This is a genomic window from Alicyclobacillus contaminans DSM 17975 (assembly GCF_000429525.1).
Classification (GTDB): Bacteria; Bacillota; Bacilli; order Alicyclobacillales; family Alicyclobacillaceae; genus Alicyclobacillus_A; species Alicyclobacillus_A contaminans.
The window spans coordinates 1-46,762 of sequence record NZ_AUCA01000030.1 but is presented as its reverse complement, the minus strand read 5'-3'; the positions used below and the strand labels follow the sequence as shown (position 1 = coordinate 46,762).

The following is a 46,762-nucleotide window of genomic DNA, read 5'->3' as shown; positions in this document are numbered from 1 at the left end:
ATTCAAGCGATGAAGGCCTGCCAAATCAACCACGAGCGGACGGGTTACAACAACCCCGATGCTGACGGATACATCGAGCGATTCTTCCGGTCGCTGAAGGAGGAGGAGGTCTGGCTGCAAGAATACAGCAGCTTTACCGAGGCGAAAGCGGCGATCGAGTCATACATTCACTTTTACAACACGGACCGACCTCATTCCGCACTAGGTTATCGGTCACCGTCGGAATTCAGAAACTGGAAAATGCAACAGAACGCAGCGTGAGACGGTTTTTATCTGAATTGTAAATCTATCATCTCTTTCTTAAAAGCCATCCCATCTGTCTTGACAATGTGGGGTTCAATACGGAAGTGCAATCGCACCGCGTCGGTTGCTGTTTCGAGTATCGCGGGCAGATGTATGGCGCATACTACCGCGCTCTGCCGGGCCCGGTTGAGGATGCGGAGGTGGTCTTTCTCGCCCTCGGACATCCGGATGGACCGCGGTTGTTGGACGAGGACCTGGAACAGCGGGTGCAGCAAGAATTCCGCGCTCGGTATGAAGGGCTGGTGACGGTTCTTTAGACCGTGAGGGCCTGGGCGGAGACAGCGGGAAAACGGCCCAAACGTCAAAGGTTTGCCACCAGGAAGGCGGATAATTCCTCCGCTTCGGCGGTGTTTGTGAGACCGAACACCCGTTGTACATAATCAATGTCCGAAGCCTCTTCGGCGTCGAGGATGGCGGTCTTTCCGGATTGAATCAGGTACACCAGTCTCTTGCCGTAGAAGTGATCGGTCTGGGTGATGGCCAAATCGAAACGGGCCCCCTCACCGGCGTATCCCACGAAGCGGGTGGTGGTGGACTCCGTAGCATCGTACAGAATGAATGTCGTGTCCATAGGTTCCTCCCAAAGGAAACAAAGTACCGAACGCCTTGGCGACCGGTACTTTGCGTGAAAATGTTAGGAGAAAATCCGGCGAAGCGAACGATTGTCCCCGTCGACGTCGGATGTGAGTTGCTTCAGCTCGTTGGAAGCGGCCATGAACAGCGCCTTATCCCGTTGCTCCAAGGCTCTGTCAATGGTTTGACGGAGTTCCTGCTTGCGCGCGTGGCGCTGCTGCACTTCCTCGAGCAGCTGTGTCACTTCGGTTGGCACCGGTAGTTCCGGCAGATTGGTGAACAGGTACAGGGTTTCCTGCTTCTGAAAGAAGTTTCGCAGGTGCTCCAGAATTTCCTCCGGTTGACTCACCTTCTGTACACCGCCATTGGTTGGGATACGAGCAATCATGCCGTGCCGCCCGATGATTAACAAAGGCACATTTTCGAGAACGATATTCGTCATCTCAACCTGGTGGTGTCGGGATGCCAGAAAGTCGAGCACAGCCTCCGCACCGGCTGGGAGAATTTTGGTCTTCAAGAATAGCAGTTCTTGTTTTGCAATCATCGCGCACGTCCCTCCTTACGACCGTGTGAACGGTTTGGCTGTCAACATGCCCTGCAACAGTGTATGCCCTTGCACCGCCGCCAGCAGCGGCGCATGCCTCCATGGCATCGCCTGCAGTGTAAGTATTGTAGCAGAATTGCGAGCGACTTAGAAGTCGGAATCGACGGCTCGGGGGAGCCTCCCTCCGCTTTTAGCATATCTGTGTTAAAATTCAGATATATACTTTAGGCGGATTGCCGCGATGGCTATCCGTTGAGAGAGGTGAGCGTCGATTGAACACAGCGTTGCTGGTTCTCGATGTGCAGTCAGACTTCCTGGGCAACACTATCGATTACGTGGCGCCGCTTTGTCAACGGTTTGTGGACGAACGTGGCGCGGATTACAGCGTTGTGATTCTGACGCAGTGGACGTATCCGGAACAGCAGGGTCGCAGCACGCTGGCTGTCCACTTCCCGGGTGCGGAGATTGTTGAAAAGACCGGCTATTCCGGCTACACCGCCGCGACGCGGGAGATTCTCGAGCAGCGGGGCATTGAGGAAGTGCATCTGGCCGGGGTGGATGCCGAGGGAGCGGTGCTGGCCACGCTGTTCGGGTTGGTCGACGCGGGCTATCGCGTGAAGGTATTGGAGCGGCTAGTGGCTTCCTATCATGGGCGCAATTGGGAGTCCATGATGATTGCGCGGCATGTGCTTGGCAAAGATAACGTCGTGAATATCGGTGGCGGCAGCGTGTACGTGTGAACGGGGGGACCGGCAAAGATTCCCCGGAGCGGGAGGTTCGCACCCGTGCATACTAGGCATGGGGAGGCGGTTGCCATGGACCAGCACTGGGTGTATTTCGCCGGACTGTACGATTCCAAGTTCGAGGCGTACTGTGCCGTCATGTGGGTGGAGGCGGATGAACGCATTCGCGGCAGCTCCACGCCGACGGAGGTTCAGGTGTACCAGACGCGACGCGGCAAATACGGCGTCCGGTTTTTGCCAGGGCAGCGCCGGATGCAGCAGGCTCTCCAGTAGACGCGCGCAAGGGTTCGCCGACGGCCGGCGAACCCTTGGCGTTTATTGATACGACCTATTGATGGATGCGGTCTCTATTTCCGGCGTATCTTCCGCGGCCGACACCTCATCGCGGTTTGCCGCATGGCTCTGGAACGGGGCGTGTTTTCGTCCGGCTTCCCTGGCCCGCTGCGGCATCGGATCGGACGGTGCATGCTTCACGCCCATCGCGTACATGATCGGGCACCAACCGGTCACACCTTCCGTGACCTTCATGGCGCCATACAGTGTGAGCAGTGTCTGTGCCCAGCGGTTGCGCCGGCACTGCGCAGCGCCCATCAGCGCTACCGTACCCGCGGCGAGTCGCAAGTATTGGTCCACCATGCCGAGGTTTTTCTGCATCGCGCATTCCCTCCTCGCATCGTAGTATGTCCAGTCGAAAACCACGCATGTTTGACTTTGACTATTATTGACTAATAGTGCGGACTACGGCATACTGAGAGTGGAAATCCTGATTTGCTATGGGCCGTTTCGCACGGAGACGGCAAAGGAGGTACATACGATGAATCTGGTGCCGATTGTCATTGAACAGACATCGCGCGGGGAACGCAGCTACGACATTTATTCGCGGTTGCTCAAGGACAGAATCATCTTTCTCGGCAGCGCGATAGACGCTGAGGTGGCCAACGCGGTCGTGGCACAACTGTTGTTCCTGGCCGCGGACGATCCGGACAAGGACATTCAGATGTACATCAACAGCCCCGGCGGTTCCGTGTCGGCCGGGCTGGCCATCTACGATACGATGCAACACATCAAACCGGATGTATCCACCATCTGCGTGGGCATGGCGGCCAGCATGGGCGCGGTGTTGCTGACAGCCGGTGCAAAAGGCAAGCGGTTTGCGCTCCCGAATTCGGAAGTGATGATTCACCAGCCGCTCGGCGGAGCGCGGGGCCAGGCCTCCGACATTCAAATTCACGCGGAACACATCATCAAGACCCGGCAGCGCCTGAATCGAATTCTCAGCGAATGCAGCGGGCAGCCGTTGGAGCGCGTCGAACAGGATACGGACAGGGATTTCTTCATGAGCGCGGAGGACGCGAAGGCATACGGCTTGATTGACGATGTGATTGTGCGCAAATGACCGAGGATCTCGCATGGATGTTGCGGACGCGCCTGAAGCGCGAAGGGGACATTCCATTCTCCGAGTTCATGCGTGACGCGCTGTACCATCTGCAAGGTGGGTACTACACCGCGCACGTGGCATTCGGGCCGCGGGGGGACTTCTACACGGCAGCGGGGAGTCCGCTGTTCGCGGCCGTCGTCGCGCGAGGCATTGTCTCGTGGTGGGACACCATAGGACAGCCGACGACGCTTCACGTGGTGGAGGTGGGAGCCGGAGACGGGCGGTTGGCGGCTGGAATCTGCGCGCATCTGGCGGAACAGCTGCCAGCGTCGGTGAGGTGGCGCTACCACATTGTTGAAGTGTCTCCTCTGCTTTCGGAGCAGCAGCGCGTTCGATTGGCGCGGTGGGTGTCCGTTGGGGCGGTGGATTGGACACCGCCCCATTCGGTCGCGCAGCCGGTGTTTCTGGTTGCCAACGAGGTGTTGGACGCTTTTCCTGTGGAGCGATTGCGGCGCACGGCAAAGGGATGGGAACGCGCCTTTGTTGGACTGTCTTCGAACGACACCCTGGAATGGCGCTGGCGCGAGGCTGAATCGGAATGGATAGCCCTCGCCGAGCACTGGCTGCCGGTACCAGAAGGCCATGTGGGGGAACTGGCACCGGAGTTGGCGGCGTTCATGGCGCGCTGTGCCGAATACGGGCGTCCGCTTCGCGCCGTATTCTTCGACTACGGCATCACGTGCCGAGAATTGGCGGCCGGTGTTCGTCCCGGTGGTACGATTCGGGGCTACGCGCGTCACCGCGTGGCGAGTCCCCTCGAACATCCCGGACTCATCGACATCACGGCCGATGTTCATTGGGATTTTGCGCTGCACTGCGCAGAACAGGCCGGCGCTGTGCGGGCTGTACTCAACCCGCAGTCGACGTTTCTGATGGAACTCGGCATCACCGAGGTGGTGCAGGCGCTGAGCGAGTCAGGGACCGAGGGGTACACGAAGTGCATTGGGGAATTCAAGCGTCTCGTACTGCCCGGTGGTATGGGAGAACGGTTTCAGGTGTTACAGTGCGATTGGTGAAGCGGGGCGATGCGGGTGCTGCGGCGATTGGCCATGGTCTGTATGTTGGCTGGACTCGTCTTTCTGTTGATGGGGATACATTTCCTGTACACAACATCAAAAGGTTGAACAATTCTTAAATATGACATACTGATTCAAGAGTGTATCAATTTCAGTATGGCGTATTTACGCTCCTTTGTGTATTATGTATGTATCGGATAGGGTGCAGACAAGGTGAAGGAGCGTCTGGGAATGACAGTTCGAGTTGCAATCAACGGCTTTGGTCGAATTGGCCGAATGGTGTATCGACGCGCGTTGGAATTCAGCGATGTGGAGCTGGTGGCCGTCAACGGCACGGCCGACGTGGCCACGCTGGCACACCTGCTCAAATATGACACGGTTCACGGCACATGGTCGCGGGACGTGGCGCTGACTGATACCGGTTGGCGCGTGGGTGACCGTCACACGCGCGTATTCTCCACGCGAAACCCGGAGGAACTCCCGTGGGGAGACCTCGAAGTGGATGTGGTCATTGAGTCAACCGGGCAGTTTCGAACGCGGGATACCGCCGGTGTGCATCTGCGCCAGGGCGCGAAGCGCGTGATCATCTCGGCGCCCGCCAAGACCGAGGCGGACGCGGACGTGACCCTCGTGATGGGGGTGAACCATCATGTGTTTCGGCCCGATCAGCATCGTATCGTGTCCGGTGCTTCCTGTACGACCAACTGTCTCGCTCCGTTGGTGAAAGCCCTTCATGAAGCGTTTGGGGTGGACAGCGGATTGGTGACGACGGTGCATGCGTACACCAATGATCAACGCAGTTTGGACAACCCACATAAGGATCTGCGTCGTGCGCGCGCTTGCGGGCAGTCCATCATCCCCACCAGCACCGGTGCTGCCAAGGCCATCGGACTGGTGCTGCCGGAACTGAAGGGGAAACTGAACGGCATTTCGCTGCGCGTCCCCACACCCAACGTTTCCATTGTGGACCTGGTGGCAGATGTGCGGCGGGACGTGACCGTCGATGGGGTCAATGACGCGCTGCGCCGGGCCGCCCAAGGATCGCTCAACGGCATTCTCGGTTTCTCCGACGAGCCGTTGGTGTCGTCCGATTTCAATGGCGATGCAAGGTCCGCGATTGTTGATGGATTGACCACGATGGTGCAGGGCGACCGGCGGGTCAAGGTGCTCGCGTGGTACGACAATGAATGGGGATACGCCTGCCGCATGGTGGACTTGGCGCGCTGGGTGGGCGGCCGTGAGGCGGAATGGACCGCCGTTGAACCCGTCGCGGCCTCGACGCTGTCGGTCTGATATACGTTACTGAATCTCATACTGGCGAAAGCGAACACAAACACAGGCCTCGAGCGAGGCCTGTGTTTCCATTTGGCGATCCGGTCGGGTTTCGGTAATCTAGATGCAGGGGCGGATGTTATTTTTGATAACAGTATGCATCCGTTTGTTATGTCTGTTTCGGTAATTTAGAGGCAGGGGCGGATGGCCCACGGTGTGAGGTTGTTGTGAAGGGGAATGCTTATGACCGAAGTGTATTTTGACACTGCGGCGACTGCGCCACTGTTGCCGGTGGTTCAGGATGCGCTGACAGCGTCGTTCCATGTGTACGGAAATCCGTCGTCGCTGCATCGGAAAGGTGTGGAGGCCGAAGCGCTGCTAAAGGCCGCCAGGCAGGCGGTCCTGAAGGTGCTGGGCACCAGCAGGGGCCAGATCATTTTCACGGGGGGCGGCACCGAAGCCAATAACCTGGCCATCTTTGGAACCGTTCGCCAGCATCGCAATCGAGGTCGCCATCTGGTGACCACTCAAATTGAACATCCGTCGGTGGCAAAGGCGTTTGAAGCCCTGGCGGCCGACGGATGGTCGGTGACGACCGTGGCGCCGAACGCGGACGGCACCATCTCGGCGGAGCGCGTGCTCGACGCTGTCACGGACGACACCGTGCTGGTCAGCGTGATGCATGTCAACAATGAGACCGGCGCCCTGTTGCCGGTGGTGGAGATTGGTCAAGCGTTGGCCAAGCGGCCGAAAGTTCTTTTTCACGTGGACGGAATCCAAGCGTTTGGCAAAGTGCCGAAGCCACTCCAAACCCTGCCTGTGGACCTCTACACGCTGTCGGCGCATAAAGTCGGCGCGTTGAAGGGCGTCGGCGCGCTGTACGTGCGGGAAGGTGTCCGCATCGCGCCGCTGCTCCACGGCGGCGGTCAGGAACAGGGTTTGCGGTCTGGAACGGAAAACGTGCTCGGGATTCACGCGTTGGCGGTCGCTGCCGAAGCCTTGGCAGGGCGAGTGGACGAGCACTGGCAGCACGTCACGCGACTCCATGACCATTTTGTCGAGCGGTTGGCACAGGTGCCCCGCTGCCGACTTCATCTGCCGGCCAGCAAATCGCCGTATATCGTCCATGCATCGTTCCCTGGTTTGAAGGGTGAGGTGCTGGTGCACGCGCTGGAGGCGGATGGTGTGTACGTGTCGACCGGATCGGCCTGTTCCACGCGCGGTGGACACGCCAAGGCCAGTCCGGTGCTGACCGCCATGGGTTTGCCGGCCGAGGAAGTGACCGGCAGTCTGCGCTTCTCGTTCGGACCTTGGCATACGATGGATGACCTGGACCGGGTCGTGTCCGTTCTGACAGACAAAGTGCGCTGGCTGATTGACTTGGAGAGGTAGGAAAACGATGACGCAGCAAATTGTGGTGAGATACGGGGAAATTAGTTTGAAAGGGAAAAACCGCTCCGAGTTCGAGCGGATTCTGGTGCGCAACCTGCGAAATGCCCTGGTGGGGGTGGATGGCGCCCGGGTGCACCACCACGGAGGACGAATGATGGTGGAATGCGACGAGGCGGATGCCGACGAAGTGGTGCATCGGCTGCAACGCGTATTCGGCGTGGTATCCCTGAGCCCGGCCAAAGTGTCGGCGCTCTCCGTGGATGCCATGGCGCAGGCCGCTGTCGCCGTGTATCGGGACGCGCAGACGGGCGGTGCGAAAACCTTTAAGGTGGAGGTGCGCCGGGCCAACAAACGGTTTCCAATCCCATCTCCGGAGCTCGCCAGTGAGCTGGGTGGGCGGATTCTGAAGGCGGGCGCCGGTGCCGTGGTGGACGTGCACGAACCGGACGTGACCGTGTTCGTCGAGGTTCGCGACGCGGAGGCAATCGTGTACGGGGCAAAAATTCCGGCGGTGGGCGGCATGCCCGCTGGGTCCGCCGGTCGCGTGGGATTACTGTTGTCGGGCGGTATTGACAGTCCCGTTGCCGGGTGGCTGGCCATGAAGCGCGGCGCGGAACTGGAAGCTATCCATTTTCACAGTTATCCATTCACCAGCGAACGGGCGCTGCAAAAGGTAGAGGACCTGGCTCAAATTCTGGCAGACTGGGGCGGGCGCGTGCGCATGCACATCGTTCACTTCACGGATGTGCAGACCGAGATCCGCAAGTATTGCCCGGAGGCGCTCGGCATCACCATCATGCGGCGGATGATGCTGCGCATTGCCGAGGAAATTTGTCGTCGCCGGAAGTTGTTGGCGCTGGTCACCGGGGAAAGTCTCGGCCAGGTGGCGAGCCAGACGCTGGAGAGCATGCAGACCATCAACGCGGTGACGCGCTGGCCGATTTTACGCCCATTGGTCGCGGAGGACAAAGTGGATATCATGCGCCGCGCCCGGGAGATTGGCACCTATGAAACGTCCATTCTCCCGTACGAAGACTGCTGCACCATCTTTGTGCCAAAGAATCCGCGCACGCGTCCCCGCATTGACGAAGCGGAGGCGGCAGAGCAGGCCCTCGACATCCCACGGCTGGTGGAGGAAGCGTTAGCTCGCACCGAAATGAAGACATTTACAGCACGTCGGAACGGTTGAGGAGCGGGCCGTAGAGGCACCCTAATCCCGGGAGTGATGAGAACATGATCCGAACCGTCTACCGGGCGTTGAAGTTGACCCTGTTTCTGTATGGACTGACCACGGCCCTTCTCCGCAGCCGTTGGTTGACTGTGGTGGTTGCGCTCTGGCAAATGCTACGGCGCAGGCGGGTGAGACCGGTCAAGCCCACCGCCACGGTCGTGTTTGTGAACGCGTCAGAACCTGCCATCTATCGTCGACGGGGGGTTCGGAAGCTGCGGTCATTGCGCAAGAGGTCCAACGTCTGAAGAGATTCCCCTGTGTCGGCCACCGGTTTGGGAGAGGTGGTTTAAAACCTTGCAGAATTGGAAATTACTTATCATAGTTTGACGCGATGAGTATCTGTAAGGTTGCCTTGACAGATTCAGGGGGATCAACAAGATGAAGCAAAATGTTCGGACCATGCGACAAGATGCTTGGACAGCGGAGGATGACGCAATCCTGGCGGAAGTGGTGCTCAAGCACATCCGAGACGGCAGCACGCAATTGGCTGGATTCAATGAAGCCAGCCGCCGTCTCGGCCGAACCGCAGCAGCCTGTGGATTCCGTTGGAATGCGTGCGTTCGCAAACAGTTCCGGCCGCAGATTGAAGAGGCAAAGGAAGATAGAAAGCAGCGGAAATCCGAGCGAATTCAGGCTCAACTCGAGGGCGGCGACTACGATCATCCTACCGCCACGCTGATGAGTTGGGCACAGGTGCTGCGGTTCTTGCGCCAGGAGAAAAACACGGCGCAACAGTGGGCGACGCGTTGGCGGCAGGCGCAGCGGGAAGCGGCAGAATGGAAGTCGAAGTACGAAACACAGAATGGGGAGTTTCGTCGGCTACGAGAAGAACATGAGTCGCTTCGGCGAGATTACGAGACCATGGCCAGCGACTATCGGGCATTGGTGCAGATTATGGAACGGGCGCGGAAAGCCGCGTTCCTGGACGGAGAAGACACCAGTGGTTTCATGTATCGGATTGATGAGTTTGGCAATCTGGAGCGCGTCAGTCCGGACGAAAACATGGAGCAGGCAGAGTGACGCATCCATAGGATCGGTCTTGAGTGAGGCTCGAACCCTGCACGCGGGCGTGCAGGGTTTGAGCCTTTGTCATTTTCGCACCAGCTTTCCGGTATGTTCCGCAGTTTGCAGGACATGCTAACCACGGCGGGTGAGATGAAATGACCAAATTACGGATCTGGCCACGAGCGGTGATGATGACGATGGCGGCCTGTTTGATGTGTTTGGCCACCACGGGATGTTATGACAGACAGGAATTGGAACAACAGGCGTTCGTCACGGCGCTCGGCATCGACAAAGCCCCGGAAGGGATGCTGGACTGCACATTGCGCTTCGCGCTGCCGCAGAATCCAGCCAGCGGCGGCGGTAGCGGGGGCAGCGTCACGCCGTTGGCCGGAAAGTCCCCAGTCACGTATCGAGCGCGCAGCGTGACCGAAGCGCTGCTGATTGCCAACTCAAGTATTGAGCGACAGGTGTCGCTGACCCACCTGAGCAGTGTCATTTTTGGCAAGACGCTCGCGGAAGAGGGGCTCAAACCTGTACTGCAGGCGATGGTCCGGTATCGGGAGTTTCGGCCGACGGTGTTTGTCGCCATCGCTCACGGGACGGCCCGGGACGTTCTGGCACAGCAGAAGCCGATGCTCGACAAGTCAGCCAACCGGTTGGCGGACGGCATCGCGTTGACCGGTCAACGGACCGGCTTGGTCCCGGTGGTCTATCTGGTGGACCTGCAGCGCTACATCAGCGGGGAACAGACCGGCGGCGTGCTTCCGTTGTTCTCCATTAATAAAAACGTCCAGTCAAGCGGCGGCTCTGGTCAAGGGGGCGGCGAATCGCAGAGCAGCGGTGATTCGCAGAATCAGGACCTGGATCAGATCAAAGACGGCGCCAATGTGTTCCGACCGGGTGCCGTACCGCGCACAGGGGGAGACCCCGTGGAATGGATGGGGGCGGCCGTCTTCCGTCAGGATCGACTGGTGGACGAAATCGACGGGCGTGAATCCATCGAACTTCAGTTTCTGAAAGGGACCATGCGCAGCACAAAAATGGACGTTCCGGATCCATTGGTCAAGAACAAATACGTCGGCCTGACAGTGCGCAAAGAACGAGCGCCCATCTACCACGTGAAGTTGACGAATCCTATGGTGATTCGCGTGGACGTGCCGTTGGAGGCGGATGTGATCAACATCGAGAGCGGAGTGGATTACAGTCGCCCGGATCTGCAGAGCAAGCTGGAACGCCAGGTGGAACACCAGGCGGAACAGCAGTACGATGCGCTGCTGACGCGGTTGTACCACGAGGACCAAGCGGACGTGGTGCCGATTGAGGACCGGGTGCGCGGACAATTCGCCACCGATCAGCAGTTGCGCGCCTATCCATGGACCGAGCGATTTCGCACGGCGCGAATCGAAGTCCATGTCACGGTCAGCATTCGGCGGTACGGCGTTCAGTTGATTCCTCTGTAACCGTCAGAACAATGGATGCCGTCCAAACGAACTCGCCTGCGCGGGGGGTGGCCATGGAAGCGTGAAGTACGGCGGCACTTCGGGGTCGGAAGCCGCTGAAGGCGTGGGGGCCTTGACCGGTGGCGCGGATGAAGAAGATGTTGCTTTGTTGATGGGGTCACGGTCTTGGTCTCGCAGCACCTCTGTGACAGCGCCGCTCAACCAGCGGACAATCACGGGGAAAAGGGGGTGTTTGATCCACTGGGCGACGTCGCGAACGTTCACAGATTCCAACTGCGGGACCTCGGTTCGAAGGGTCGCGGACAGGGCGGCCAACAGAGACAGGTACTCCGACTCAGACAATCCCCAGGCCCGCGCCTCCTGCCGCAGTTGTCGACGAACCCTCTGGATGCGCGCCGCCTGTCCGGCGGTGTGAGGATTTCCAGGTCGCTTGGTGCGACGCCGTCTCGTGGACACCGTGCATGCCTCCCCTTCCGAGCCATCCGCACAACGGAGGAGCCGCCAGGAACCATGGTGCGGCCTGGGCGGCTCCTGTCCAGTGAACCGCGGTGCTCTCCCCATACATAGATGATAGCGGAACCCTTGGCGGCAGGGCGGATGTCGAGGGGGAGCAAAACAGGGGCTCTTCCCAACGGCCTAGATGATGAGCCCGCCGTTTGGACTGATGACCTGCCCCGTGACGTACGACGCGCTCGGAGACGCCAAAAACAGCACCGCGTGCGCCACATCCTCCGGGCGGCCCAGGCGGCCCACCGGCGTTTCCTGCTCCAAGGCCTGCCGTTCGTCCGAAGACAGATGCTGCAGCATATCCGTGTCGATGGCTCCAGGCGCCACGGCGTTGACAGTCACTCCGGACCGGGCGACTTCCTTTGCCAACGCTTTCGTGAATGAGATGAGGCCTCCTTTGGAAGCCGAATAAGCCACCTCAAACGATCCGCCGGCAATGCCCCAGATGGACGAAATGTTGATAATCCGCCCGTACTCAGCGCGGATCATGTGCTGAAGCACGGCTTTCGTACAGAGAAAGGGTGCCGTCAGGTTGCTTCTCATCAAGGACTCCCACTCTTCCAAGGTGGTGTCCATCAGCAGTTGGGCGCTCGCAATTCCGGCGTTGTTCACGAGAATTCGCGGAATGCCGAACTGCGTGGCGGCCTGCACCAGGCGCTCGACATCCTCGGGGCGTGTGACGTCCGCCTGAATGGCGTCGGCGCGGCTACCCATGGCCCGAATTTGCGCCACAACCTCCGCTGCGGCCTCGGCAGAAGCACGGTAATTCACAATGACATGAGCCCCGGCACGAGCCAGCGCGAGGGCGATGGAGCGGCCGATGCCGCGGGAGGCGCCGGTGACAATGGCCACCTGTCCGAACAGCGGTCGCGTCGTGGAGTACGTTTGATCCGTTGCCATCACGAACCTTCTCTCAGCCTGAATTTCTCGGTCAATGACAGTGTTCCATTCTATCACATCGGCGGGGGTGATGAAATGACGTCAGGTCGTCTCCTGGGGGATGCAAAATTGCTTTTTGCAAAGCGTCGGGCAACCTGATACGCTTAAGGTGGATCCCAGGGAGAGGAGGACTTCCATGTTTCGCAAACTGTTGATTGCGAATCGCGGTGAAATCGCGCGGCGCATCATCCGCACGTGTCGGCGCATGGGGATTGCCACGGTGGCTGTTTATTCTGATGCGGATGAAAGCGCTTTACATGTGCGCGAAGCGGACGAGGCCGTGCGCATCGGTCCGCCGCCGGTGGCGCAGAGTTATCTGCAAATCGATGCGCTGGTTCAGGCGGCCCTGGGCACCGCTGCGGAGGCGGTGCATCCCGGATACGGCCTGCTCAGTGAGCACCCTGGATTCGCCCGGGCCGTGCGGCAGGCGGGACTTGTGTTTGTAGGCCCGTCGACGGATGCCATCGCCGCGATGGGCAGCAAAATCTCCGCCCGGAATGTGATGCGGACGGCCGGGGTGCCCATTGTGCCCGGATCGGACGCTGGCGTGGATCTCGCGGAAGCGCTTTCCCTGGCGGCGGCTATGGGGTATCCCGTCATGCTGAAAGCCGCGCATGGGGGCGGCGGCATCGGCATGCAGGTGGTGCACGACGCGGATGAATTGCAGAAAGTGTTCGCCGCCAACCAGGCGCGGGCCAAGTCCTACTTTGGCAACGGCGAGATGTTTGTGGAGAAGGTGGTATCCCGTCCGCGCCACGTAGAATTCCAGGTTCTGTTTGACGAACACGGCCACGGCGTGTACCTGTGGGAACGGGAGTGCTCCATTCAACGCCGGCACCAGAAGGTGGTGGAGGAGGCGCCGTCGCCGTTTTTGGATGCCGAACTCCGCCTGATGATGGGCGAGGCCGCCCTTCGGGCCGCCCGTGCCATCGGATACAGCAATGCGGGAACGGTGGAGTTCTTGGTGGACGAAGAACGCCGCTTTTATTTCCTCGAAATGAACACGCGACTGCAGGTGGAGCATCCGGTGACGGAAGCGATTACGGGGCTCGACCTGGTGGAATGGCAGCTTCGCATTGCGGCCGGTGAACCGCTTGATCTGTCCCAGGCGGACGTGCCGTTTCAGGGACACGCGATAGAGTGCCGGATTTACGCGGAAGATCCGGAAAAGTTTCTGCCGTCTCCCGGCACCATCACGTCGCTGCGACTGCCCTCCGGAGATGGGGTGCGCAATGATGTCGCGGTGGAGTCCGGCAGCGTCGTGACACCGTTTTACGATCCGATGATTGGCAAGCTGATTGTGCACGGGGCGGATCGATCGCAGGCGATTGATCGCATGACGGAAGCCTTGACGGCGTACGATGTGCAGGGGATTCGAACGAATCTGGCGCTGCTGCGAAAGGTGATGGCGTCCGAGGCGTTCGCCAGGGGAGAGACGACAACCGACTTTTTGCAAATTCTGATGACGCGGCAAAACACACAAACCTGACAACTCTACGAATAGGAAGGCGTGAATCATATGGCGCAGATTGTGGCTTCGATGGCAGGAACGGTCATGAGTGTGGCGGTATCTGCGGGCGATGCGGTGACAGACGGCCAGGACGTGGTGGTGCTGGAATCGATGAAGATGGAGGTGCCGGTGTCGGCGGATGTGAGCGGAACCGTGCGGCAGGTCCACGTACAGCCGGGCGACTTCGTGAACGAAGGAGACGTGTTGGTGGAGTTGGACTGAAAGAGAAGGAGGGGCTGGCGAGTGACCGAGACATTGGCCGATTCACCGGTCGTGGTGCTCAAAGAGGTGGGACCGCGCGATGGGTTGCAGAACGAACCCGTCACAGTGCCGACGGACGTCAAGGTGGAATTGGTGAACCGCCTGTCGGCGGCGGGATTTCGGTACATTGAAGTGAGTTCGTTCGTGTCTCCCAAGTGGATTCCCCAGCTCGCCGATGCGAGTGACGTGTTTAACCGCATCGAGCGTCGCCCCGGCGTGGAATACAGCGCGTTGGTGCCGAATGAGCAAGGGCTGGAGCGTGCGCTGGCCGCCGGAGTGGACGCGGTAAACGTGTTCATGTCAGCCAGTGAGACCCACAACCGCAAGAATATCAACAAATCCATTTCGGACACGTTTCCAGTGCTGCGCCGCGTGATAGAAGGAGCGAAGGCTGCGGGCAAACCGGTTCGGGGTTATGTCTCCACTGTGTTCGGCTGTCCGTACGAAGGCGCGGTGCCGTTGGAACAAGTGGTGCGCGTTTGTGACACCCTGATCCATCTCGGCGTGGATGAGTTGTCGCTCGGAGACACCATCGGTGTGGCCGTACCGACGCAGGTGCGGACCGTCGTACGGGCGGTGCGCGAGCGCATGGGGCTGGATCGGATTGGGCTGCACTTCCACGACACGTACGGCATGGCGGTGGCCAATGTGGTTGCCGGGTACGAGGAAGGCGTCCGCATCTTCGACGGCAGTGTCGGAGGGATGGGGGGATGCCCGTACGCTCCGGGCGCCAGCGGCAATGTGGCGACCGATGATCTGTTGTATCTGCTGCACCGCATGGGGATTTCCACTGGAATTGATGAGGAAGCGGTGGCGGCCTTGACGAAATGGTTGGAACAGCAAGTGCAGCGACCGCTGTTGAGCCATGCGCGAACGGTGGCGCGCGGCAAGGAAGGAGACGTTTGCGGTGACTGAGCGACCGGTCATTTTGGTGGAGGAACAGCCGGGGATTGTGACGGTGACGTTGAACCGCCCGGAGGCGGCCAACGCGCTGTCGAGAAATCTGTTGTATGCGTTGCACGAAGCGCTGGCAGCGATGCGCTATCGCCGGGACGTGCGAGCGGTGATTCTGACCGGAGCTGGCGAGAAGGCGTTCTGTGCCGGAGCGGACTTGCGTGAACGGCGGGGGATGGATGAGACCGAGGTGCGGCGCACGGTGGACCTCATCCGCGCCGTGGTAGAGGACGTGGCGACACTGCCCATGCCGACCATCGCGGCCATCAACGGAGGTGCGTTCGGCGGCGGGACCGAATTGGCGCTGGCGGCCGATCTTCGGGTGGCGGCCAGCACAGCGCAAATGGGGTTGACGGAGACCAGTTTGGCCATCATACCCGGGGCCGGCGGAACCCAGCGCTTGCCGCGGCTCATCGGCCTGGCAAAGGCCAAGGAACTCATTTTCACGGCGCGCCGGATCTCCGCCGAAACAGCGCTGGAGATTGGATTGGTCAACCGGGTGGTGGACGCGGACCAGTTGTTGCCAACGGCGCGGGCGCTCGCCGAGGAGATCGCGGCGAACGGCCCCATTGCGGTTCGCCAGGCGAAATTCGCCATCGATCGCGGCGCAGAGGTGGACCTCCAAACCGGCCTGCAGCTGGAACGCCAGGCGTACGAGGCGGTCATCCCGACTAAGGATCGGCTGGAGGGGCTGGCGGCGTTCGCGGAGAAGCGCAAACCAAACTACATCGGCAAATAGGAAAGGGGGCGCCGACATGGCGTACGATTTTCGCGCGTTGACCGACAAGATTCAAGCTGGCGGCGCGTCAAAGTATCACGAGAAAAATCGCGAGTCGGGCAAACTGTTTGTGCGCGACCGGTTGCGGCTGTTGTTTGACGAGCCGCTCGCTGTGGAGGATGGATTGTTCGCCAACTGTCTGGCGGAGGACCTCCCGGCGGACGGGGTGGTGACGGGCATCGGTACGGTGAACGGCCGGCCCGTGGCCGTGATGGCCAACGACAGCACGGTGAAGGCCGGCAGCTGGGGCTGGCGAACGGTGGAGAAAATCATTCGCATTCAGGAGACGGCGGAGAAGCTGCAGATTCCTCTCGTCTATCTCGTCGATTCGGCGGGCGCGCGCATCACGGATCAACTGGAGATGTTCCCGGGGCGGCGCGGGGCCGGCCGGATTTTCTACAACCAGGTTCGCCTGTCCGGCATGATCCCGCAGGTATGCGTCCTGTTTGGACCTTCGGCCGCCGGGGGTGCGTACATTCCGGCGTTTTGTGATATTGTCATTATGGTGGAGAAAAACGCGAGTATGTACCTGGGGTCTCCGCGCATGGCCGAGATGGTCATTGGGGAAAAGGTCTCGCTCGAGGAAATGGGCGGGGCCCGCATGCACTGCACCGTCAGCGGCTGCGGAGACGTGCTGGCGGCCAACGAAGAGGAAGCCATCGCCTCAGCGCGGCGCTATCTTTCGTATCTGCCCGCCAATTATCAGGAGCGTCCGCCGCAGGCGGAAGCGGGCGACGCTGCGTCGTTCGCCACAACCATCTCGCAGATTCTGCCTGAGAATCCGAATGCTTCATTCAATATGTTGGATTTAATTTATCGTGTCATTGACGCGGACAGTTGGTACGAGATTAAAAAACTGTTTGCACCCGAAATCATTACGGGATTCGGACGAATACACGGGAAGGTCGTCGGCATTGTGGCCAATCAGCCGCGCGTCAAAGGCGGCGTGTTGTTCGTGGACTCAGCCGACAAGGCGGCGCGGTTCATCACGTTGTGTGACGCGTTTCACATTCCGCTGCTGTTCCTCGCCGACGTTCCTGGTTTCATGATTGGAACGAAGGTCGAGCGCGCGGGCATCATCCGCCACGGCGCGAAATTGATTGCCGCCATGTCGGAAGCGACCGTGCCGAAGATCAGCGTGATTGTGCGCAAGGCGTTCGGCGCGGGCCTGTACGCGATGGCGGGCCCTGCCTTTGAGCCGGATTGCTGTCTGGCCTTTCCCAATGCGCAAATTGCGGTGATGGGACCGGAGGCTGCGGTGAACGCGGTCTACAGCAACAAGATTGCCGAATTACCCGAATCGGAACGCGCGGCGTTTGTGGAGCAAAAGCGGGCCGAATATCGGGCGGATATCGACATCTATCGACTGGCGTCCGAGTTGGTGGTGGACGGCATTGTTCATCCGGACGAACTGCGCGACGAATTGATTCGCCGGTTCCGGATGTACGACACCAAGCAAATGGCGTTCGGCCGCCGCAAACATCCGGTTTATCCCGTGTGACCCGAAGGCCGAGGGTGCGCGCGTCAGTGGCGTCTGGAGGGAATGAACAACTTCGTATGGAATGGACGTTGCGCACGGAACCAAGCGGTCACGCACTGACCGATACACATCAGACCGCGTTCGAAACGGTGGCGGATCTGTACCATCATCAGAACCCGGCTGAATTGTCCACCTTCCAGCGCCGGGCCGAGCAGGTGGAACCATGGTTCCCTCCGGCTCGGCGCGCGGCCGTGGTCGCCAGACTGCGCGCGTATATGGAGACGCTCGGAGCACCGGCGGCGTCGCTGCAACTCTTGGAGAAACTGTTAGACCCACGGAGCGTGGCGGTGGTCACCGGACAGCAGGCCGGTCTGTTCACCGGTCCCATGTACGCCATCCACAAAGCGCTGTCGGCCATCGGCCTGGCGGAACAACTGGAAGCGTCTTTGCAGCGGCCGGTTGTGCCCGTGTTTTGGGTGGCCTCTGAGGATCACGATTGGGGCGAGGTGAACCACGCGTACATACTGGATTCGGACGAATCCGTCCGCATGCTGCGACTGTCCCAGGAAGTGCCGCTGCACCAGATGGTGTACCACACCCGTCTGATGCCAGGTAGCGTCGAAGCGGTGCTCACCGAGGCGCACCAGCGGTTGCCCGAAGCGCCGTACAAGGCGGATGTTTTGAACACGCTGCGGCAACTGTACGACGATGGCATGACCATGTCCGACTGGTTCGCGCGTCAACTTCTCTCGGTCCTGGGGGAGCGGGGAATTGTCTTGATCGATCCGTGCGTCCCCGGGCTTCGGGAACTGGCGGCGCCCGTGTGGAAACATGCGTTGGAACAGGTTGACGCGGTGCAGGATGAGTTGGAAAAGGTCTACCGGGCGGTGGAAGCGCGCGGATTTCAACCAGTGGTGGTCCGGGATGCGGATCATTCCACGGTGTTTTATGTCGAAGACGGCAAGCGATACGTTCTGGAGCGGACGCGCTCTGGTTTTCTGGGCGTACGCGGCCGCGGCATCGAGAAGACGGTCGCGGAGTGGGTGTCGTTGGCGGAGGAAGAACCCACGCGGTTCAGCGCCAATGTGCTGTTGCGTCCGGTGGTCCAAGACCACCTGCTGCCCACGTTGGCGTACGTCGGCGGCCCGGCGGAATTGGCGTATCACCCGCTGTCCGGCGCTGTGTTCCAATGCCACGGCAGGTCGCTCCCGCCGCTGCTGCTGCGCCACCGGGTGCGCCTCGTCCCGCCCACCGTGCGGCGGCACATGGCCAAGTGGGGGTTGACGCTGGAACAACTGTCGGCGCCGTTGAACGTGTCCGATTGGCTGCGCACCCGCTTGCAGGGTTCCGTGTTGGAAGACGCGGTGGCACAGTTGAAGTCGGATACGGAGGCGCGGTGGCGGCGGTGGATTGAACAATTCGACCACGTGGGTCCGCAGATTCGCGAGTTGACGGAGCGACACATCGCCCGCGAGTTGGAGGGGATTGAGCGCGTGGCTCGAAAAACGAAGCGCCAGTTCGAGCTGCAGCACGCCGCAGAGCTGCGTCAACTCAACCATGTGAATCGCTGGCTGTGGACCGACGGCCACCCTCAGGAACGACGGTTGTCTCCGCTCAACGTATGGACCCGATACGGGCTCGAGTGGCTCGTGTCCGCGCCGTTCTGGCGGACGTCGCCGCTCCATCTCGCCGCGTTGGACGTATCGTTTGAGTGACGGATCACGACCCTGCCGCGTCTCGTCCGCGGACGAAACGGGGCTCGGTTGTCCTATCATCAGGACCATTCTCACGAGCAAACGACGGTGCAATCGCCCTCAGGCTTCAAGGCCTGGGGGCTTCGTCTTTGTATGCGTGGATTTACGCATCCTCCTCAGGTCTACACCGAGAAACGAGCGGCGCCTGCCGGATGGCTCGTTTTGAAAAAATCATCCAATTTTCCGTTGGGAAGCAGGAATCCACGCGTGAACCGCGAAAAGCATACCTGAGTGGTGGAAAGTGGAGTAGAGTGGAGCAAAGTGGGGAGAAGGTGGTGAAGACACTTGTTCATGGGGGAGTATCAACACACGCTCGATGACAAAGGGCGCATGATAGTCCCCGTGAAATTCCGCGAACCACTGGGTTCATCCTTTGTGATGACGCGCGGACTGGACAAGTGTCTGTTCGTATATCCTCAGTCAGAGTGGGAGATCTTAGAGGCCAAGTTGAAGAGCCTGCCGATGACGCGGGCGGACGCGCGCAGTTTTGTCCGATTCTTCTTTTCGGGCGCGACCGAGTGCGAACTGGACAAGCAGGGACGGGTGTTGATATCCGCATCTCTCCGGGAGTACGCGGGGCTGCAGCGGGAGGCCGTTGTCATCGGGGTGTCGAATCGCATTGAAATATGGAGTCAGGAAACCTGGGCGAGCTACTCTGAGCAAGCCGCCGAATCGTTCGCCGAGATTGCGGAAAAGTTGGTCGACCTGGCGTTTTAGGAGTGACCGATGTGTCGTCGTTCGTGCACACCACCGTGCTGCTGGAAGAAACGGTAACCGCCCTTTGCCCGAGGGATGGCGGCCGCTACATAGATTGTACGTTGGGTGGCGCTGGACACAGCGAGCGGTTGCTGCAGCGGTCTGAGCCGGGGGGACAACTGCTGGCGCTGGATCAGGATGAGACGGCGCTCCGCCATGCCGAGGACAAGCTCCGGCCATACGGGGATCGCGTGCAGTTGGTGCACGCCAATTTTCGCCGGATTCGAGAGGTGGTCCGCGAGTTGGAATTCGGGCCGGTGGACGGCGTCATGTTCGATCTTGGCGTGTCCTCTCCCCAGTTCGACGAAGCCGACCGGGGATTCAGTTATCGCTTCGATGCGCCACTCGACATGCGTATGGATCAGACACAGCCCACGACCGCCCGCGATATGGTCAATGGCTTGGACGAGGCGGAATTGATTCGGATTTTCACCAGGTACGGTGAGGAAAAATTCAGCAAGTCCATCGCCCGCCGAATTGTTCACCGGCGCGCGGTGGCGCCAATAGAGACCACGGGTGAATTGGCCGAGTTGATCAAGGAGGCCATTCCGGCGCCGGCGCGCAGAACCGGCCCGCATCCGGCCCGCCGCGTATTTCAAGCGCTGCGCATTGCTGTCAATGATGAGCTGGGCGCTCTGGAAGAAGCGCTCGACGGTGCGTTTGAGGTGTTGAAACCGGGGGGGCGCCTGGCGGTCATCACCTTTCACTCTCTCGAGGACCGAATTGTGAAGCATCAGTTTCAGCAATGGGCCCGGGGCTGCACGTGTCCGCCGGACTTTCCAGTCTGTCAGTGCGGAAACGTACCGCAGGCGACCATTGTCACTCGGAAACCCATCGTTCCCTCCGCAGCGGAGGAAATCGAAAATCCACGGAGCAGGTCTGCGAAACTGCGTGTGGTGGAAAAACGATAACCGCGTGCCATGCACGGATGCAGGGATCCTGACGCGAAGAAAGAGGGATGAGCAAGAATGTTGGCAACGAAAGAGACGGTGCTGCGGGAACGGACGGAACATCACGGTGCGCTGCCTGGCGACGGTGCCCATTCCAGAGCACAGGCGCGGCAGGCGTGGAAGGGCGCGCTCGGATGGGTCTGCTGCGTGGCAACCTGTGTCGGCGCGGGATGGTTTGTCGCGGCCAAAGGCGCTGAGATTGACCAATTGAGCTATCAGGTGGATCACATGCAGGCACAAATCCAGAAGACGCAGGCGGAGAACGCCTCGCTGTCGAGCACGGTGGATGAACTGCTGCGCCCCGCCCGAATCCTCGGCATTGCGTTGGGACGACTGCACATGCAGTACGCGAATCCCGTTCAGATTTCGAACGGCAACCCGTGATGGGGTGAACTGCGTTGAACCGAAATCAAATGTCACAGCGGGCGAGTCGGCACCGGAAACGCGTGATTGGCATGCAGGCGCTGTTCATCGGCGTCTTGGGATTAGTCGCCGCGCGCATCATCTACGTTCAGCAGGTATTCGGGCCCGGCCTGCTCGCCAAGGCCGAGCAGGTGGAGCAGGTGAAGGAAGTGGTGCTCTCGCAGCGCGGGGCGCTGTTGGACCGGAATGGACATCCCCTGGCGTACGACGTTCCGGCCTATCTGTTGGACGTGAAAACCGATGCATTCCCTGATCTCTCGTTGCTGGCCAGCAAGCTGTCCCCCATTCTCGGCGCATCCACGGATGTGGTCCTGAAAAAACTGCAGAGCGGGGCGCACTGGGTGCAGTGGCCGACCCCGATTTTGGAGACCGACAAGGAAAAGATCCAAAGCCTGCTGAAGGACAAAGCCATCTTTGGCAGTTCCCACATTGACGACGCGACGTTCACACCGACGGAGGAACGGGTGTATCCGTACGGATCGTTTGCCGCAAACACGCTCGGGTTCGTGGACAACAACGGCGTCGGCAAAGCGGGCCTGGAGGCGGAATACAACAGTCTGCTGTCGGGGCAGAACGGGGAGGTCACGTATACCCAGGACAACCTGGGCTTCCCGTTGCAGACGACCATGCGCGTGACCAAACCGGCCGTCCCGGGCAAGAACATCGAGCTGACCATCGACCAGACCATCCAGGGCTTCGTGGAGGCCAAAATGGACGAGTTGATGAAGCAGTACAATCCGGACCACGCCGCCATCATTGTCACGAATCCGCAGACCGGAGAAATTCTCGGGATGGCCAGCCGACCCACGTATGATCCGAATCACTACGCGACGGCCAACCCCGAGGCGCTGTACAGCAACTGGGCTGTGAACGAGGCGTTCGAACCCGGATCGACCTTCAAGATGCTGACGCTGGCGGCCGGCCTCGCCACTCATGTGATCTCCCTCGATGACACGTTTCACTCCGGTAGCCTGACGGTGGCCGGGCGGACCATTCACGATTGGAACGGCGTGGGTTGGGGAACCATCACGTTCCGCCAGGCACTTGAGGAGTCGAGCAACGTCGGGTTCGCGACGGTGGCGCTCAAGCTCGGTTGGAGCAATCTGCTGAAGTACATGCAGGACTTCGGCTTTCTCCAACCGACCGGGGTGGATCTGCCCAATGAGGCGAACTCCATCGTGTTTGCGCCGGCCAGCCGCGGCAAAGTCCAGTTGGCCACCTCGGGGTTTGGACAGGGTATCGCGGTCACGCCGCTGCAACAGGTGGCCGCGTACGGCGCCATTGCCAACGGCGGTAAGTTGATTCAGCCGCATCTCGCGAAAGCGGTGGTGGATCCGACGACCGGGAAAGTGCTGAAATCATTCACTCCGGTGGTCAAAAATCCACAGGTGGTTCCGAAAGACGTGGTGCAGCAGGTGAACGACACACTGGTGCTGGACGTGTCCGAAGGCATTGACTCCGTCGGCAAAATTCCCGGTTACGACGTGGCCGGAAAAACCGGTACGGCCAACGTGATGAACGACAAGGGCGGGTATTACCTGGATCGGTTCATCGTGTCGTTCATCGGCTACGCGCCGGCGGAAAACCCGCAGTTCGAGGTATATGTCACGCTGGATTGGCCAAAGACACCGGAGAGCAACACCTGGGGCAGCACGGTGGCGACGCCTGCGGCACGGGACATTCTCGAAGAGTGCCTGCAGTACGCGCACATACCGCCGAAATCCGGCACACAGAGCCATTCGCAGCAGCCTCCGGCAGCCAGTGCCACGAAATACGTGCAGACGCCGAACGTGACCGGTCAGTCACCCACGGCGGCCAGCAATGAGCTGAAAAAACTGGGGCTTGCTTCGGATGTGCTGGGGAACGACGGCATGATCACCGGCCAATGGCCCGAGCCGGGCGTGGAGGTGCCGGTCGGGAGCAAGATGTACCTGTGGGCGCCTGGAACCGGAAATGGTTCGGGCATCATGCCAGATCTCCGCGGGACCTCAATGCGGGAAGCCGGAGATATCCTGGCGGCCATGGGCGTGTCCATGACCGCACAAGGGGATGGGTTTGCGGTGTCGCAGTCCATTCCGGCAGGACAGCCGGTGAAGCGTGGTCAGACGGTGACGGTGGTGTTCGCGCCGCCGCAGGATCCGGTGACGCAGGCCGTTTCTGCGGCCGCATCGGCGAGCCGCAAGAGCTCTGCGGCGAATGACTCCGGGTCTGCCGAGGGTTGACGTCTGACGCGGGACCCATTCCCTGTGGCAACCGCGTTCGCGCGACGAAGGGGCGTTGTCCAAGTCGGGGGCAACGCCCCTGTCATGTGCTTCTATGACCAGGATTGTCCGCATAGGATGAATCAGAAATCTGGCATGGGGGCGACAAGCGTGCGAATAACCCAGCGAACGATGCGGCGCCGGTTCGTGATCCTCCTGTTCTGCCTGCTGGCGGCGATTGGCGGCCTCGTGGGCAGATTGGCGTACATCCAAATTGGACAGTCCTCCTGGCTCCAGCAAATGGCCCAGGCGACCTGGGAGCGCAACATTCCTGTGGAAGGCACGCGAGGGACCATCTACGACGATAAAGGGCGGACGCTGGTTTACACGGCGAGTTCTCCCGTCATCATGGCGGTTCCTGCGCAGGTGAAGGACAAGCCGGGGACCGCGAAGGCGCTGGCGGGGATTTTGCAAATGAACGAGGCGGACGTCTTGAAGATGCTGCAAAAGGTGTCCGCCATCGTGTACATTTCCCCGAGAGGACGCCGCATCACCGAACAGCAGGCGACTGCGGTGCGGAATCTCCATCTATCAGGCATTTACATTTCCGAGGCCGGGAAACGGGCCTATCCTTACGGTGATTTGGCCGCCCAGGTACTCGGTATCACCGGTGACTACAACCAAGGTTTAACCGGTGTGGAGAAGCAGTACGACAACGTGTTGGCGGGCCAGCGCGGGTACATTTCGTTCTATGCGCAGGCCAATGGCAAACGCATGCCGGGCACCCCAGAATTTTATCAACCGCCTGCGGACGGAATGGATTTGCAGTTGACGATTGACGCCCAGATTCAGCAGTTTGTCGAACGCGAGATTGAACAGGCGGTCGCGGAGTACAATCCGGACCACGTCACCGCCATTGTGGAGGATCCGAAGACAGGGAGCATCCTGGCCATGGCCAACTACCCCAGCTTCAATCCGGCGGACTGGAAGGCTTATCCGCCGTCCACGTACAACCAGAACCTGGCCATCTGGCAAACGTTCGAGCCTGGCTCCACGTTCAAGGTGGTCACACTCTCCGCCGCATTGCAGGAGAAGAAGGTCACGCTGAACGATCGGTTTTACGATCCGGGCTACTACGAGGTGGCGGGGCGCAAGGTGAAGTGCTGGAAAGCGGGGGGACACGGATCGCAGTCGTTCCTGAACGTGGTGGAAAACTCCTGCAACCCGGGATTTATTGCACTCGGCGAACGCCTGGGAAAGGATACGCTGTTCAGCTACATTAAGAAATTTGGCTTTGGACAAAAAACCGGAATTGACCTCCCCGGTGAAGGCAACGGCATTCTCTTCAAGCTATCGCGCGTGGGTCCGCTGGAGTTGGCCACCACGGCGTTCGGACAGGGTGTGTCGGTGACGCCCATCCAACAGGTGATGGCCATGGGCGCCATCGCCAATGGTGGCATCCTGATGAAGCCGCACGTGGTGCAGGCGTTCATCGATCACGATACGGGCAAAGTGGTGCAGACGGTTCAGCCGACGGAGGTTCGGCGGGTGATTGACGCCAGCACCGCCAAGCAGGTTCGGGACGCGTTGGAAAGCGTGGTCGCCAGAGGCAGCGGGAAGAACGCGTATCAGCCGGGGTACCGTGTGGCGGGCAAAACGGGAACGGCGCAGGTGGCCGTGAACGGGCGCTATGAGCCCGGCCACTACATCGTCTCATTCATGGGCATGGCTCCAGCGGACAATCCGCGCTTGGTCGCATACCTGGCGATTGACTATCCCCGGCCGCGGAACGGGGCGGCGGTGTACGGCGGGACCATCGCGGCACCGATTGTCGGGCGAATTCTCGGAGACAGCCTGCACTATCTCGGAGTGCCCCCTTCGTCCGCTGGCTTGCCGAAAAAAGCGAGCCCTCTCGAGCCGGCCAAGGTGGAAGTGCCGAATTTCGTGGGCATGACCATCGGGGACGTCAAGCGGTCAGCGCTGCAGAGCGGGGCCCAGTTGAACATGGAAGTGGTGGGGAGTGGCAAGTACGTGATCCTGCAATCGCCGCCAGGTGGGACACAGGTCGCCGCGAACTCGACAGTTCGGATTTACCTCGGCGATACGTCGCCGAATCCGCAAGCGAATTGACAAGCCGTTGTCTGCACAAGTACTCTGGGGCAGGGGAATTTCCGCAGCATGTGAAGAATTGAGGAGGCAAGAGACATGCTCTTGCGACAACTGATTGCACCATTGATTCAATACCGGTTGGTGGCACCGCCAGGATTTGGCGATGTGGAGATTCTGTCGGTTACGGCCGATTCGAGGAGGGTGACCCCAGGGGCGCTGTTTATCGCAATCCGCGGCAACACGGTCGATGGCCATCGGTTTATTTCGGAGTGCGTCACCCGAGGTGCCGCTGCGGTGTTGGTGGAGTCCCCGGTGGAGTCGCTGCCCATACCCCAGGTGGTGGTTCCCAGTACGCGCTTTGCCTCGGCTGTGGTGGCCAGTGTGTTTCACGGCCATCCGTCGCAAAGACTGCAGATGATTGGTGTCACGGGCACGAACGGGAAGACCACCGTGACGCATCTCATTGAAGCCATCCTTCAGGCCGCAGGCCGCAAGGTGGGGCTGTATGGAACGGTCGGGATGCGCGTGGACGGGCGCACGGAGGATGTGGTGAATACCACGCCGGAAGCAGTGGATCTCCAGCATATTCTGCATCGCATGGTCCGTGCGGGTTGCCAGTACGGAGTGATGGAAGTATCGTCCCATGCGCTGGAACTGCACCGAGTGGCCGGCACGCGGTTTCACATCGGTGTCTTCACCAACCTCACCCAGGACCATCTCGATTTTCATGGCACGATGGAGCGGTATTTGGAGGCGAAGGGCAAGCTGTTCTCGCGCCTCGGCAACGAATACGGCGACGATGTGCGACGTTCGGCCTACGCGGTGCTCAACGCGGATGACGCCGCGTACGATTATCTGCGGAGACAGACGGTTGTCGAGGTGATTTCGTACGGGCTCAACGAACGCGCGGACGTTCGCGCCGAACGTGTGCAGGTGACGGCGGACGGCGTATCGTTTGATGTGCGTACATTCGCCGGCGATGCGACGGTGCGCCTGCAGATGACCGGTCGGTTCAACGTGTACAACGCCCTGGCCGCGCTCTCGGTGGCTTTGATTGAAGGCATTCCTCTGCAGGACGCAGTGGATGCCCTGGCCGCCGTTCCCGGCATTCCGGGGCGGCTGGAGAAAGTGGACGAGGGACAACCGTTCACCGTGTTGGTGGACTACTCGCATACCCCGGACAGTTTGGAGAATGCGTTGACGACCGTGCGGGAGTTTGCGACGGGAAGAGTGCTGACCGTGGTCGGATGCGGTGGGGATCGCGACCGTGGGAAACGGCCCCTGATGGCCAACATTGCGGTGCAGCACAGCGACCTGGTCGTTCTGACCAGCGACAACCCGCGAACCGAAGATCCGGAGGCCATCCTTGACGATATGGAGGCCGGCGTGGCGGGCCAGTCCCAACGGTATCGCCGCATCACCGACCGGGCCGCCGCCATCGATGAGGCGGTGCGTCTGGCCGAACCGGGCGACGTGGTGTTGATTGCCGGCAAAGGTCACGAGACGTATCAGATTGTCGGGACCGTCAAGCACCACTTTGATGACAGAGAGACCGCGCGCAAGGCAATTTTGAAATGGCGGCGTGGATGGTGAAAGGAGTTTTTTCATGGACTTGCAGGCACTGTTGCTGACGGCCGGTGCCGCGTTTGCGATTGCGGTGCTGCTCGGGCCGGTGTGCATTCCGATTTTGCACCGATTGAAGTTCGGTCAACGCGTGCGCGAGGAAGGGCCGAAGCACCACCAGGTCAAGAGCGGCACGCCCACGATGGGCGGCGTGATGATTGTCGCGGCGCTCGTGCTGACGATGTTGAAATTCAGTCTCACCAGCATGGATATCCTTCTGCTTTTGTTCGCAACCGTATCCTTTGGCGTGGTTGGATTTGCGGACGACTTCATCAAGGTGGTCAAGAAACGCAATCTCGGTTTGCGCGCCAAACAGAAGTTGTTCTGGCAAGTGGTCGCCACGCTCGTCTTGTTTGCCGGATTGTGGTTGCATTGGCGTGAACAGGGGCAAACTTTTGCTGTGAGCATTCCGTTCACCCACCTGGAGATCAGCTTGGGACTGTTTTATCTGCTGTTTCTGCTGCTTGTACTGCTTGGTACCACCAACGCGGTCAACCTGACCGACGGCCTCGATGGCCTCTTGTCGGGGACGGCGGCGGTGGTGTTTTCGGCGTACGCGTTCTACGCGTACTGGCACACAGAATATGACGTGGCGTTGTTCTGTGCCGCCATGGTTGGCGCTCTGCTCGGTTTTCTGATGTTCAATCGCCACCCGGCGAAGGTGTTCATGGGGGACACCGGCTCGCTTGCCATTGGCGGTGCGCTCGCGATGGTCGCTGTGCTGACGCACAGTGAGATTGGCCTCGTGTTATTCGGGCTGGTGTTTGTAGTTGAAACGTTGTCCGTGATCATTCAGGTGTTTTCGTTTCAGGTGTTCGGCAAGCGGGTATTTCGAATGAGCCCACTCCACCACCACTTTGAACTGTCCGGCTGGTCGGAGTGGGAAGTCGTCATTGCCTTTTGGCTGGCCGCCTTCATCACGGCGTTTGGTAGCTTGGCACTCCTGTCGCATTGACCAGCGAGCATAGAAAGAGGCGAAGGACAGATGAAGATTGAAGCTGGGCAGAATGTGCTTGTACTGGGTTTGGCGCGAAGCGGGGAGGCGGTGGCGCAGCTGTTGCTGTCGCGCGGATGTCGCGTGACCGTGAATGACCGCCGGCCGCGCCGCGAGGTGGAGTCGGCGGTCGAAGCGCTGGAAGCGCGCGGGGCGAGTGTGGTTCTGGGAGACCATCCCCTGTCGCTGTTGGACCAGCCGCTGGACTACATTGTGAAGAATCCCGGGATTCCGTACAGCTTGCCGTTGTTGGTGGAGGCCGGGCGTCGAGGCATACCGGTGTACACCGAGATTGAAGTGGCCACGTGGGAACTGGCGTCACCCATCGTCGCCATCACCGGTTCCAACGGCAAAACGACAACCACCACGCTGGTCGGCGAGATCCTCGCCGAGGCCGGCAAGGAACCGGTGGTCGCTGGCAACATCGGGCGCGTCCTGTCCGGACTGGTGGATCAGATCCGCCCGGAGCAGCCGGTGGTGCTGGAAGTTTCGAGTTTCCAGCTGCTCGGCACGGAAACGTTCCACCCTCGCATCGCAGCGCTGCTTAACCTCTATCCAGCCCACCTGGATTACCATGAAACGTATGAAGCATACGCGCAGGCCAAGTGGCGCATGTTTCGGAATATGACAGCGAACGATACCGCAGTGTTGAATTATGACCAGGAGGAACTGCGCGCACACGCGCCGACGCTGTCGGCGTCGGTGATCTATTTCAGTCGGCGCGGGCCTGTTCCGGAAGGTGTATTTGTTGCAAACGGCGAGATGGTGGTGCGCAGGGACGGGCGGGATACGCGGCTCATGCCGGTGTCCGCCCTCGGATTGAAAGGGGAGCACAACCTGGAGAACGCACTGGCGGCCACGGCCCTCGCCATCTGGTCCGGTGCGGATATCGAAGCGGTGAAGTCAGTGTTGATGCGGTTCCGCGGCATCGAGCACCGATTGGAGTTCGTCTTGGAACGGCAGGGCGTGTCGTGGTACAACGACTCCAAAGCGACCAATCCGACCGCCGCGATTCGCGCGCTCCGCTCGTTTTCCGACCACGTGATTTGGATTGCCGGCGGGCTGGATAGAGGCGACGATTTTCACGTGTTGACGGAGGTGTTGCAGGGTCGGGTCAAAGCGGCCGTCCTGCTCGGTCAATCCGCCGAACGCATCGCCATCATGTGCCGTGAGGCGGGGGTGCCTGAGGTAAGGCTGGTGTGCAGTGTCGAGGACGCGGTTCGCGCTGCCCGCAATATGGCGGCCCCTGGCGATGTGGTCCTGTTCTCCCCTTCGTGCGCGAGTTGGGACATGTTCTCCTCCTTCGAGGAGCGGGGACGAATCTTCAAGCAAGCCGTGCATACATTGTAGCGTCGGCGATGTGGGACGACCCTTCGCCGGATAGCGAAGGAGGTGCGGCTCGGCGGTGGTGCGCGCAAACCGGAATTTCGACTACACAATTGTTGCGGTGACACTGGTGCTCTTGACCATCGGCCTGGTGATGGTCCACAGCGCCAGTTCGGTGATCTCGGCCCAAAAGTTTGACGATCCGTTCTACTATTTCAAACGCCAGCTGATGTGGGCAGCCCTCGGTCTGGTATTGATGTTCACCATGGCCAACGTCGATTATCACCGGCTGCGGCCGCTGGCGCCGAAGTTCATCATTGCGAGCTTTCTGTTTCTCGTGGTGGTGCTGATTCCGGGCGTCGGGGTGAATCGGGGCGGTTCGCAGGCTTGGCTTGGCATTGGCAGTTTTGGAATTCAGCCCTCGGAGTTTGCCAAGCTCGCCATCATCTTGTTCCTGGCGCACTACCTCGCTGACGCTGCGGACAGAATGGAGTCGTTTGTGCGCGGTTTCTTGCCGCCGCTGTTCATCTCTCTGTTGGCGGTTGGGCTCATCATGTTGGAACCGGACCTCGGTCAGAGTGTCGTCATCATGGGGACCACGGTGGTTCTTCTGTTTGCGGCGGGAGCCCGCGTGCGCCACATCGGCGTGCTGGCGGGCGGCGGTCTGTTGGCCTTCGCGGCGTTGGTGGCGATGGCACCATACCGCATCAAGCGGATTGTGGCTTTTCTCGATCCCTGGCAGGATCCGCTGGGGAAGGGATACCAGGTGATTCAGTCGCTGTACGCGCTTGGGTCCGGCGGGTTGGTGGGACTGGGGCTCGGAAACAGTCGCCAGAAATACCTCTACCTGCCCGAGCCGCAAACAGACTTCATCTACTCGATTCTCGGCGAGGAACTGGGATTCCTCGGCTGCGCCACCGTGCTCGCGCTGTTCGCGGTGCTGGTCTGGCGTGGTTATCGAACGGCCATGTATGCGACGGACGAGTTTGGTTCGCTGCTCGCGGCAGGCATCACCGGTATGATTGCGGTCCAGGTGTTGATCAACGTCGGGGTGGTCACCAGTTCCATTCCGGCCACGGGAATCACGCTGCCGTTCGTCAGTTTTGGCGGTTCGTCCCTCACCTTGATGCTGACCGGTGTCGGCATCCTCTTGAATATCTCTCGCCAGGCCGTGCGCTGACAGGGCGCAATCCAGCGAGTCGTGGCGAGACAAACGTGCCCTCTGCTATCATGGATGGTCAGAGGGCTTTCTTACGGCCTTGGTTCGCGGGCTCTGGGCGCCGCGGGAGTTTGAAGGAGTGAATGACATGCGTCTGTTGTTGACCGGCGGCGGGACGGGGGGGCACATCTACCCCGGGCTGACGCTGTTGCAGTATATGAAACGGACCGTGGGGGCCGTCGACGTGTTGTACGTGGGATCGGAACGAGGGCTCGAACGGGAGATTGTCCAGCGGGCCGGGATCCCGTTTGTCGCCATTCCGGCGGCGGGCCTCAAGCGAGAATTGAGCATCTCCGGCCTGCGCACAGCCTGGACTGCTTGGCGCGGTTTTCGGGAAGCGAAACGCATACTCAAAGATTTTCGACCTGACGTGGTGGTTGGTACGGGCGGCTACGTGACGCTGCCGGTCGTCTTCGCGGCGGCGAGTCGCCGCATCCCTTCCGTGGTCTGGGAGGGGAACGCCCGGCCCGGACTGACCAATCAACTGTGCGCGCGCAAGGCGTACGGCGTGGCGGTGTGCTTTGAAGAGAGCGTCCAGTGGTTTCGTCGGGCGAACAAGGTGGTGGTCACAGGCAACCCGCGGGCGAGCGAGGTGCTGGATGCGGATCCGAAAACGCTGCGACACGCGCGCGCCCTGTACCAATTGCAGGACGGAAAAAAGCTGATTGTGTGCTTCGCGGGCAGCAGAGGGGCCGAAACCGTCAACGATGTGTTTGCGCAGCTCATCCCGAGATTCTCCGAAAAAAGCGACTGGCAACTGTTGTACGTCACGGGTGACAAGCACTTCGAACATGTTCGGCAAATGCTGCCGGCCAGGCTGCCTGAGAACGTTCGGTTGGTTCCGTTCATTCACGATATGCCCGCATTGCTTCCGCACGCCGGGCTGCTCGTGTGCAGGGCGGGCAGTTCGACGCTGGCCGAAATCTGCGCGCTTGGACTGGCTTCCATCATCATTCCGTCGCCGTACGTGACCGCCAATCACCAGGAGGAAAATGCGCGGCGCCTCGTGGAACGCGGAGCGGCGATGATGATTCGGGAAGCGGAGCTGACGCCGGACGCGCTCTGGAAGGCGATGCACGAAGTGCTGGAAACGGGTCGCGGGGATGCGCTGCGGCGCGCGGCTCGCACGTTGGCGACGCCAAACGCCGTTCAGTCGTTGTGCGACTTGGTGTTGGAAGCGAAGGCGCAGAATTCACGAAGGTAACATACAGAAGGAGCATCACCCATTCCCGGGCGGCACCATATGATGCCATACGGACCTGGGCGCAGGCGAGTTATGGGTGGTTGGCACAGTTGGAGGTTTGGCAATGAATTCGGAACGTGTTCTCGCGGCCCTGGAACGATTCGGTGTACAGGACGTGCGATTGAATGAACCCATGTCGCGGCACACCACCTGGCGGATTGGGGGCCCGGCAGACATTTTCGTATGCCCAAAATCCGTGTCCGAGGTGCGCGGCGCACTGCTCGCGGCGCGTGAGCTGGAAGTGTCTTGGACCGTGATTGGCCGCGGCTCGAACCTGTTGGTTCAGGATGGCGGGATTCGCGGCATGGTCATCAAGATGGGCGACAATTTGGCCAAGGTGGATGTGGACGGCGAGACGTTGACCGCAGAGGCGGGCCGGTCGTTTGTTTCGGCAGCCAATCTGGCGATTCGCCATGGATTGTCCGGGCTCGAATTCGCCACGGGCATTCCCGGCAGCGTCGGCGGCGCGGTGATGATGAACGCGGGTGCCCACGGCGGAGAGGTGAAGGACGTACTTCTGTACGCCGACGTCATGGACGACGAAGGGCGAATGGAGCGGCTCAGCAACGCCGATCTGCGCTTCGCGTACCGCTACAGTGTGCTCAAAGACCATCCTCGGTTGGTCCTGAAGGCAGCCTTCGGCCTGCGGCCGGGTGACGTGGAAGCCATGACGAGGACGGTCCGCGGGTGGTCGCAGCGGCGCAGTCAAACCCAGCCTCTATCCTGGCCCAACTGCGGTTCTGTCTTTCGCAATCCGCCGGGCACGCACGCCGGGTTTCTCATCGAGTCCGCGGGTCTCAAGGGGCTGCGGCGCGGCAACGCGCAAATCAGTGAAAAGCACGCGAATTTCATTGTCAACCTCGGTTCGGCGAAAGCGGAAGATGTGCTTTGGCTGATGCGCCACGTCCAGGAAACCATCCAGGAAAAATACGGGATTCACCTGGAGACGGAAGTGAGGCTGATGGGAGAGCCAGCCTCTGGGAGGTGACCGGTGTGGATGCGTTCGAAATTCATGGAGGATCACCGCTTTGCGGAGAAACCCAGGTGTACGGTGCGAAGAATGCGGCATTGCCAATTTTGGCCGCAACCGTGATGGTGGAAGAGCCTTGCGTGATTGACAATGTCCCGGACCTGGAAGATGTCCGGGTCATGATGAAGATTCTGCAAACCCTCGGTGCATCGGTCCGCCGCGATGGGACGTCGGTGGTGGTGGATGCCGGGAACCTGCGTTCCACCAACGTGCCGGCAGACTTGATGCGGCGCATGAGGTCCTCAATTTTTTTGATGGGCCCGCTCTTGGCGCGCTTCGGCGATGTCCGTGTCAGCAAGCCGGGGGGGTGCGTGATTGGACAGCGGCCCGTGGATTTTCACCTGCGAGGCATGCGGGCGCTGGGCGCATCGATTGAAGAAAAGCACGGGTTCATTCGCTGCTCGTCGAACCGCCTGTTCGGAACGGAGATTGTTCTCGATTTTCCCAGCGTTGGCGCGACGGAAAACCTGATCATGGCCGCGGCACTGGCGGATGGGCAGACCGTCATCCAGAATGCGGCCAGAGAGCCGGAGATTGTGGATTTGGCCAACTTCCTCAATGCGTGTGGCGCCAACATCGAAGGTGTCGGCGAGGACACGGTCCGGGTGCAGGGGGTGCACCATCTGCACGGAACCCGTCATCGCATCATTCCGGATCGCATCGTGGCCGGGACCATGTTGTTGACCGTCGCCGCCACGCGAGGCAAGGTGACGCTGACCAAGGCCGAGCCCGCACACCTCGGGGCATTGTTGGCCAAATTGAAGCAAGCCGGGGTGCGGGTGCATACAGACCGTGATATAATTACCATTGAATGTTTGAAGCCACTCCGGGCTGTGGACATGCGAACCGCGCCGTATCCCGGCTTTCCAACGGATCTGCAGGCACCGTTCATGGCGGCGTTCACAACGGCCGAGGGCACGAGTGTCATTCGCGAGAGCGTGTTCGAGGCACGATTCAAACACGTCAACGAGTTGACGCGGATGGGCGCGGACATCACGGTGGATTTGCAGACAGCCGTCGTGCGCGGCGTTTCCCAGTTGTCCGGCGCCACCGTGGAGGCCACCGATTTGCGGGGTGGGGCGGCCCTGGTGATTGCCGGGCTGATGGCAGACGGAGTGACGCGTGTCGAAGGGCTTCAGCACATTGACCGGGGCTATCAGCAATTGGATGTCTACTTGCGAGACTTGGGCGCGGTCATCACAAGAACTGGCGCAATGTCGTAACGTTTCAGCGGACGCATGCCGTACGGCTTTCCATGGTCCGCCGTCTGTCGGCAGCCGGCCGGCAGGCTTGTTTTATTCGGATGGAGGACAAGCGATTGAACCACGGAACTGAGCGGAGGAGCGCCGCCCTGAAACGGGCTGGGAAAACGAGGACAAGAGCCCTCGTCTTCGGCTTTTTTCTGTTTTTGGGTGTTGTCATGGTTCTCGAATCCCCGCTGACGCGCGTGCGCACCACCGTTGTCGGGGGCAACACCTCGGTCACGGCCAGCGACGTCATCAACGCCAGCGGGCTTCACCGGGGAATGAGTCTGTGGCAGGTGAGCGGATCGGCCATTTCAAATCGAGTCCTCGCCGCACTGCCGCGCATTCAATCCGTGACCGTCCACACCGATTACCTCCGCGGCACCGTCACGCTGACGGTCAAAGAAAAGCAGATTGTCGCGGTGCTGCCGGTGAATGGGAAGTACTATGAGTTGTTGAGCGACGGCAAAGTGTACGCAGACGCCGCTTCCACGAATGGGTTTCCATGGCCGCTGTTGACCGCGGACGAGCCAGTGTCGGCCCATCCGGGGGAGGTGCCGCTGCCGGCGATGGCGACAGCGTGCCAACAATTGTCCCAGCTGTCGCAGGCGCAGGCGAACGAAATTTCCGAAATTCATCTGAGCGCGGATGGGGTGGCCACCGTCTATTTGCTCAATCTGTTTGCAGCTCAGTGCCAACTCAGCAACCTGGCGGACACATTGCGCGACGTGGATCAAGCGGTGTCCTACTTCAAGAGCAAAGGGTACGCGCCGGGAATGATTGACATGACGTTGGGCCAGCCGTATCGCTATACACCATTTCCGACAACCGGACAAGGGAAGGGATGACGGGATGCTGCAGACCAGGTCCAAGCTGGCGCTGTCGTTGACGGTGGTTGCGGCGGCACTCGGGTTCATGGTGGCGCTGCAGTACAAGCAGCAACTGGCCGGCCGCGGGGCGCTGGGATACTCTCCAAGCGACACCGAACAGAAAAAGCTGCTGGTTCAACTCCAGGCGCTGAAGGCCACCAACGTCAAACAGGAACAGCAGTTGCAAAGCATTACGACCAAAATCGCCGCGTATGAAAAGCAGACGGGCAACAGTGGAGAACTCAGTGCGCTCCGGGCCAAGTTGGAGGATGAGCGGATTTTGGCGGGCACCACTGCGGTAGAGGGCCCCGGCGTGCAGGTGACGCTGATGGATGGAACGCCGCCGGCCGGTGCGGATACGGAGCAGTATCTCACGCACGACTGGGATGTGCGCAGTGTCATCAACGAATTGTTCACTGCGGGTGCCGAAGCCGTATCCATCAACGGATACCGGGTGGTGGCTACGTCAGGGGTGTTTTGTACAGGTCCCGTGGTGAAGGTGAACGACCACAGCATCGGTGCTCCGTTTACCATTCAAGCCATTGGCGATCCGCAGGCGCTGAAGTCCGGGCTCACTCTGCAGGGCGGGATTCTTGACCAACTTCGCCAGCGGGGCGTGAACGTGTCGGATGTCCAGTTGGTTCAGACCATTAAAATGCCCCCGTTCACCGGGAGTCTGCCCAGCGACACAGGCAGCAACTGAGGCGTCGGGCGCTTGATGCGGAGGTGGAAGTTGTGCAGAAACGAGCGTTCATCTGGTCGTTGACCGGGGTGAGCACGCTGCTTGGGTTCATGCTGACGGTGCAGTTCTCGTCTCATCCGAAATCGTCCGCGGACAGCCTGTCGAGTTATTTGGACCTGCGCGACCAGGTGCAGGAGCAAATGGCGGAAAACCAGGCCCTGGAGCAGGAAATTGCAAAGCAGAACGCCCTGCTGCTGCAGTACCAAAGCGCGTCCGGACAGACCAACGAAATGCTGCACACGCTGCAGCAGGACGCCAAGGCTGTGGAGGAGGCGGCGGGCACCACGAGCGTGAGCGGACCGGGAATCACCATCAAAATCCAGTTCGATCCGACCTTGCCCTACGACCCGAAATATTCCGGATTGTTTGAGCAAACGGCGGATCAGGAGTTGGGGCAGATTGTGAACTGGCTGTTTGCCAACGGTGCGCAGGCCATCAGCATCAATGGGCAGCGGCTCGTCACCACATCTTCCATTCGGCTCGTCGGCGGGCTCGACCCGACCACCAACATCCTGCAGATCAACACCAACCCGGTCACGAGTCCCTACGTGATCACCGCGATGGGGGACATCAATCGGATGCAGGCCATTTTGACAGTCAACAACGTACAGACAGATTTGAACTTGATGCAGGAGGACTGCATCATTCAAGCGCATCCGGGCGCGCACGGCGTCACCGTGCCCGGCTACACCGGCCAGCTGCCTGGGCATTGGGCGAAGGAGGTCAATCAGGGATGATTTGGTTGCCGATCATTGGTCTGCTGTTGGGTGTGGGCGTTGGGCTGGCCGCGAATGTGGATATTCCGGTCGCGTATTCTTCCTATTTCTCCATCGCCATTCTCGCGGCTTTGGATACCGTGTTTGGTGGGGTGCGGGCCAGTCTGGAAAAAACGTTCGACGGCGCCGTGTTCATCACGGGCTTCTTTTTCAACACGTTGGTGGCGGCGCTGTTGGCCTACATCGGCGTGCAGCTCGGCGTGGACCTGTATCTGGCGGCCGTGGTGGCGTTTGGCGTTCGTCTGTTTCAGAACATCGCGGTCATTCGCCGCATTGCCTTCGGGCGGATGGGGCATCGCCGACAAAAGGACGAGGCGCCGGTGCGGAAAGCGTGACTCGAAGACGCGAATTACCTGAAAAAGTTTGTGTACAAAAAGAGGATTGTAGAGAACCTTGTTGAAGTAGCAAGGAAGTGCGTTATGTAATTGGCGGTCAGGGAGGTGCCACTCGGTTGGCCAAAGGGGATTACATCGTTAGTCTAGACATCGGCACTTCTAAGGTACGGGCAATCATTGGCGAACAAGCCGGGAACTCGATTAATGTCATCGGCGTTGGGTCCGCAGCTGGAGAAGGTATTCGCCACGGATCCATTGTGGATATAGATTTGACTGTGCAGTCCATTCGGGAAGCGGTGGACCACGCTGAACGAATGGTCGGCATTCACATCACCTCCGCGTATGTTGGAATTTCTGGGAATCATATTGATTTGCAGAATAGCCACGGAGTGGTTGCCGTGTCTTCGGCGGATCGGGAAATTGGCGACGAGGACATCGAACGCGTATTACAACAGGCCCGGGTCGTGGCGCTTCCGCCGGAACGGGAAATTATCGATGTGGTTGCAAAGGAGTTCATCGTCGACGGTCTTCGTGGCATTGTGGATCCGCGGGGCATGCTGGGCGTGCGGCTGGAGGTGGATGCGCACCTGATCACGGGCAGCCGGACGGCGATTCACAACGTGGTGCGCTGTGTCGAGCGCGCCGGCATTGAGGTGGCGAATCTCGTGCTGATGCCAATGGCGGCAGGCACCATCGCGCTGTCCCAGGACGAGCGCAAGCTCGGAGTGGCTCTCGTGGACATTGGTGCCGGCGCCACCAGTGTGTCGGTGTTCGACAACGGCGTTCTGGTCGGCACCAGCATCATCCCTATGGGCGGAGACTATGTCACGCACGACATTGCCATCGGTCTGCGCACGAACACGGCCGCTGCGGAGCAGGTCAAGCTGCGCCACGGCTGTGCGTTGGTTCAAGCTGCGTCTGAATCGGAGCGGTTCCGCGTGCCGCGCATCGGCAGCAATCAAGAATCTGAGTATAGTCAATATGATTTGGCCAATATCATCGAACCACGGATGCAGGAGATCTTTTCTTTGGTCCGCAAGGAAGTCGAGAAAATGGGATACTTGCACGATCTGCCGAGTGGTTACGTCCTCCACGGGGGCTGCGTTGCCATGCAGGCTACCGGTGAGTTGGCTCAGGAGGAACTGCGCGCCCCGGCGCGCGTGGCGGTGCCGGATTACCTCGGCGTACGCGATCCGTCCTTCGTCAATGGGGTAGGGATGATTGGCCACGCTCTGCGTTCGCATATGCGCAACAGCCATATGGAGGTCGCGGCGGCTGCGGCCAGACCCGTCAAGACCGGCGGTGGAATGTTTGCGCGGATCAAGGATTGGCTGCGTGATTTCATCTGAGCGTTCGCGGAGGCCGCGGAACGGATAACCATGAGGAGGAGCAGTATGCTGGAATTTGACGTGGACTACGAACCGTTGGCAAGAATCAAGGTCATCGGCGTTGGCGGTGGTGGCTGCAATGCGGTGAACCGAATGATAGAGTCCGGGATTGAAGGTGTCGAATTCATCGTTGTCAACACGGATGCGCAGGCGTTGCAGTTGTCGAAAGCTCCGACCAAACTCCAGATTGGCGAAAAGTTGACGCGGGGGCTTGGCGCCGGGGCCAATCCGGAAATCGGGAAGAAAGCAGCCGAGGAGAGCCGGGAAGTGCTGGTCAATGCGCTGCAGGGCGCGGACATGGTGTTTGTGACCGCAGGCATGGGCGGTGGCACGGGCACCGGTGCTGCACCGGTGATTGCGGAGATTTCCAAGGAACTGGGCGCGCTGACGGTCGGTGTTGTGACCAAGCCGTTCCGCTTTGAGCAGAAGCGGCGCATGGCGCAAGCGGAGGTCGGCGTCAACAACCTCCGTGAAAAGGTGGACACGTTGATTGTCATCCCGAATGATCGGCTGTTGGAAATTGTGGATCGGAACACGCCGATGCTGGAGGCATTCCGCGAGGCGGACAACGTGCTTCGCCAGGGTGTGTCGGGGATTTCGGACCTGATTGCGGTGCCAGGACTCATCAACGTAGACTTTGCCGACGTCAAGGCCATCATGGCGGAGCGCGGCTCGGCGCTGATGGGCATTGGGGTTGCCAGCGGGGAGAACCGGGCGACCGAGGCGGCGAAAAACGCCATCAACAGCCCTCTTCTGGAGACCTCCATCGACGGCGCCATGGGCGTCCTGATGCACATCGCCGGCGGTGCTAACCTGAGCTTGTGGGAGGTCAACGAGGCGGCGGACATCGTTTCGATGGCTGCGGATCCCGAAGTGAACATGATCTTCGGCGCGCATATCAATCCGGAATTGGGAGACGAGATTGTGGTTACGGTCATCGCGACAGGCTTTGAGGCCCAGCCCAAGCAGACGGATCAGCCGTCTCCGGCGCGAGTCAAACCGAGCCCCGTAACCGACGAGGTGCCGCTCATCAGCGGCGCGGCGGGAAACAGCTGGGATATTCCGGCGTTCATGCGGCGTGGGAGAGACAGGTTTGGACGGGATAAATGAGTGTACATCCTCCATTTGCACGAATGGAGGACGGCGTGGACAGACTGTAAGGAAGAGGGGGGATCCCCCTCTTTTTTTGTTTGCCGAGGATCTTCGAGCACATTCTGAGACGGAGCAGGCCCAGCGCAAAAATGAAACGCGATTCAACAAAAACTCTATGGATTCGCAGGCAAGATCCGACAGGGTTTGTAATAGAGATGTACTATACTGTGGCAAACACCGCTGAGAGGTGGTGCCATGCCGGTCGTCTACGCGGACGTGGTTTGGCTCGTCAATGCCATCATGGATGCGGTGATTTTGTTGACGTCTTGTTGGGTGCTGAAAGCACCGGTTCGTTGGTGGCGGATTTGCAGCGGCGGCGTGTTTGGGGCCTGTTATGCACTGCTCTTGTTTGTGCCTTCACTTTCCACCCTCACCACATGGCCGGGCAAGGCGGTGGCGGAGCTCATCATGGTGGCTGTCGCCATTCCGGCTCGAAATTGGCTGCAGTTGATACGGGCATGCGTGACGTATTATCTGGTGGCGTTTGTCTTCGCTGGGGCGGCCATCGCCCTTCACTTCGCGGTGCCAGGGACGTCGGTCGCCGCCGGATCTTGGTCCGCGAGCCGTCATTTGGAGTATTCCACGAGTCTGGAGGGGCTGGCGCTGCTGGTTGCGTTGCCAACCGGATACGGGTTGCTGCGCTTCACGCTACGGCGTGCCGACCGGGTATTGCAGACCACCACCTCGCTCCGCTCGGTACGCGCCACGTTCGCGAACCATCAGGTGCAGTTCACAGGTCTGGTGGACACCGGCAACCAATTGCGGGACCCGCTGAGTCGACGACCGGTTTGCTTGGTGGACGCGACGGTGATGCGACAACTGTTGCCTCCGGCATTGGCCGAGGCGCTGACCGAGGCCGACGATGTCGTGCGAGCGTTGGAGCATTGCGCCAGCTTGCCACACGCGGAGCGGCTGGCATTGGTCCCGTACCGGGGGGCGGGCGGTGAGCAGCGGCTGGCGTTGGCGGTGCGTCCAGATGCGTTGGAGATTGAGGTGAATGGCGCTCTGCAGAGGGTGACTACGCCCTGTCTGCTGGCGGTTCACCCGCAACCGCTGTCCGGAGAAGGGCGCTTTCAAGCGATTTTGCACATTGAAGTTGTAACGGGAGTTGACAGGCGTGATGAGGGCACAGTTGCCGAAACGGTTGAACATGAAACTGCGGATACGACTGCAACTGCTGTGGATCCGGATTCGCATCAAGCTGGGTGGCGGAGCTGAGGAAGTCTATTACGTCGGCGGCAGTGAAGCGTTGCCGCCACCGCTGACACGGGACGAAGAAGAGTATCTGTTGAGCCGACTGCCGAGCGGCGATGAATCGGTTCGGTCGCTGCTGATTGAGCGGAATTTGCGCCTGGTGGTATATATCGCGAGAAAATTCGAAAATACCGGAGTTCACATTGAAGATTTAGTGTCCATTGGCACCATTGGATTGATCAAGGCGGTCAATACGTTTGATCCGTCCAAGAAGATCAAGCTGGCCACATACGCCAGTCGTTGCATCGAGAACGAGATTCTGATGTTTCTGCGCCGGAACAACAAACTGAAGTCGGAGGTGTCGTTTGATGAACCGCTGAACGTGGATTGGGACGGAAACGAACTTCTGCTGTCGGACGTGCTCGGGACCGAAGCAGACACCATTTACCGCAATCTCGAGGACGAGGTGGACAAAGAGTTGTTGTACGATGCGCTGCAGAAGTTGACGGACCGCGAGAGAAAAATCATGGAACTCCGCTTCGGGCTGGGCAGAGGCGAAGAAATGACGCAGAAGGATGTGGCGGACCTGCTCGGGATTTCCCAATCCTACATTTCCAGGTTGGAAAAACGAATTATCAAACGGCTGCGACGCGAGTTCAACCGCATGTTGTGACCACCGTCGACTCGACCGCGAAACCCGCATGGATCAGCGGGTTTTTTGATTTTCCAGGGCTGATGACAGCTGGTGGGATACACTCCGGCTTCTTCCGCGTATGCATAAGTTTACCCTCCCCGGACATACTGTTGACGAATTCCTTCGCGGTATGTTTCTCCACTGGTAGCGCAGGGCGACTTGGTCAGACAGCATGGGGGGAAATGGAATGAAGCGGAACAAAGTTGAGATCTGCGGCGTTAACACGTCCCAATTGCCGGTGTTGACGAACACCGAAATGCGGACGCTGTTTGAACAGTTGCAGTCCGGACACCTGGAGGCTCGTGAAAAACTGGTCAACGGCAACCTGCGTCTGGTCCTCTCGGTCATTCAACGGTTCAACAATCGGGGCGAATACGTGGATGACCTGTTCCAGGTTGGTTGCATCGGACTGATGAAAGCCATCGACAATTTTGATCTCGGCCAGAACGTACGATTCTCCACCTATGCGGTACCCATGATCATCGGTGAGATCCGTCGTTACCTGCGTGACAACAACTCCATCCGCGTGAGTCGTTCACTCCGCGATATCGCATACAAAGCGCTGCAGGTACGCGATCAATTGACCAATGAACATCTGCGTGAACCCACCGTACAGGAGATCTCCAACGCGCTGAACCTTCCGAAGGAAGACGTGGTGTTTGCGCTGGACGCCATCCAAGACCCCGTATCCCTGTTCGAACCCATCTATAACGACGGCGGCGATCCCATCTACGTCGTGGATCAAATCAGTGACGACAAGAATCTTGATAAGACCTGGGTCGAGGAGATTGCGCTGCGCGAGGCGATGCACAAACTCACAGAGCGAGAGAAGAAAATCTTGTCGATGCGCTTTTACGAAGGGAAGACCCAGATGGAGGTGGCGGAGGAAATCGGCATCTCGCAGGCGCAGGTCTCCCGGCTGGAAAAGGCGGCCATCCAGCGGATGCAAAAGCATATCCAGGCGTGAATCGGACGGCTTTGCAAGATTCGCTGCAACCGGACATATACTTCCGTAGTGGCGCGGATTCAGGAATGGCCTGAGGACGCAAAACCGTGGTTTGCGGAAGGCGGGATGGTTCATGCGAATTTCCGACTTGCAGTCGAAAGACGTCGTCAACGTCAGCGACGGGAAGCGGCTCGGAACCATCGGTGATCTGGAAATTGATACGGACAGCGGGCTCATTCACGCGATTGTGATTCCTGGACAAACGCGCTTTTTCGGCATGGTGGGCGGCGGACAGGATTATGTGGTGCCGTGGAACCAGATTGTGAAGATTGGCTCCGATGTGATTCTCGTGGACCTGCGTCCACTGCGCGATCAAGGATACTACCTGCCGCCGAAGTCCGGCAAGGCGGGAACGGGCGGATACTGAACGGACTGTGCAAACCGCTGCTTCGTGTTGTACTCTGTACGAAAGGACTGTTGTAAGGGCGGGATGCACATGATCGCCAACTGGCAGGGTTCGCCCAATCACCCTCGCTTTATCTCCACCCGTTGGCCCTGGCACGATGTGCGAGGGCTATTTTCACTGCGTGCCGGAGGCGTGAGTGAACCTCCGTACGAGACCCTCAATGTGGGCCTGCATGTGGGAGACCGCCCACATGCTGTGCTGCAGAATCGATCCCGCGTCGCCGCCTGGGTAGGCTGCGGGCCCGAAACGTGGGTGGTGCCCGAACAGGTTCACGGCAACCGGGTTGCCGTGGTGGACGCATCGTTTGCCGGCCGAGGTGCCCTGGCTGTGGAGACGGCCGTTCCCGACGTGGACGCGCTGGTCACAGCCGAACCGGAATTGCCACTGGCCGTGTTCGCCGCAGATTGCGTGCCGATGCTGTTTTTCGATCCGGTTCGTCGTGTGGTTGCCGCGGCCCACTCCGGTTGGAAAGGGACGGTGGGGCATATCGCCCGGGAAGTGTTAAGCTGCATGCGGGAGGCGTTCGACTGCAGTCCGGCGGACGTGCGGGTTGCGCTCGGACCGTCCATTCGCCGGTGTTGCTATGAGGTTGACGAATCGGTTGCGACAATGGTTCGCGCGGAGTTCGGCGCGCGCACCATGGTATCGCGATTCGGACGTCCGGGAAAGTTTCTCCTCAGTTTGCAGGCGTGCATTCGCATGGATTTGATCGCCGGCGGCGTTCTGCCGGATCATATAGAGGACACGGGGGCCTGCACTTCGTGCCAGGCGGATTTGCTGTTCTCCCATCGGGCTCATCGCGGACGTACGGGAAGGCAGCTCGGAATTGTGTGTCTCTCCGGCGGCGATGGGGTAAAGGGGCAGGAACTTGGACGCGCCTGATGGAAGATGTGGGGCAGGGGGGAAGAAGATGAACGTGGAACACCTGGCATCGACCTTGTCCAGTCTGCGTGCCGAAATCGGCGCGGCGGCCGCGCACAGTGGACGGACGCCCGATGTGGTGCGTCTCATCGGTGTGACAAAAACCATCACGCCGGCCGGCCTGCCGCAGCTTCGGTCGGTTGGACTCGATGATTTTGCCGAGAACCGCTGGCAGCACGCGCGGGATTTGCTGGAGCATCCGGCTGCGGTGGACGCGACCTGGCATTTCATCGGCCATCTGCAGATGAACAAAGTCAAGTACATTGTCCGTTCGTTCTCCTATGTCCACTCCGTCGATTCTGTCGAGCTGGCGACCGCCATCAGCCGACTGTCGGAGGCGGCCGGAAAGAGGATGAACATTCTGCTGCAAGTGAACGTATCGGGAGAAGCCCAGAAGTTTGGACTTCCACCCTCGGCGGTGGCCGCCGTGGCGGAAGCGGTTCGAGATTTGCCAGGCATTCGGTTGTGCGGCTTGATGACCATGGCTCCGCATGCTGCGGAGGAATCCGTGCTGCGCGAGGTATTCGGCGGATTGCGGGCACTGCGCGACGACCTGCTGCGCGCCGGGCATCTGCCCGAATCTGCGACGGAGTTGTCCATGGGCATGTCCGACGATTTCCGCGTGGCCATTGAGGAAGGCGCGACCATGGTTCGCATCGGGCGTCGACTGATGCAGGCGGTGACGGTGGACCGAGAGGTGCCGGAGAAGGAGTGATGGACATGTTGGTGGTGCTGGTCAATATCATCCAGGCCATTCTCAGCATTTACTGGTTTCTGTTGATTGCGACAGCCATTATCTCGTGGGTTCCGGATTTGGCCGACACCCAACTCGGGCAGTGGCTGTCCCGCTTGACCGATCCGTACCTGCGCGTCTTCCGCCGGTTCATCCCCGGGTTGCCCTTAGGAGGCGTCGTCCTCGATCTATCGTTCATCGTGGCCGTTGTGGTCTATTATTTTGTGGAAGAGGGCGTGATGACCGTGCTCATCGCGCTTCTGCGAGGGTTGAGCGGATGAGTTTGAACGAGGCGTTCGTCAAGAGTTGGACGCGGCCGGAAGAACGGCCGTTCATTCGCCGGTGTCTCGACGTGGTGGGCACGGTTGTGAGTGACAACCGCTGGCGTCTCACGGATTTTCTGACGCCGCGGGAACAGTATCTGTGCGAATCCGTCGTGCGCCGCGAAGGGGCGTGGGTGGAGTGGCATGGCGTCATCCCGAACGCGGAACGAAAACGCGGGCTGGTGATGCCGGACAATTGGTATCCAACGCCCGATGATTTTGAAACGGAGATCCTGTTTGCGAGGTGCGCGAGTGGAGCGGCGCTCTCGCACAGAGCCACCTTGGGGTCATTGCTCGGCACCGGGTTGGAACGGCGCAAAATCGGCGACGTGGTGATTCAGGACGGTGGAGCGTACGTTGTGGTGTGCCGGGATGTGGCCGGATTTCTGCTGACCGAATGGACAAAGGCCGGCCGCGAGTCGCTCGCGGTGGAACGGCGCCGGGGACCTGAGACCTGGGCCGCGCCGGAATATCAGGATGTGGTCATCAGCGTATCGTCTCTGCGGTTGGACGGAGTGGTGGCACAAGCCTGTCACTGGTCGCGGAGCGCTGCCCAAGCGGCTGTCGAAAAAGGGTATGTGCAATTGAACTTCGCGGTGGTTGACAAGCCGGATATGGTGGTAGAACCGGGCGATATGCTGTCCATTCGAGGATTCGGGCGCGTGCGAGTGGACGAGCATCTCGGGGAGAGTCGAAAGGGGAGAGAGCGCCTGCGCATTGGCGTCCTTCCTTCGGAAAGATAATCCACGCGAGGGCAGGAGAACGGTCAGGCGCGTCGAAACCATTGTAAGGAATTTGTCGAGGCTTGTATATTTTATTGCGGATGCGTCGAATATCAGGAGGTGTCATGCGTTGCCGTTATCCCCTCTGGACATTCATAACAAGGAATTCAGCCGTTCTTTCCGCGGCTATGATGAAGATGAAGTCGATGATTTTCTGGAACGAATTATTCAAGATTATGAAGCACTGATTCGTCAAAACAAGGATTTGGAAGAGAAACTGGATCAATACGCCGAGCGATTGCGGCATTTCACAAACATTGAGGAGAGCCTTGGGAAGTCCATCGTCGTCGCGCAGGAAACGGCCGAGGAAGTGAAGGCCAATGCGCGGAAGGAAGCCCAGCTGATTCTGAAGGAAGCCGAGAAAAACGCGGATCGAATCATCAGCGAGGCGTTGGCGAAATCTCGAAAAATCGCCATGGAAGTTGAGGAAATTCAGAAGCACGCCGCCATTTTCCGGGCTCGCTTTCGGGCGTTGATTCAGGCGCAGTTGGAAATGCTGGAATCGGGAGATTGGGATAAATTTGACGCGGAATTCGCCGCGGACAAATCCTTGGCTGACAAATTGGTTCACGCGGACTTTCAGCGTCCCGGAGAATCGTGATTCAACGGGTGTCGACTGAATCTATGGAGAAACAGAAACATTGCCAATGGACCCTCTCTGCGGGGTCCATTGTTGTCACTACGGCGCCATATACGGCGGGTGCCGACGGGCTCGACGGATATTGGCGCTGGCTTTGTTATACGACCCGGCTCACCACGTAGAGCGCAATGCCCAGCAGCAGGACCAGGAAAAACACCGGGGTGAGATGTGTCTCGAATTGAAACCATTCCTTGACCAGAAAGCTTGCCACAATCTCCAGCCCGCCAATCCACATGAGGACGAGGGAAATTGCTTGCAATCGATATCTCCGCACGAGCTGTCTCCCCATTTCTCTGCACTCGCTGTGATTCTCATCATACCGCTTTCCGACGCTGCAGACGGTGACAGTCTTTTGAACAACTTCCCACAGGACCCTGGGTATGACGCCGCGCTCACAAAACCACACTAGCGGTGCAGGAGCAATTGTGCGTATTGAACCCCACATTGTCAAGACAGATGGGATGGCTTTTAAGAAAGAGATGATAGATTTACAATTCAGATAAAAACCGTCTCACGCTGCGTT

At 59.8% G+C, this 46,762-nt stretch carries 51 protein-coding genes; 45 read left to right on the top strand and 6 right to left on the bottom strand.

All coding sequences use genetic code 11. From position 1 onward, the window contains the following. Nucleotides 1-261, top strand: a 261-nt coding sequence (locus G463_RS0111830; RefSeq protein ID WP_026975333.1) for an integrase core domain-containing protein, incomplete at its 5' end; no start/stop codon positions are given. Between the two features lie 86 nt (nt 262-347). Next, nucleotides 348-560 carry a hypothetical protein gene (locus G463_RS0111825; protein ID WP_026975332.1) on the top strand — a complete coding sequence of 71 codons (213 nt, stop codon included), beginning with the start codon at nt 348-350 and terminating at the stop codon, nt 558-560. 44 nt (nt 561-604) lie between these two features. Here the strand turns inward: G463_RS0111825 and G463_RS0111820 are convergent, their stop codons facing one another. Next, nucleotides 605-874 (bottom strand): DUF3055 domain-containing protein, encoded by a 270-nt coding sequence (locus G463_RS0111820; protein ID WP_026975331.1) that lies wholly within the window; start codon nt 872-874, stop codon nt 605-607. A 63-nt stretch (nt 875-937) separates the two neighbouring features. Then, entirely contained in the window at nt 938-1,420 is a 483-nt protein-coding gene (locus G463_RS20180; RefSeq protein WP_051322245.1) for an IDEAL domain-containing protein, read from the bottom strand. A gap of 272 nt (nt 1,421-1,692) precedes the next feature. Here G463_RS20180 and G463_RS0111810 point away from each other — a divergent pair, with 272 nt between their 5' ends. Both G463_RS0111810 and G463_RS0111805 read left to right on the top strand, forming a co-directional pair. After that, the gene (locus G463_RS0111810) at nt 1,693-2,160 is read left to right on the top strand and encodes an isochorismatase family protein (RefSeq protein WP_026975330.1); all 468 of its coding nucleotides are present in this window, start codon (nt 1,693-1,695) and stop codon (nt 2,158-2,160) included. Nucleotides 2,161-2,235: 75 nt separating this feature from the next. Further along, complete coding sequence (locus G463_RS0111805; protein ID WP_026975329.1) at nt 2,236-2,436, top strand: hypothetical protein; 201 nt, start codon at nt 2,236-2,238, stop codon at nt 2,434-2,436. Nucleotides 2,437-2,478: 42 nt separating this feature from the next. On the opposite strand, the gene G463_RS21810 is transcribed toward G463_RS0111805, so the two are convergent. After that, nucleotides 2,479-2,817, bottom strand: coding sequence for a YgaP family membrane protein (locus G463_RS21810; protein ID WP_051322244.1), 339 nt, complete (start codon nt 2,815-2,817; stop codon nt 2,479-2,481). Nucleotides 2,818-2,929: 112 nt separating this feature from the next. Between G463_RS21810 and clpP the strand changes: the two genes are divergently transcribed. The 8 genes from clpP (at nt 2,930) to G463_RS0111760 (ending at nt 10,977) form a co-directional block, all read left to right on the top strand. Beyond that, nucleotides 2,930-3,559 (top strand): ATP-dependent Clp endopeptidase proteolytic subunit ClpP, encoded by a 630-nt coding sequence (clpP, locus tag G463_RS0111795; protein ID WP_281171077.1) that lies wholly within the window; start codon nt 2,930-2,932, stop codon nt 3,557-3,559. Between the two features lie 17 nt (nt 3,560-3,576). Beyond that, complete coding sequence (locus tag G463_RS0111790; protein WP_169725472.1) at nt 3,577-4,617, top strand: class I SAM-dependent methyltransferase; 1,041 nt, start codon at nt 3,577-3,579, stop codon at nt 4,615-4,617. Between the two features lie 231 nt (nt 4,618-4,848). Continuing rightward, a complete protein-coding gene (gene gap, locus G463_RS0111785; RefSeq protein WP_026975326.1) occupies nt 4,849-5,910 on the top strand; it encodes a type I glyceraldehyde-3-phosphate dehydrogenase in 1,062 nt (353 codons plus the stop codon). Nucleotides 5,911-6,132: 222 nt separating this feature from the next. Continuing rightward, the gene (locus tag G463_RS0111780; RefSeq protein ID WP_026975325.1) at nt 6,133-7,281 is read left to right on the top strand and encodes a cysteine desulfurase family protein; all 1,149 of its coding nucleotides are present in this window, start codon (nt 6,133-6,135) and stop codon (nt 7,279-7,281) included. Between the two features lie 7 nt (nt 7,282-7,288). Next, the gene (thiI, locus tag G463_RS0111775) at nt 7,289-8,470 is read left to right on the top strand and encodes a tRNA uracil 4-sulfurtransferase ThiI (protein WP_026975324.1); all 1,182 of its coding nucleotides are present in this window, start codon (nt 7,289-7,291) and stop codon (nt 8,468-8,470) included. A gap of 44 nt (nt 8,471-8,514) precedes the next feature. Continuing rightward, nucleotides 8,515-8,757 carry a hypothetical protein gene (locus G463_RS0111770; protein WP_026975323.1) on the top strand — a complete coding sequence of 81 codons (243 nt, stop codon included), beginning with the start codon at nt 8,515-8,517 and terminating at the stop codon, nt 8,755-8,757. 154 nt (nt 8,758-8,911) lie between these two features. Beyond that, nucleotides 8,912-9,532: an RsfA family transcriptional regulator gene (locus tag G463_RS0111765; protein WP_026975322.1), complete on the top strand. Its 621-nt coding sequence runs from the start codon at nt 8,912-8,914 to the stop codon at nt 9,530-9,532. 140 nt (nt 9,533-9,672) lie between these two features. After that, nucleotides 9,673-10,977, top strand: a complete 1,305-nt coding sequence (locus tag G463_RS0111760; RefSeq protein ID WP_026975321.1) for a Ger(x)C family spore germination protein — start codon at nt 9,673-9,675, stop codon at nt 10,975-10,977. Between the two features lie 3 nt (nt 10,978-10,980). On the opposite strand, the gene G463_RS20170 is transcribed toward G463_RS0111760, so the two are convergent. Both G463_RS20170 and ymfI read right to left on the bottom strand, forming a co-directional pair. After that, a complete protein-coding gene (locus tag G463_RS20170) occupies nt 10,981-11,433 on the bottom strand; it encodes a hypothetical protein (RefSeq protein ID WP_035487077.1) in 453 nt (150 codons plus the stop codon). 180 nt (nt 11,434-11,613) lie between these two features. Continuing rightward, the gene (gene ymfI / locus G463_RS0111750) at nt 11,614-12,384 is read right to left on the bottom strand and encodes an elongation factor P 5-aminopentanone reductase (protein WP_051322247.1); all 771 of its coding nucleotides are present in this window, start codon (nt 12,382-12,384) and stop codon (nt 11,614-11,616) included. A 175-nt stretch (nt 12,385-12,559) separates the two neighbouring features. Here ymfI and G463_RS0111745 point away from each other — a divergent pair, with 175 nt between their 5' ends. From G463_RS0111745 to G463_RS20140, 33 genes are all read left to right on the top strand, one after another. Further along, a complete protein-coding gene (locus tag G463_RS0111745) occupies nt 12,560-13,912 on the top strand; it encodes an acetyl-CoA carboxylase biotin carboxylase subunit (protein WP_026975319.1) in 1,353 nt (450 codons plus the stop codon). A 30-nt stretch (nt 13,913-13,942) separates the two neighbouring features. After that, entirely contained in the window at nt 13,943-14,155 is a 213-nt protein-coding gene (locus G463_RS23615) for an acetyl-CoA carboxylase biotin carboxyl carrier protein subunit (protein WP_026975318.1), read from the top strand. Between the two features lie 21 nt (nt 14,156-14,176). Further along, nucleotides 14,177-15,109 (top strand): hydroxymethylglutaryl-CoA lyase, encoded by a 933-nt coding sequence (locus G463_RS0111735; RefSeq protein WP_281171076.1) that lies wholly within the window; start codon nt 14,177-14,179, stop codon nt 15,107-15,109. Then, nucleotides 15,102-15,887, top strand: coding sequence for an enoyl-CoA hydratase (locus G463_RS0111730; RefSeq protein WP_026975316.1), 786 nt, complete (start codon nt 15,102-15,104; stop codon nt 15,885-15,887). Before G463_RS0111735 ends, G463_RS0111730 begins: the two co-directional genes overlap by 8 nt. Before the next feature lie 16 nt (nt 15,888-15,903). After that, nucleotides 15,904-17,427, top strand: coding sequence for an acyl-CoA carboxylase subunit beta (locus tag G463_RS0111725; RefSeq protein ID WP_026975315.1), 1,524 nt, complete (start codon nt 15,904-15,906; stop codon nt 17,425-17,427). Nucleotides 17,428-17,453: 26 nt separating this feature from the next. Further along, on the top strand, nt 17,454-19,121 hold the full coding sequence (bshC, locus tag G463_RS0111720) for a bacillithiol biosynthesis cysteine-adding enzyme BshC (RefSeq protein WP_156900185.1): 1,668 nt from the start codon (nt 17,454-17,456) through the stop codon (nt 19,119-19,121). A 324-nt stretch (nt 19,122-19,445) separates the two neighbouring features. Then, nucleotides 19,446-19,877 (top strand): division/cell wall cluster transcriptional repressor MraZ, encoded by a 432-nt coding sequence (gene mraZ, locus G463_RS0111715; RefSeq protein ID WP_026975313.1) that lies wholly within the window; start codon nt 19,446-19,448, stop codon nt 19,875-19,877. A gap of 11 nt (nt 19,878-19,888) precedes the next feature. Further along, the gene (gene rsmH / locus G463_RS0111710; RefSeq protein WP_026975312.1) at nt 19,889-20,827 is read left to right on the top strand and encodes a 16S rRNA (cytosine(1402)-N(4))-methyltransferase RsmH; all 939 of its coding nucleotides are present in this window, start codon (nt 19,889-19,891) and stop codon (nt 20,825-20,827) included. Between the two features lie 57 nt (nt 20,828-20,884). Further along, nucleotides 20,885-21,250, top strand: coding sequence for an FtsB/FtsL family cell division protein (locus G463_RS20165; protein ID WP_051322242.1), 366 nt, complete (start codon nt 20,885-20,887; stop codon nt 21,248-21,250). Between the two features lie 14 nt (nt 21,251-21,264). Further along, complete coding sequence (locus G463_RS20160) at nt 21,265-23,511, top strand: PASTA domain-containing penicillin-binding protein (RefSeq protein ID WP_051322241.1); 2,247 nt, start codon at nt 21,265-21,267, stop codon at nt 23,509-23,511. Between the two features lie 150 nt (nt 23,512-23,661). Then, the gene (locus G463_RS0111695; protein ID WP_483756922.1) at nt 23,662-25,620 is read left to right on the top strand and encodes a stage V sporulation protein D; all 1,959 of its coding nucleotides are present in this window, start codon (nt 23,662-23,664) and stop codon (nt 25,618-25,620) included. Between the two features lie 75 nt (nt 25,621-25,695). Then, the gene (locus tag G463_RS0111690) at nt 25,696-27,192 is read left to right on the top strand and encodes a UDP-N-acetylmuramoyl-L-alanyl-D-glutamate--2,6-diaminopimelate ligase (protein ID WP_026975310.1); all 1,497 of its coding nucleotides are present in this window, start codon (nt 25,696-25,698) and stop codon (nt 27,190-27,192) included. A 13-nt stretch (nt 27,193-27,205) separates the two neighbouring features. Further along, complete coding sequence (gene mraY / locus G463_RS0111685; protein ID WP_026975309.1) at nt 27,206-28,177, top strand: phospho-N-acetylmuramoyl-pentapeptide-transferase; 972 nt, start codon at nt 27,206-27,208, stop codon at nt 28,175-28,177. A gap of 30 nt (nt 28,178-28,207) precedes the next feature. Then, a complete protein-coding gene (gene murD / locus G463_RS0111680) occupies nt 28,208-29,566 on the top strand; it encodes a UDP-N-acetylmuramoyl-L-alanine--D-glutamate ligase (RefSeq protein ID WP_026975308.1) in 1,359 nt (452 codons plus the stop codon). 55 nt (nt 29,567-29,621) lie between these two features. Beyond that, the gene (gene spoVE / locus G463_RS0111675) at nt 29,622-30,722 is read left to right on the top strand and encodes a stage V sporulation protein E (RefSeq protein WP_026975307.1); all 1,101 of its coding nucleotides are present in this window, start codon (nt 29,622-29,624) and stop codon (nt 30,720-30,722) included. 127 nt (nt 30,723-30,849) lie between these two features. After that, complete coding sequence (gene murG, locus G463_RS0111670) at nt 30,850-31,965, top strand: undecaprenyldiphospho-muramoylpentapeptide beta-N-acetylglucosaminyltransferase (protein ID WP_026975306.1); 1,116 nt, start codon at nt 30,850-30,852, stop codon at nt 31,963-31,965. Nucleotides 31,966-32,068: 103 nt separating this feature from the next. Continuing rightward, nucleotides 32,069-32,992 (top strand): UDP-N-acetylmuramate dehydrogenase, encoded by a 924-nt coding sequence (murB, locus tag G463_RS0111665; RefSeq protein WP_026975305.1) that lies wholly within the window; start codon nt 32,069-32,071, stop codon nt 32,990-32,992. A gap of 5 nt (nt 32,993-32,997) precedes the next feature. After that, a complete protein-coding gene (gene murA, locus G463_RS0111660) occupies nt 32,998-34,257 on the top strand; it encodes a UDP-N-acetylglucosamine 1-carboxyvinyltransferase (RefSeq protein WP_026975304.1) in 1,260 nt (419 codons plus the stop codon). 95 nt (nt 34,258-34,352) lie between these two features. Then, nucleotides 34,353-35,126, top strand: a complete 774-nt coding sequence (locus G463_RS20155; RefSeq protein WP_051322240.1) for a cell division protein FtsQ/DivIB — start codon at nt 34,353-34,355, stop codon at nt 35,124-35,126. Between the two features lie 4 nt (nt 35,127-35,130). After that, the gene (locus G463_RS0111650; protein WP_026975303.1) at nt 35,131-35,850 is read left to right on the top strand and encodes a DUF881 domain-containing protein; all 720 of its coding nucleotides are present in this window, start codon (nt 35,131-35,133) and stop codon (nt 35,848-35,850) included. 32 nt (nt 35,851-35,882) lie between these two features. Then, on the top strand, nt 35,883-36,626 hold the full coding sequence (locus G463_RS0111645) for a DUF881 domain-containing protein (RefSeq protein WP_245575898.1): 744 nt from the start codon (nt 35,883-35,885) through the stop codon (nt 36,624-36,626). Next, nucleotides 36,623-37,000: a small basic family protein gene (locus G463_RS0111640; protein ID WP_035487074.1), complete on the top strand. Its 378-nt coding sequence runs from the start codon at nt 36,623-36,625 to the stop codon at nt 36,998-37,000. Before G463_RS0111645 ends, G463_RS0111640 begins: the two co-directional genes overlap by 4 nt. A 116-nt stretch (nt 37,001-37,116) precedes the next feature. After that, a complete protein-coding gene (ftsA, locus tag G463_RS0111635) occupies nt 37,117-38,349 on the top strand; it encodes a cell division protein FtsA (protein ID WP_026975300.1) in 1,233 nt (410 codons plus the stop codon). Between the two features lie 45 nt (nt 38,350-38,394). Then, nucleotides 38,395-39,498 carry a cell division protein FtsZ gene (gene ftsZ, locus G463_RS0111630; protein WP_026975299.1) on the top strand — a complete coding sequence of 368 codons (1,104 nt, stop codon included), beginning with the start codon at nt 38,395-38,397 and terminating at the stop codon, nt 39,496-39,498. A 237-nt stretch (nt 39,499-39,735) separates the two neighbouring features. Then, complete coding sequence (locus G463_RS20150) at nt 39,736-40,758, top strand: sigma-E processing peptidase SpoIIGA (RefSeq protein WP_051322239.1); 1,023 nt, start codon at nt 39,736-39,738, stop codon at nt 40,756-40,758. Then, nucleotides 40,661-41,407: an RNA polymerase sporulation sigma factor SigE gene (sigE, locus tag G463_RS0111620; protein WP_211227416.1), complete on the top strand. Its 747-nt coding sequence runs from the start codon at nt 40,661-40,663 to the stop codon at nt 41,405-41,407. The genes G463_RS20150 and sigE overlap by 98 nt, the downstream gene beginning before the upstream one ends. Nucleotides 41,408-41,615: 208 nt before the next feature. Further along, the gene (sigG, locus tag G463_RS0111615) at nt 41,616-42,395 is read left to right on the top strand and encodes an RNA polymerase sporulation sigma factor SigG (RefSeq protein ID WP_026975297.1); all 780 of its coding nucleotides are present in this window, start codon (nt 41,616-41,618) and stop codon (nt 42,393-42,395) included. A gap of 112 nt (nt 42,396-42,507) precedes the next feature. Next, entirely contained in the window at nt 42,508-42,801 is a 294-nt protein-coding gene (locus G463_RS0111610; RefSeq protein WP_026975296.1) for a YlmC/YmxH family sporulation protein, read from the top strand. A 63-nt stretch (nt 42,802-42,864) separates the two neighbouring features. After that, nucleotides 42,865-43,722, top strand: coding sequence for a peptidoglycan editing factor PgeF (gene pgeF, locus G463_RS20145; protein WP_084171596.1), 858 nt, complete (start codon nt 42,865-42,867; stop codon nt 43,720-43,722). A 28-nt stretch (nt 43,723-43,750) separates the two neighbouring features. After that, the gene (locus tag G463_RS0111600; protein WP_026975295.1) at nt 43,751-44,476 is read left to right on the top strand and encodes a YggS family pyridoxal phosphate-dependent enzyme; all 726 of its coding nucleotides are present in this window, start codon (nt 43,751-43,753) and stop codon (nt 44,474-44,476) included. Further along, nucleotides 44,476-44,775 carry a YggT family protein gene (locus tag G463_RS0111595; protein WP_245575897.1) on the top strand — a complete coding sequence of 100 codons (300 nt, stop codon included), beginning with the start codon at nt 44,476-44,478 and terminating at the stop codon, nt 44,773-44,775. The genes G463_RS0111600 and G463_RS0111595 overlap by 1 nt, the downstream gene beginning before the upstream one ends. After that, nucleotides 44,772-45,560: a YlmH family RNA-binding protein gene (locus G463_RS0111590; protein ID WP_026975293.1), complete on the top strand. Its 789-nt coding sequence runs from the start codon at nt 44,772-44,774 to the stop codon at nt 45,558-45,560. The genes G463_RS0111595 and G463_RS0111590 overlap by 4 nt, the downstream gene beginning before the upstream one ends. A gap of 109 nt (nt 45,561-45,669) precedes the next feature. Beyond that, nucleotides 45,670-46,200, top strand: coding sequence for a DivIVA domain-containing protein (locus tag G463_RS20140; protein WP_051322237.1), 531 nt, complete (start codon nt 45,670-45,672; stop codon nt 46,198-46,200). Nucleotides 46,201-46,336: 136 nt separating this feature from the next. On the opposite strand, the gene G463_RS22865 is transcribed toward G463_RS20140, so the two are convergent. Beyond that, entirely contained in the window at nt 46,337-46,513 is a 177-nt protein-coding gene (locus tag G463_RS22865; RefSeq protein ID WP_156900184.1) for a hypothetical protein, read from the bottom strand. Nucleotides 46,514-46,762: the final 249 nt, after the last annotated feature.

Coding starts and splice junctions, on each gene's coding strand:
- G463_RS0111820 (WP_026975331.1), bottom strand. CDS start 874: ATGGACACGACATTCATTCTGTACGATGCTACGGAGTCCACCACCACC.
- G463_RS20180 (WP_051322245.1), bottom strand. CDS start 1,420: ATGATTGCAAAACAAGAACTGCTATTCTTGAAGACCAAAATTCTCCCA.
- G463_RS0111805 (WP_026975329.1), top strand. CDS start 2,236: ATGGACCAGCACTGGGTGTATTTCGCCGGACTGTACGATTCCAAGTTC.
- G463_RS21810 (WP_051322244.1), bottom strand. CDS start 2,817: ATGCAGAAAAACCTCGGCATGGTGGACCAATACTTGCGACTCGCCGCG.
- G463_RS0111790 (WP_169725472.1), top strand. CDS start 3,577: ATGTTGCGGACGCGCCTGAAGCGCGAAGGGGACATTCCATTCTCCGAG.
- gap (WP_026975326.1), top strand. CDS start 4,849: ATGACAGTTCGAGTTGCAATCAACGGCTTTGGTCGAATTGGCCGAATG.
- G463_RS0111780 (WP_026975325.1), top strand. CDS start 6,133: ATGACCGAAGTGTATTTTGACACTGCGGCGACTGCGCCACTGTTGCCG.
- thiI (WP_026975324.1), top strand. CDS start 7,289: ATGACGCAGCAAATTGTGGTGAGATACGGGGAAATTAGTTTGAAAGGG.
- G463_RS0111770 (WP_026975323.1), top strand. CDS start 8,515: ATGATCCGAACCGTCTACCGGGCGTTGAAGTTGACCCTGTTTCTGTAT.
- G463_RS0111765 (WP_026975322.1), top strand. CDS start 8,912: ATGCGACAAGATGCTTGGACAGCGGAGGATGACGCAATCCTGGCGGAA.
- G463_RS0111760 (WP_026975321.1), top strand. CDS start 9,673: ATGACCAAATTACGGATCTGGCCACGAGCGGTGATGATGACGATGGCG.
- ymfI (WP_051322247.1), bottom strand. CDS start 12,384: ATGGCAACGGATCAAACGTACTCCACGACGCGACCGCTGTTCGGACAG.
- G463_RS0111745 (WP_026975319.1), top strand. CDS start 12,560: ATGTTTCGCAAACTGTTGATTGCGAATCGCGGTGAAATCGCGCGGCGC.
- G463_RS23615 (WP_026975318.1), top strand. CDS start 13,943: ATGGCGCAGATTGTGGCTTCGATGGCAGGAACGGTCATGAGTGTGGCG.
- G463_RS0111725 (WP_026975315.1), top strand. CDS start 15,904: ATGGCGTACGATTTTCGCGCGTTGACCGACAAGATTCAAGCTGGCGGC.
- G463_RS20165 (WP_051322242.1), top strand. CDS start 20,885: ATGTTGGCAACGAAAGAGACGGTGCTGCGGGAACGGACGGAACATCAC.
- G463_RS0111690 (WP_026975310.1), top strand. CDS start 25,696: ATGCTCTTGCGACAACTGATTGCACCATTGATTCAATACCGGTTGGTG.
- mraY (WP_026975309.1), top strand. CDS start 27,206: ATGGACTTGCAGGCACTGTTGCTGACGGCCGGTGCCGCGTTTGCGATT.
- murD (WP_026975308.1), top strand. CDS start 28,208: ATGAAGATTGAAGCTGGGCAGAATGTGCTTGTACTGGGTTTGGCGCGA.
- murG (WP_026975306.1), top strand. CDS start 30,850: ATGCGTCTGTTGTTGACCGGCGGCGGGACGGGGGGGCACATCTACCCC.
- murB (WP_026975305.1), top strand. CDS start 32,069: ATGAATTCGGAACGTGTTCTCGCGGCCCTGGAACGATTCGGTGTACAG.
- G463_RS0111650 (WP_026975303.1), top strand. CDS start 35,131: ATGCTGCAGACCAGGTCCAAGCTGGCGCTGTCGTTGACGGTGGTTGCG.
- G463_RS0111640 (WP_035487074.1), top strand. CDS start 36,623: ATGATTTGGTTGCCGATCATTGGTCTGCTGTTGGGTGTGGGCGTTGGG.
- ftsZ (WP_026975299.1), top strand. CDS start 38,395: ATGCTGGAATTTGACGTGGACTACGAACCGTTGGCAAGAATCAAGGTC.
- G463_RS20150 (WP_051322239.1), top strand. CDS start 39,736: ATGCCGGTCGTCTACGCGGACGTGGTTTGGCTCGTCAATGCCATCATG.
- sigE (WP_211227416.1), top strand. CDS start 40,661: ATGAGGGCACAGTTGCCGAAACGGTTGAACATGAAACTGCGGATACGA.
- sigG (WP_026975297.1), top strand. CDS start 41,616: ATGAAGCGGAACAAAGTTGAGATCTGCGGCGTTAACACGTCCCAATTG.
- G463_RS0111610 (WP_026975296.1), top strand. CDS start 42,508: ATGCGAATTTCCGACTTGCAGTCGAAAGACGTCGTCAACGTCAGCGAC.
- pgeF (WP_084171596.1), top strand. CDS start 42,865: ATGCACATGATCGCCAACTGGCAGGGTTCGCCCAATCACCCTCGCTTT.
- G463_RS0111600 (WP_026975295.1), top strand. CDS start 43,751: ATGAACGTGGAACACCTGGCATCGACCTTGTCCAGTCTGCGTGCCGAA.
- G463_RS0111595 (WP_245575897.1), top strand. CDS start 44,476: ATGGACATGTTGGTGGTGCTGGTCAATATCATCCAGGCCATTCTCAGC.
- G463_RS0111590 (WP_026975293.1), top strand. CDS start 44,772: ATGAGTTTGAACGAGGCGTTCGTCAAGAGTTGGACGCGGCCGGAAGAA.